This is a genomic window from Nocardia sp. NPDC055029 (assembly GCF_053608525.1).
Genome location: NZ_JBSGVQ010000052.1, coordinates 1 through 42,423 on the forward strand (window position 1 = coordinate 1; position 42,423 = coordinate 42,423).

Here is a 42,423-nt window from a genome sequence, read left to right on the forward strand (position 1 = left end):
GACACCGGGTCTCGCCGCGGTGCCGACCCAGCGGCGGGTTTCCCCGGAACCAATCACCGATCGTCGGTAGCTTGGTGCCGACAGCACAGGGGCCGCCGTTCGAGGCGGAGACCCCGGAGAGGACGACCGTGCGCTCGACCCTGATCTCCCGCCGGGATCTGGATTTCCTGCTCTACGAATGGCTGCGGGTAGACGACCTGACCGCGGCGCCGCGGTTCGCCGAACACTCGAAGCAGACCTTCGACGGTTTCCTGGAGCTGTGCGAGGACATCGCGACGCGCTACTTCGCCCCGCACAACAAGCGCAACGACAGCAACGAACCCACCTTCGACGGCACGACGGTGACCATGATCCCGGAGGTGGGCGCCGCGGTCGAAGCGTTCACCAAGGCCAACCTCATCGGCGCGGGCATGGACGAGGCCCTCGGCGGGCTGCAACTGCCCGCGACCGTGCAGGCCGCGGGCATGAGCTGGTTCCAGGCCGCCAACGTCGGCACCACCGCCTATGTGTTCCTGACCATCGGCAACGCGAATCTGATCGCGGCGCACGGCAGTGCCGACCAGATCGAGCGGTTCGTCCACCCCATGATCGAGGGAACGGCCACCGGCACCATGTGCCTGTCGGAACCCCAGGCGGGGAGTTCCCTGGCCGACATCGTCACCCGCGCCGAGCCGCAGGCCGACGGCACTTACCGGCTGTTCGGGTCGAAGATGTGGATCTCCGGCGGTGATCACGAACTGACCGAGAACATCGTGCATCTGGTGCTGGCGAAGATCCCAGGCGGGCCGGCGGGCACCAAGGGAATCTCGCTGTTCATCGTGCCGAAGTTCCTCGTCGCCGAGGACGGGTCGCGCGGCGAGCGCAACGATGTCGTCCTGGCCGGGCTCAACCACAAGATGGGCTATCGGGGCACCACCAACACCGTCCTCAATTTCGGCGAGGGCCGCCACACTCCGCACGGAGCGCCGGGTGCGGTCGGCTACCTCGTCGGCGAGGCGCACCGCGGCTTGTCGTACATGTTCACGATGATGAACGAGGCGCGGCTCGGCGTCGGCCTCGGCGCCACCGCGCTGGGCTACACCGGCTACCTCAAATCCGTCGAGTACGCCCGAACCCGCCACCAGGGCCGTGCCCTGACGACCAGGGACCCGGCCACCGCGCAGATCCCGATCATCGAACACCCCGATGTGAAGCGAATGCTGTTGGCGCAGAAGGCCTACTGCCAGGGAGCGCTGGCACTGCTGCTGTACTGCAACCGGCTCATCGATCTCGAACGCACCGCCACCGACGCGGAGGCCGCCCGCGCGCACACCCGGCTGCTGGAGATCCTCACCGGCGTCGCCAAGAGCTGGCCATCGCAGTGGTGCCTGGAAGCCAACAATCTGGCGATCCAGGTCCACGGCGGCTACGGCTACACCCGCGAATACGATGTCGAACAGCACTACCGGGACAACCGGCTCAACCCGATCCACGAGGGCACCCACGGCATCCAGGGCTTGGACCTGCTCGGCCGCAAGGTGATCCAGCACGACGGCGCCTCGCTGCTCCTGCTGAGCGAGCGCATCGCCGACACCGTGACCGCGGCCCGCGCGGCCGGCGGACAACCCGGCGATCACGCCGGGCGACTCGACGCCGCATGGCAGCGACTGCTCGCCGTCACCGCGGCCATGTTCGCCGCGGGCGACCCGGCCGCGGCCATGGCCAATGCCGCCGTCTATCTCGAGGCGTTCGGGCACATCGTGATCGCCTGGATCTGGCTCGAGCAGGAGTTGGCGACCGTCGGCGAGGACGGCGATTTCTACGACGGCAAGCGCGCGGCCGCCCGCTACTACTTCCGCTACGAACTGCCCAAGACCGCACCACAACTGGACCTGCTCGCCGAGCTGGACCGAACCGCACTCGACACCGACGACAACTGGTTCTGATCCGTTCTGTTGCGGGTAGTGACGCCTCTAGTCGATGCCCCGTCGGACCCTCGTCGCGGCGCGAATTCGGGTGACCGTGTTGTCGAGCCGCCGCTGATGTGAGCCCGCCCAGTAGACGCGCCCGCACTCCGAGCACCGGCGAAAGGTGTCGTAATAGCGGCGGGTGAGCGGTTCGAGGCGATCGATGATGTCGCTCTTCGCCACGTCGGTGACGAGGCCGCCGCAGCGCAGGCAGCGGGTGAAGGGGGCAAGGCGATCGGCCAGGTCGAGCCTGCGGATCAGCTCGACGATCTGCTCGAACGGCCGGTCCGCGTGCACGAAGACGCCGTGGGTGACGTTGCGCCGCGCGAGGAGTCCGCGGTCGCGGGTGAGCAGGATGCGATGTTCGGCGGCGGCTGTCTCGGCCAGCGCGGCGTCGGCGGCGGCCCAGTCGCAGCGGGTGTCGAGTCCCATCAGGCGCATCAGCCGGGCGAGGCCGCCGAGATTGACGTCGACGATGAACCGCGGCTCGCGCAGCGGGCGGGCCCGAACCCTGGTCAGCGGCCCGACATCCAGAGTTTCGAACATCGGGTACGCAGCGATCCGATCACCCGGTTGCGGGTGGTGGCCGAAGTCGACGGACTCACCGTTGACCAGTATCAGATCGACCTCGGTGTGCGGGATTCCCGCGGCCTCGACAATGTCCTTGACGGTCTGATGCGGACGGACCGGTCGCTGCTGCGCCGCATACCGAGCGGCCGGGCGGAGGAAGTCGTTCAGCTCGGCGTAGGCGCGCAGTTCCACACTGGTGGCCATACGACCATTGTCGTCGCCGGGCCGCAGCATGGTGGTTCAGGTCAGGACGGCAGGCTTCAGTACCTCAAGACACCACTGGCGGAAGCTGGTCGGGGCCCGGTAGCTCACTCCGGTGCCCTCGATCATCTCGTCCATCGCGAACGCGGGCGACAGTAGCCCGGCGGGCTTTCCGTAGGCGCGGCCCAGGCTGGTGACACCGACGACGCGCGTGACGCCCCTGGTCTTGATGGCCTCGGCGGCCGGGCGGGTGAAGTCGAGGTAGTGGTCGTGGATGTCCGCGGCGCGGGGGTTCGGGGGGACCAGCCATAACAGGCTGTCTGCGCCCGCGAATGCCGCGGCGAGGACCTCGGGATCGCTGTGCGATCCCTGCACGACCTCGATGCGCTCACGGATCCGTGGATTCAGCCGTGCGGGGTCGCGGGCGATGACCCGGACCGGTTGGCCGTCGTGGACGAGTCTGTCCAGGACCTGGTGGCCGATCTGGCCGGTATAACCATGGAGACTGATCGCCCCGCTGCCGCCGAGAGGAACCGCGAACGGATCATCGCCGCCGCAGCCCAGCTCCTCGCGGAAGGTGGACGCGAGGCGGTGTCGACCCGCGCGGTGAGCGCCGCGGCCGGCGTCCAGGCCCCGACCATCTACCGGCTCTTCGTCGACAAGCAAGGCCTGCTCGACGCGGTCGCGGCCTACGGCTTCGCAGCCCACCTGAGCGAGAAGACCAGTCGCGAGCCCACCGACGACCCGGTCGCGGACCTGCGCACCGGCTGGAATCTGAACATGGAATTCGGCCTGGCCAACCCGGCTCTCTACACCCTCATGTATGCCGAGTCCCGTCCGGGCGGCACCTCGCCCGCGGCGCTGACCGCACTGGCGGTTCTCGGCGCCTATATCCACCGGATCGCCGAAGCAGGCCGACTGCGCATCGACGAGGCGCGAGCCACCCAACTGGTCCACGCCGTCGGCGGCGGCACCACCCTGGCCCTCATCGCCACTCCCCCGGACCACCGCGACATCACCGTGTCCCATCTGGCGAGGGAAGCCGTCATCGCCACGATCACACCGACGTTCCCATCACGGCGGCACCCGGCCCCGCCGGCGCGGCAGTCGCCCTGCGTGCCCTCCTCCCACAGACCACCGCCCTCACCGCCGGCGAGAGCGGCCTGCTCACCGAGTTGCTCGACCGCATCGCCGAAGCCGGATAGAACAGGCGTGTGGCGTCGTCATCGGGTGCCTGCCTCGGCACGCGCGTAGAACGCGGCGAGATCGTGGGGGTTCTTGGTGTAGACGTCGATCTTGTGCACCGTGCCGTCTACAACCTGGTGGATCTCGACCATGGTCAGCGGGTACCGCTCACCGGTGGTGTGGGCCGTGAGCGTTCCGGTGAGGGTTCCGACTACGCCCGCCGGACCCTCGTACACCTCGGCATCGGTGATGGCGACGTCGGCGTAGCCCATCATCACGCCAAGGACCGACTGGACGAACACCTCGCGGCCTCGGTGCACGCCGCCGTAGGGAAGCTGATTCGGCTCGTCCACGATCACCTCGGGGTCGAGTGTGGCCAGGACACCCGGCACGTCGCCCTGTCGCAGCGCGTCGTACAGCCCTCGTACGACATCCGCCGGGGTCTGCGTCACTGTCTCGATCTGATCGCTCATCGCGTGTGCCCTTCAGTCTTGTTCGTCCGGTCGGGGCGGGTATGTCCTCGCACCGACCGGGCCCCGGAGGACCGGGGCATGCACCATGCAACGGGACGCGGCCGTGACGGGGGAGACTCCGCTGTGAGGGGTCCTGGCAGTGCCCCCCACCCGCCCCGCGGGCTGCCTACGCTGTCCTGATGGACAACCGGGACGCAGTCAGCGCGTTTCTCCGCTCCCGACGCGAGCGGATCACGCCCGAGCAGGCGGGTCTGCCGACGTACGGTCAGCGGCGGGTGCCCGGACTGCGCCGGGGTGAGGTCGCCACGCTCGCCGGGGTGAGCGTCGAGTACTACACGCGCCTGGAACGCGGCAGCCTCAAAGGTGTCTCCGACGGCGTGCTGGACGCGCTGGCCCAGGCACTGCGGCTCGACGGCACAGAGCGCATGTATCTGTACGACCTCGCCCGCGCGGCAGGACCGGCGCCCAGGGCCCGGCAGCGGGCCGTCCGGCCGACGGTTCGGCCCAGCGTGGCGCGAATCGTCGAAGGCATGCCGGGGCTGCCGGCGTCCGTCATGAACAACCGCCTCGACACGCTGGCCGCCAACTCGCTGGGCCGGGCCCTGTACTCGGAGATGTACGCCGATGCGACCTGCGGGGCGAACGTCGCCAGGTTCGCGTTCCTCACCCCCGCGGCGAGGCGGTTCTACATCGACTGGGAGCGTATGGCCCGCTTCGCCGTCGGCGCGCTGCGCACCGAGGTGGGGAAGAACCCCTACGACCGGGAGCTGTCGAACCTGATCGGTGAACTGTCGACCCGCAGTGACGCCTTCCGCGTGATGTGGGGCTCCCAGGACGTCTATGCCTTCAGCCAGAGCTCCAAACGCCTCAACCACCCGCTCGTCGGCGACCTGGAACTCGACCAGGAGACCATGACCCTGCCGGACGACAGCGGCCTGAGCGTGGTCGTCTACAGCGCGCCCCCTGGCACCGCCGCCGAGGAGGGCCTGAAGCTGCTCGCCGGCTGGTCGGCCACGACCGAGCAGGAGCCGGAATCCACCAGCCGGCTTCATCCGTGATCACGCTCGGGCTGCGAGAGGCGGCTGGGCTCATCCCCGCCTAAGGCACCGAAACGGGGCGCAGGCAGCTGTCGAACGGTGTGACGATCGAGCACAGGGCGGGGTCGCGGGTCGGCCGGTAGTCGGCGGGCACTCCGCCGAGTGCGGCGATGTTCCGGTAGGCCGGGACCGCGGAGGTCGGTCGGCGCGTGAGGCTCGGGTCGGTCTTCACATCGACCGTGTAGAGACCGAATCGCGGTGCATAGCTGCCCCATTCGTAATTGTCGGTGAGGCTCCAGTAGTTGTAGCCGATCACGTCGATGCCGTCGGCTTTCGCGCGCTGAATCCAATAGATGGTGTCGCGCAGATGATCGGCTCGGTCGTATCCGTCGGTGCGCGGTAGCCCGTTGTCGGTCGGCATGCCGTTCTCCACCACATAGAGCGGCAGTTCAGGGAACTTCTCGGCGTAGGCGCGCAGGTCGTAGTAGATACCTTCGGGTTCGATCGCGTTCTTCCACAGTTCGTCGCCCAGCAGGGCGAAGCTCGGCAGATTCGACAGTGACGCACCGTAATAGAAGTCGATGCCGAGGTAGTCGAGCTTCGCGCGAACTCGATCGACGAACAGCCGATCGGTCAGGTTCTGCACCACCGGGTACTGTGCGACATTGCTGGTCACCAGCGCGTCCGGCTGACGAAGGTGGATGTAGTCGTAGATCGCGCTGTGCGCTTGCACCAGTCGCTCGAACATCGGCAGTGCGTCGACCGCACCGATATCGCCGATCTTGATCGATTGCGCGACATAGCCCATGGGCTCATTGATGGTCACCCACAACGGGTTGTACGGCGCGTAACGGTCGACGACCTGCCGCATATTGGCCAGCCAATCCGACACCATCGTCTTGCCCGTCCAGCCACCACGGTCGGCTGCCCAGCCGGGAATCACCCAATGGTCGAGCGTCAGCATCGGACGCATTCCCGCCGCGCGAATCTTCTGCACGACGTTGTCGTAGAAGCGGAAGTTGTTCTCGTCCCACACATCCGGCTGCGGCTGCACCCGCGCCCACTCGATACTGAGCCGGTACACCTTGGCTCCGAGATCGGCCGCCAGGTCGATATCCTCGGCGTATCGGGTGAAGAAGTCGACCGAATCACCGTACCTGTCGCGCGCCTTCCCCGAATTCGCATAGCGAATCCAATTGCTGTCCGGCGCATGACCTTCGGACTGGAATCCCGCCATCGACACGCCCCACATGAACTCGGGTCCGAGGGACTGCACAGCAGTGGGTGCGGCCCCCGCACTACCCGTGCCGGACCCGCTCGCACTCCCGTGCCCCGAGCCGGAGTTGCCTCCCGGCGCGGCACCCACCGTGCTCGACCCGGCCACAGCGATAGCGACGGCCGACCCGATCGCGACCAGCATCCGAGACAGACTCATTCTCGTCAATCCTCCAGGCGATCCAGCTGTCAACGCACTACTTCTCATACGAACCGCTCGCCGATCCACTGGCCGATCCACTTCCCAGCAGGCACAACGGATTCGCCACCATGGCCGCCTGCGCCGAACCGGACGACGAACCGGTGATCCCGGAGTCGACCGGTGGCGTATTCGGCACCGGTGCCGCCGGGTTGCCCGAACCGCCCGTCAACATCGACTCGCCGTCGAGATTCGCCGGTGCCGAGATATCGAGCAGATCCAGAACGGTCGGCGTGATGTCGGCGAGGGTGTACCCATTGTTCTGCGTGCCCGCAGCGAACCCCGCTCCGCGCGCGATCACGAAACTGGCCGTCTCGTAGGCACTTTGCCCACCATGGCCACCATCCGGCTTGTGCCCGTGGTCGGTGGTGACCAGAATCGTCCACCGCTCGTTCGCATGCGAAGCCGCCCGCGCGTCCACCGCGGCGGTGATCTTCCCGACCAGGCCGTCCACCCGGCCGATGGCATCGCGATACGCCTGCGGCCAGATTCCGCGCAGCGTGTGCCCGACGATGTCCACCTGATCGAGGTGCGTGAACAGCAGATCGGTCCCGTCCTCGGTGATCGCCGAGACGACCGCCGCGGTGGCGTTGGCATCGGCGGTGGTCTCACAGACACCCGCACCGGTGGGATCGATCTGCGTGACGGCCACCCGGTCGGCCTGCGGGCTGCCGGTGCGCGCGATCATGCCGATCTTGTCCCAGGTGCCGATGGAGGCCGTCGACAACGACGGACGCTCCCGTTCCACCTGGGTGAACACCGTCGGATACTGCGCGAAAGGTCCCGCATTGCAGGTGGATCCATTGTCCTGAATCCCGTGCTTGGTATCCCACACACCGGTCAGCGCCGTCGCCCACGACACGCACGACATGGTGGTGTGCGGGGCGATGGAGGTGCGCGCCAGGGTGCCCTCCGCGGCCAGGCGGTCGAGGTTGGGGGCATCGGCCGCCGACACCTCACTCCACAGCGTGCCGTCGATACCGATGACCACGACCTTGTTCACGACCGGAGCCGCCGGGGCGGGCACTGCCGCGGCGAGTGGGACAGCGGCCAGGGCGGCGGCCGCGAGAATACGGTGAGTGCGAGACATGCGCGGCACCGTAGTTGCCGAGTGGCCCCGACACCCGGCGAATTGGACAATCGACCGATAGAGTCCCGCCCAGTGGGAATCCTCTGTCGCACGCAGACCATGGGCAGGGTCTCCACGGGGCGTTGGTAGCGTGCTCGATGCGGGGGCTTACTCGGTGTCCGAGGCCTCGCGATGCACCACCTGGGCGTCCGTCCCGGGCGACATGATGCTCTCGTGGCCGTCTTCAGCCCGCACCCGGTAGGGAGGCGCGCCGTCGTGGCCGAGTACCTCGACGATCTCGACCACATGATCGTGTTGCCCGACGGTCCTGCCATGCACGATTAGCCGGTCGCCCTTTGCTGCATACATGAGTAGCCTCCTCGTCGACGCTGACTGATCTCCCGAATCCAACGGTACGACTGGTACGAATTCTCAGCTAGCGATCGCACGCAAACACGCCGCGCGGTGAGATCTCATGTGGCCGCCGGGGAAGGCAGAGCAATGCAGAGCACCGCGCTGACCACCAGCGCCGCGATGATCGTCAGCGCGCAGGCAGTCAGAGCGCTGCGGTAGCCATCACTGGCGGCGACACCGAAGAAGATGGCACTCAGGGAGGCCACTCCGACCGCACCACCGAACTGTTGGCCGGTGGTCCAGATTCCCGAAGCCGACCCCGCGTAGCGCGTCGGCACCGTAGACAAGAACAACGTCGTCAACGGAGGTTGGACAAGGTTGATGCCGATACCGACGACGAACAGTCCGGGCGCGAGCAGCCACGGGTTGACGTCAGTGGTCGCAGTAGTGGCCGCGCCCAGTACCGCCAGGGTGCCGACGGCGCCGAAAAGGGTGCCCGCGATGACAGCGAAGTGGCCGAACCGCATGGTGAGGCGTCCCACCAGCGGGGCGACCGCCAGTCCGCCGACGGAGAACGCGACGGTCACGATTCCAGCTCGCAGTGCCGTATAGCCCTGGCCTTCTTGGAGCCAGAGAACGAAGACGAGCAAGAATCCGCTGAAGGCGGCGAAGGCAACCACTTGAACGGCGAGTGCGACGCTGCTGGTGCGCGCACGAAGCAGGTCCAGCGGCAACAGCGCTCCGGCCCGACCGGCCGCATCACGATTCTCGCCGATGGCAACGAGAGCGACGGCGGCGACGCCTGCTGCCAGCAGGAGCCAGGTCCACGGCGCCCAGTCATACGTGCGGCCTTCCAGCAGCGGGAACACGATCGCCACCAGACCGGCGGTCAGGCCGATCGCGGCGAGCCAGCGTGGCCGCAGCGCACCTTCGGCGCGGTTCTCCGGGATGAGCCACGCGCCGAGGCCGAGCAGAACGAGTGCACCGGGGACGCTGACCCAGAAGATCGCCCGCCATCCCGATCCGGCGACATCCGCGGTCACGAGCACACCTCCCAGCAGCAATCCCCCAGCTTGCGCGAGTCCGGCGACCACACCGAAAATGCCGAGGACGGTGGCGCGTTCGGGTCCACGGAAGAGAACGAACAAGCTGGAGAGAACCTGTGGCGCCAGAATCGCCGCGGCAGCGCCTTGCGCCGCACGACTGGCGATCAGTTCGGCCGGGGTGTTCGCGAGCGCGGACCAGCCGCCGGCGAGAGCGAACAGGGCCAGCCCGACGAGGAACACCCGTTTGCGGCCCCACAGGTCGCCCAACCGGGCGGCCGTGATCAGCGTCGCCGCGAAGGCCAGCAGGTAGGCAGTCGCGATCCAGCCAACCTGCGCGGGAGTCCCCCCGAGATCCGCCTGGATGGCCGGTAGACCGACGTTGACGATCGTGACATTCAGCAGATCCAGCGTAAATCCCAGGACGAGCACGGCCATCGCGGCCCAACGCCGCGGAAACAACGCTTCGGCGGCATCGTCCCGGGTGGAGGTCGATGTAGTCATCAGGTGTTATCCCCCGCACGGCTGGGCGTCTGGTGTGCCGTCATCAGTTGTTCCTTCGCGGTCGGCGGTTGCATTGGGATGAAGGCCGCGTAATCCGACTGCGCGCCGATCAGACCGTGGCGGCGCAGGATCGCGTGCACTGTCGACACTGCGGGCACTCGACTCGAACCAGAGCGCAACAGGTGCGCCCGGATCCTGCGTGCCCCCCAGCGCGGGTGGTTCAGCCGAACTCGCACCACGACGGCCTCGATCTCGGCTGGTGTCCGGGCCGGGAGAGTCTTGGGCCTGCGCGACCGCGGTGCCAATCCCGCCACGCCATGTTCCCGGTAGCGCGCGAGATAGCTGTAGTAGCTCTTGCGCGAGATCTTGTATCGACGGCACACCTCGGTCACCGTCAATCCGTCTCGCGCAGGCGCCTGCAGGATCTCCAGCCACGGCTCGGCCTGGAGACCGACCACCGAACATGACTCGCTCGCCGCCCGATCGCTTCCACTCGGGCGAACACTGTGGCGCACAGGCGGATCAAGCCTGTCTCCTGGGGTTTGCATCATGGGTCTCTCCCGAAGTGGAACAGCATGATTGAACTCGCCGGTTCACTCTAATGTTCTGCCACGAACATATCAACCGGAGTACATGAAACTGAACCCGCGAGGAAATTTCCTCGTGCGGATGGGCTAGACTGCCGGTGTGACTTCAGCGCATACGCCGACCGGGCAGACCACCTCGCGAGGGCGGATCGACAAGCGCCAGGCGATCCTGGACGCGGCCTTCGTGGTCTTCGCCCGCCGGGGGTACGCGCAGGCGGGCGTGCAGGAGATCGCCGAGGTGGCCGGCGTCGCCAAGCCGACTATCTACAACCACCTCAACGACAAGGAAACGCTGTTCCGGCACGCGCTGGCCGCCGCCAGCGACGCGGTGCTCGCCGAGAATCTGGCGGTGGTCGAGCGGTTGCGGAACCCGGGCGAGGATCTGCGCGCCACCCTGGAAGACGTGGCGTACCGGTTGATCCGGTCCTGCTGTACCGAGCAGGCCCGGTCGCTGCGCTGGCTCACCTACGGTCAGGTCGCCCAGTTCCCCGATCTGATCGATGTCGTGGTGAGCCGGACCTCCGATCAGCTCGGTGACGCGCTCGCGGATCGGCTGGCGCGCCTGGCGCTGGCGGGCCGTCTGCGGGCGAGCGATCCGGCGACCGCCGCCGAGCAGTTCCTCGTGCTGATCACCGGCCCGATGGAGGGCCGCACCCGGCTGGGCACCCGCAAGGTCGCCACCGCCGAGATGCACGCTGTCGCCACCGCTGCCGTCGACACCTTCCTGCGCGCCTACGGGGCACCGGAGAACCCTTGAGCCACCGCCCTTTCCGCTTCGGGCTCGTCACCGTTCCCCCGCCGATGCCCGAGGATGCCCCGACACTGCCCACCGGATCGCCCGCGCAGGCGGCCGATCAGCTCCGCCGCCTGCGCGAGGTATCTCCTACATCGTCTCGACGACGCGGCCCTGCCGCATCACCGCGACCCGATGGGCGATCTGGCGCACCACCGCCAGGTCGTGCGAGATGAACAGGTACGCCACACCGGTGTCTGTACGGGTTCTGGTAGATCACCTGGGCGCGACGTCGCAGCGCCCGCAATCGCGCGCCTTTGCTGGTCGTCACATCGTCGCCGTCGAACACGATGCGCCCTGAGGTCGGCGGCGCCAGGCGCAGAATCATTCTGGCCGTGGTGGACTTGCCCGACCTACTGCCCGGATTCACGTGGGACTCACGGCGGGCGACACATCGAAAGATTTCACACCTCGAAATATTCGGTCAACAATTCGGATCACACCGCTCGCAATACCTCGTCGCACGAATTGTCTGGTACGCCATCGGAAAGTTTCGGGCACCGTGCTAGCTTCGCCTCGTGTCGATTATCGAACGACGCGCCGCGCGATGCGTTGTCGCCGGCAGAGAAAGGACCGACGTGACCGCACTACCGGACAATCTCCTCGCCACCATCGAAGCGGAGCGAGCGATCTTCCGAACGTTCTACAAATTCTTCCGGATCGCCGACACCCAGGAGAGCGAGCGGTTCAGCGAGTGCTTCACCCCCGACGCGCTGATCGAGTACCGGATCATGCCGGGCCCGCCGGTCCTGTTCCACGGCCGCGACGAGTTCACCGATCACATGAGCCGGGTGCCCAAGTCGCAGCGCTCCCTGGTCGCGCACGTCATCGGGCAGGCCACCATCGAGTGGAACGGCGACAAACCCCTGCTCACCGCCTATGCCACGGTGTGGCACTGGTTCTTGAGCACTCCCGCCACCGACGTGGGCCGACCGGCCGACTGGGTCGTCATCGGACTGGCCCAGGACGAGTTCGAGCACTACGAGGGTGAGTGGCTGATCTCGCATCGCGATGTCCGGCATGTCGCGGGCCGGGTCGCCGCGGGCCACGGACCGATCTGAAGAGCGCAGCGCACCCACCGCCCGATCGGGCCGGACTCGTCGCCGAGTCCGGCCCGATCATTGCGTGAACAGGATTCGGCACAATGCGTCACAGAATTGTTCGGAGACATCGGTGACATTATGTTCCGAGGACTTCGGAAACAATTCACGGCAGGAATTACCGACTCCCCGATCGAACTGTCACCCATGTTCCGACAACACTTCCCCGGATGTCTACGGGAAATCGGAATCCTGCGGTCGCCACCGCCGAAACCTACGGTCGGCCCGCAGGGTTTCCGACACGATCTTGTGACCCCCGGCACCCCGTGCGAAGGCGATGGCAGCCCGGCCGGTTATCCGAGGTGGCCGGGTTTCCCTGAAGCTCCCGAGTCCACGGTACGACTGGTACAAATTCTCAGCTAGAGATGGCACGCAAATACGCCGCGCCGCGCGGTGAGATCTCGTAGCCGGTCTCCAAGCTGTGGGTCAGGCCGAGGTTCTTGAGCTTTCGTACGTCGAGCTTGAACGAATCCTTGTCTCTGCCGAGAGGCTCCGCCAGGTCGGCCGCACGGCGACCGGGATGCTCCGCCACGGCGGCGAGGACCGCACCTGTCCATGATCCTCGGCGACTCGCCTTGTCCAGCCGGGTCAGTGCCGCGGAGATCTCGGCGACGTCCTGCGGGGATAGGTCCGCATCGCTCCTCAACGCCACCCGTTCGTCGGGCCCGACGTAGCGGACCTCGATCCGGAAGACCGGATTTTGCGGGGAGCCACGCAGGGCCGCTTTCACGGCTTCAGCGTCATGCTCTCCGGCGCGGTGCGCGTCGGCGTTCGAGATCTCCTGTGGCTCGATCCGGTCGACGCGGACGATCTCGACGATCCCAGCGCTGGTGTGCAGGGTGCCGCCGACCCGAACTCGGGGTGCTGACCAGCGCCGGAACACTGTCGAAACCTCGCCGTCGGCGACACCCCGTGCGATGCGGTCGGTCAGAATCACTGCGCGTCCTCCCTGAGGCGGCCCGATCACCCGATCGTAACGTCGCGGATTTCAAGCGCTGATCGGGGCCGCTGTCACTCCGTAGCCGAGGTTGCCGAGGACTTCGCTGGTCGCCTTCGCGAAGTTCAGGGTGATGAAGTGCAGGCAGGGGGCTCCCTCGTCGATCAGACGTCGGGTCATCTCCGTCGCGATCTCGACTCCCTCGGCACGCACAGCAGCGCGGTTCTCCTCCGGCCCGTCACCCGCGGCGCGGCGCAGGCGTTCCATCACCCGTTTCGGCAGCGACCGGCCGCTCAGCTCTTCCGCGCGCTGGACGGTCCGCAGTGAGGTGATCGGCATAAGCTCCGGGATGATCGGTTTCGCTCCCTCGATCGGGTCGAGGGCGACGACCCGATCTCGCAGCCGCAGATAGTGCTCCACGTCGAAGAACATCTGCGTGATCGAATACTCCGCGCCCGCACGCAGTTTCGCGGCGAGGTGGCGGGTGTCGTGGTCGAGGTCGGGCGAGCGGTGGTGGCCCTGCGGGAACGAGGCGACGCCGACGTGGAAGTCGCCGAGGTCGCGCACGATGCGCACCAGTTCCTCGGCGTACTCGACGCCACCGGGGTGCTTGCGCCACTCGCCGAGGGGATCACCCGGCGGATCACCGCGCAGGACGAGCACGTTGCGGATGCCGGAATCGGCGTAGCAGCCGATCAGCGCACGCAACTCCGCGACGCTGTGCCCGACGGCGGTGAGGTGCGCGACCGGCAGCAGCGTGGTCTCGGTGGCGAGCTCACCGGTGATCCGCGCGGTCCGGTCCTTGGTCGACCCGCCCGCGCCGTAGGTCATCGACACGAAGGCCGGATGCATCCGCTCGAACTCGCGCACCGTCCGCCACAGCCTCGCCTCACCCACGGCATCACGCGGCGGATTGAACTCGACCGAGAACGGCACACCCCGACCCGCGTGTGTCCGCAGACTCTGCGCGACCGACGGAGTCCGGGAGACCAACGGCGTCGGCTTGGTCGCGGGTCGTTCAGCATCGGTCATCGACTCTCCCCCAGTTCCACTAGTAGGTCGCCGCCCTCGACCTGCTGTACCTTCGCCACGGCGATTCGCCCAACGATACCGCCGCGCGGCGCGGTGACGGCCGCTTCGCTCTTCATCCGGTCGCCACCGAATCACCCTCGGAGACACAGAGAGTCACTACCCGGCGTGCTAGGCCACGACCGCCCGTTGTGGCACTCCGACGTACTCGCTCAGTGGCCGGATCAGAGCGTTGGATTCACCCTGCTCGATGATGTGCGCGGTCCAGCCGGTGATCCGGCTCATCACGAAGATCGGGGTGAACACCTCGATGTCGAATCCGAGCAGGTAATAGGCGGGGCCGGTCGGGAAGTCGAGGTTGGGCTTGATGCCGGTGGCCTCGTCCATGGTGCGTTCGAGCGTTTCGTACATCTGCACCCACTTGCCGCCGTCGGTCGCGGCGGCGATGTCGAGGAAGGCCTTCTTCATCGTGGGCACCCGGGAATCACCGTTCTTGTAGACCCGGTGGCCGAAGCCCATCACCTTCTCCCTGTGCGCCAGTTTGGTGCGCAACCACTCCTCGGCCAGGGCGGGATCGCCGATCCCGAGCATGTCGTGCATGACCGCTTCGTTGGCGCCGCCGTGCAGCGGGCCCTTCAACGCGCCGATCGCGGCGGTCACCGCGCTGTAGATATCGGACAGGGTCGACGTGACGACGCGCGCGGCGAAAGTGGATGCGTTGAAACTGTGCTCGGCGTAGAGAATCAGCGAGACCTCGAACGCCTTGACCAGTTCCCGCGACGGGATCGTGCCGAAGCACATGTTCAGGAAGTTCTCCGCATACCCCAGATGGGAGTGCGGCGGAATCGGATCCAGGCCGTGGCGGCGCCGGTGGTCGGCGGCCACGATGGTCGGCAGCACGGCGAGCATCCGCAGTGCCTTGGCGCGGTTGGCCTGTGCCGAGTTGTCGTCCTCGGCAGGGTCTTCGGCGCCGAGGTAGCTGATCGCGGTGCGGACGATGTCCATCGGATGGCAGTTGTCGGGCATCTTCACCACCAGCGACAGCAGCGACCGGTCCGCGCGCCGGGACGCGCGCTCCTGCTGGCAGAACCGTTCCAGCTCGACGTGATCGGGCAGCTCACCACGCCAGAGCAGGTAGGCCACCTCCTCGAAGGAGCAGTGCGCGGCCAGGTCCTGCACGGCGTAGCCGCGGTAGGTCAGCGAGTTCGTTTCCGGGACCACCTTCGAGATCGCGGTGGTGTCGACGACGACACCGGCGAGTCCCTTGTAGATGGTCGGTACGGCGATGTCCGTCATCACTGGTCCCTTCCCAAAGCGAAATTGAAAATGTCGGAATCGAATTCGTTGTAGCGCTCGTACTGCAGCAGTTCGTAGAGGCGACTGCGATGCTGCATCCGGTCGAGCAGACCGGATTGGGTGCCCTGTTCGTAGATCTCGCGCAGCCCGGCCTCGGCGGCGAACATCGCCAGCCGCAGCGTGGAGACCGGATAGATGACGGCGTTGTAGCCGATGGACTCCAGCGTCTGGGCCGAGATCAGCTCGGACTTGCCGAATTCGGTCATGTTGGCCAGCAACGGAATCGCGACCGCGGCACGGAACTTCTCGAATTCGGCGGCCTCGGAGAGCGCTTCGGTGAAGATCAGGTCCGCACCGGCCTCGGCGTAGGCCTCGGCGCGTTCGATCGCGGCGTCGATGCCTTCGATACCCGCGGCGTCGGTGCGCGCGCAGAGGACGAAGCTCGGGTCGCGGCGTGCGGACACCGCCGCCCTCAGCCTGCGCACCATCTCGTCCACGGAAACAACGGCCTTGCCGTCGAGATGACCGCACCGCTTCGGGTTGACCTGGTCCTCGAAGTGCGCGCCGGCGATCCCGGCGTCTTCGAGGAAGGTGACCGTGCGGGCCGCACTCATCGGCTCACCGAAGCCGGTATCGGCGTCGATGAGGACCGGCAGGTCGGTGACCCGGGCGATCTGCTGACCGCGCCCGGCGACCTCGGTCAGCGTGGTGAGCCCGATATCGGGCAGCGCGAGGTCGGCGGAGACCACCGCACCCGAGACGTAGACGCCTTCGAAGCCGATCTCCTGGATCAGCTTGGCCACCAGTGGATTGAACGCGCCGGGGAACCGCTGGATCCGCGCGGAGGCAAGACCGGCCCGGAACGCGAGGCGCTTGTCGGCGGCCGAGGTCGCCGAAGCCAGCGGGCCGGTCATCAGAACAGCCCCTTCGGCAGCTTCGGCGCGCGGGCGAGCACCTCGTCGGAGACGGTGAAGTTCAGCAGGCCAAGCTCCTCGGCGGTCAGCTCGTGGGTGCGCTGGGCGACGTCGAGGAAGCGGTCCTGCTCGGCCTGGTCGATGACGCCCTCGGCCAGGGTGCGGAACTTCGCGACGTACTGGTCGCGCGCGAACGGACGGGCACCCAGCGGATGCGCGTCGGCGACAGCCAGCTCGTCGACGATGACTTCGCCACTCTTCAAGGTGATTTCGGCGCGGGCGCCGAAGGCCTTCTCGTTCGGGTCGGTGGAGTGGTAGCGCCGGGTCCATTCCGGGTCCTCGGCGGTGGAGATCTTGCGCCACAGCTCGATGGTGTCGGGGCGCTGCGCGCGCTCGGGGGCGTAGGAACGCTCGTGGTGCCAGGTGCCGTCCTGCAGGGCGACCGCGAAGATGTACATCACCGAGTGGTCGAGGGTTTCCCGCGACGCCGTCGGATCGAACTTCTGCGGATCGTTGGATCCGGTGCCGATGACGTAGTGGGTGTGGTGGCTGGTGTGCAGCACGATCGTGGCGATCTGGTCGAGATCGCCGACGCGGTCGCGCATCCGGCGGGCCAGGTCGATCGGGGCCTGGCTCTGGTACTCGGCCGAGTGCTCCTTGGTGTAGGTGTCGAGGATGCCGCGCTTGGGCTCGCCGGGGCCTGGCAGCGGCACCGAGTACTCCGCGTGCGGCCCGCCCAGCAGCCAGGCGATGACACCGTCCTCGCCCTCCCAGATCGGGGCGGGGGCACCCTCACCGCGCAGGGCGCGATCGACCGCTTCGACCGCCATCTTTCCGGCGAAGGCCGGTGCGTAGGCCTTCCAGCTCGAGATCTCGCCCTTGCGGGACTGGCGGGTGGCGGTCGTGGTGTGCAGCGCCTGCCCGATCGCCTGGTAGATCGTCTCGGCGTCGAGACCGAGCAGGGTGCCGATGCCCGCCGCGGCCGAGGGGCCGAGGTGGGCGACGTGGTCGATCTTGTGCTCGTGCAGGCAGATCGCGCGCACCAGGTCGACCTGGATCTCGTACCCGGTGGCCAGACCGCGGATCAGGTCGGCGCCGCTACGGCCGGTGTGCTGGGCGACGGCGAGGATCGACGGGATGTTGTCACCCGGGTGCGAGTACTCGGCGGCCAGGAACGTGTCGTGGAAGTCCAGCTCGCGCACCGCGACACCGTTGGCCAGCGCCGCCCACTCCGGGGAGAACCGGCCGGGCACACCGAACACCGCGGCGCCGGGCCCGTAGGGATGTGCCAGTGCCTGGGCGCGCGCGTTGGCCACCGGACGGCGGGTGATGGAGGCCGCCGCCACCGCCGCGTTGTCGATGATCCGGTTGACGATCATCTCCTCGGTCTCCGCCTGCACCGGTACCGCGTCGGTGGCAACCTCGGCGATCCGCCACGCGAGGTGTTCCTCCCGTGGGAAGTCCTCGGCGGAACGGTACGTGCGGACAGGATGGTTCTTCACGGTGCGACCTCCAGGAGCGGTGAGTTTCAACGGCCTGTTTCGCACGTTACACACGTGGCGATTACCGCGAAATACACCGCAAATGCCAAATCTTGTGGACGAAAATCAGCAAAGTTGCGTAAGTTGTGAAAGCAGGCGCTGCTACAGTGGCGCCATGCAGAAGATGTACGCGGGCGCACGGCTGCGGACGCTGCGTGAACAACGGGGACTGTCCCAATCGGGGATGGCGAAGGTGCTCGGGCTATCGGTGAGTTACGTCAACCAGCTCGAGAACGACCAGCGACCGTTGACCGTGCAGGTTCTGCTGCGGCTCAACGCCACCTTCGACCTGGACATGGGCTTCTTCGCCGCCGACACCGACGCCCGGCTGCTGGCCGACCTGCAGGACGTGTTCGCCGACGACCCCGACGCCTCCTCGGTCACCAACGCCGAACTCGACGACCTGATGACCCGGGTACCCGGTGCGGCCAGGCTGTTGGTCAGCCTGCATCGGCGCCTGCGCGGAGCCACCGAGCAGCTGGAGCAGTTCTCCGCCGGCATCGAGGGCTCGACCGTGGAGCCCGGCACGGCGATGCCGTACGAGGACGTGCGCGACTTCTTCTACGACCGGCGCAACCACATTCCCGAACTCGACCACGCCGCCGAGCAGCTCTTCACCCGGAACCGGCTCAGCATCGGCGGCCTGGATCTGCAACTGACCCGGCTGCTGCACGAACGCCACGACATCACCGTCACCATCCGGTCCGACGACCCCACCGCCCCCGGCCCCAAGCGGATCTACGACCCGCAGGCCCGCCGGATAATCCTCGCCCGCAGGCTCTCCCCCGGCCAGCGGGCATTCCAGCTCGCCACCCAGCTGGCGTTCCTCACCCACTCCGACACCATCGACACGCTCACCGCGTCGGTGGAGACCATGCCCGCCGGCTCCCGCGAGCTGTTGCGGATCGGTCTGGCGAACTACTTCGCGGGTGCTTTGATCCTGCCGTACACCAGGTTTCGCGACGCCGCCGAAGAACTGCACTACGATATCGACCTGCTGTCGTCGATGTTCGAGGTCGGCTTCGAGACCGTCTGCCATCGGCTCTCGACCTTGCAGCGCCCGAACCAGCGCGGCGTCCCGTTCTTCTTCGTCCGCACCGACCGCGCGGGCAATATCTCCAAACGGCAGTCCGCCACGGCCTTTCACTTCTCCCGGGTCGGCGGCAGCTGCCCGCTGTGGGTAGTACACGAAGCATTCACCACCCCTGGCCGGATCCGCACGCAGATCGCCGAGATGCCCGACGGCCGCAAGTACCTGTGGCTGGCTCGCACGACCGACGAGAGCACACCCGGATATCTTTCTCCCAAACGGGATTTCGCGATCGGCCTCGGCTGTGACCTCGCCTACGCCGAGAAGCTCGTCTACTCCCACGGGCTGCCGATCCACGACGAGAGCACCGCGGTGCCGATCGGCGCGGGCTGCAAGATCTGTGAACGGCCCGACTGCGCCCAGCGCGCCTTCCCCCAACTGGGCCGGGCCATCCGCGTCGACCAGAACCGGGCCGCCAACATCCCCTACACCCCGGCCGACCGGGAACGCGCACCGCGCACTCCGTGACGGTCGGCAGGGTGCGGGCTACGCTCGTGGAGTGCCCGACATCGAGGCCTCGCCGCCACCACGCAACGGTGCCGGACTCGCGTCGCTGGTGCTCGGCATCGTCGCCTGTGTGTTCTCGTTCATCCCGTTGGCCACGGAGTTCGTGGCGGTGCCGTCGTCGGTCGCCGCGGTGGCCGCGGCGTTCATCGGGTGGGACCGGATCGAACGTGGGGTGGCAACGAACCGCGCCGATACCATCGCTGGTGGTCTTCTCGGCGCGTTCGCGCTCGCCACGAGTGTGCTCGTCTACCTCGCGACACACAGCGGCGATTCGGTCTAGCAGCATCCGGCCCGGGAGTCTGCACTCCCGGGCCGAATGACTCCTGATGTCACACCATCTCAGGCACACGCAGGTGAGCGAACCCCAACCTGAACTCCGCCACATCGAGAATCCTGGCACCCGTGACCTTGGTCGCCATCTTCCTGATCCGATCAGCGTGCTCGCGGCTGCTGTCCAGCTCCTCGAGGCTCGCCCAGACGGTGGAGCCGACGCCGCGGCCGGTTGCCCGGTCGACGAACAGGCTGGCGCTGCGGAATCCTTCGAGCTTCTCGAACTCCGGCATCAGCTGTGATTTGAACGTATCGATCGCCTGGTCGATACCGGACGGATCGACCTGCACCCAGGTACAGCGGGTGCACGCGTTCGCGCCTGCCAGGTGATCACGGTGCATCACCGCGACTTCCCACTCTTCGACCTTCTCGACCGGCCCGTGCAGCGACTGGGCCAGACCATCACGCATTGGCTGGACGCGCCGGCTGCTGGCATGCAGTGCGTCCTCGGATTCCCACGCGGTAGTGGCGATGCAGCGCCCTGTCGACCTGTCCACCATCAGCGACAGGCCGACCCAGCCTTCCAGCTCGGGCAGATTCGGCATCACCTCATTGCGGAGGTACGCGAGCCCACCGTCGATCGACGACGGCTGGGCTGCAATGGTGCTTGAACGTGCGTACACGAGCCACCTCCTGCTCCCATAAAGGCGGCGCCCCGGTGGGCGCCACCGGACATACCCACTGTCCTCCACGGTTACCGTCCGCACAATGCCTCAGCGGACGCGGCGGACGCGGGCCCCTACAACTTGTAGCCGATCTGACGCAGTAGCTGTCGACGGTCTGCCTGATCGTCGGCATTCTCCACGCCCAGTGGTGCGGACCCGTCGATTACTCCGACAATTCCGCGGCCCAGCTCGGTCTGGGCGATCAACACATCCACGGGATTGGCGGTGGCACAGAATATTCCGCAGACTTCTGGGACGTGCCGGATCGCGTTGAGCACATTGACCGGGTATCCCTCACGCAGGAAGACGATGAACGAATGTCCCGCACCGACGGCGAGTGCGTTCGTCGTGGCGAGCTCGATCAGATCGTCGTCGTTGCCGGAGTGCCGGACCAGGCACGGCCCGGATGCCTCGCAGAATGCCAGCCCGAACCGCAGGTGGGAACTGACCCCGACCAGCGCTTCGTGCAGATCCTCGACGGTTTTGATGAAGTGCGCCTGCCCGATGACGACGTTGAGATCATCCGGCTTGTCGACACGCACGGCTGTCAGCTCCACACCCAGCATTCTGCGCCGCGCCGATGCCGATGCACAACACGTCTCGGCACCGATTTGCGCGCGCAGCCCGGAGGGGCCGAAAAAAGCCGGATTCAGGGGCCCACAGGTATTGACAGAACGAAAATCCGGAGAAGACTGTACATATACCAGAACACCGGAAATGAGTGACGCTGTCAGTAGAGACGTCTGTTGACTTCGGTGACAATTTTCGAGGATCTGGCCAGGCCCCCGGCAAGCCAATCGAATGCCAGAGTTGTCAGCGACGACTGAAAGCTCATGGATTCGATGGAGACTACCGGGGACTGTTCTGTGTGGGGGCCTTTCTACTTGGCGTCCCCGTAACACTCCACCACAGCGGTGGTGAACGGGAACCGCACCGGTGTCGATCCGAAAGCGAGCCTGCCCGCGGTCTCGGCCGCGGCGGCGATCGCGGCGGTCACCGTTGCCGCCTCCTCCGCCGGACAGTGCACGATCACCTCGTCGTGCTGGAAGAAGACCAGTTCGGCACGCAGACCGGCGATCGCATGACGCACACCGGCCAGGACCAGCAGGGCCCAGTCGGCGGCGCTGCCCTGCACCACGAAGTTGCGGGTGAACCGGCCACGGGCCCGGGCCGCGGAGCTGCTGCCGTATCCCCCCGGATTTTCTTCCTGGGCCGGGTCCGGCTCCTCCGGCGCAGCGACCGACAGCGGCGGACAGGTACGCCCCAGCCACGTGCGCACCAGGCGCCCTTCCTCGCCGGCGCGCGCCGCATCGTCGACATAGGCGACCGCCGCCGGATACCGCCGACGCAAACCGGCGAGGTGGATCAGGGCATCTCCGGAGGTCTGCCCGTAGATGGCGCCGAGCAGGGCGATCTTGGCTTGGGCGCGATCACCGCCGAATCCGCGGACCGCCAGATCCGCGTACAGATCCTCGCCGCGACCGGCCACCTCCATCAATCCGGGGTCGCGCGACACGGCGGCGAGCACGCGCGGCTCCATCTGGTCGGCGTCGGCGACCACCAGACACCAGCCAGGATCGGCACGGATCGCTTGCCGGATCACCTTCGGAATCTGCAGGGCCCCACCACCATTGGTGGTCCAGCGGCCCGTCACCGTGCCGCCGGGCAGGTATTCGGGACGAAATCGGCCGCCATGCACCCATTGTTCGAGCCAGGACCAGCCATGTGCGGTGTACAGGCGATAGAGCGACTTGTAGGCCAGCAGCGGCGCTACGGCGGGGTGGTCGACCTGCTGGAGTTCCCATTTTCGGGTGGAGGACAGCACGATCCCGGAGCGGGCGAAGGCCTTGACGATCTCGTTGGGCAGGTCGGGCCGGACCCGGACCGCACCGCCGAAGGCTCGCGACACCTCATCGGCCAATTCCGCCATCCGGCGCGGTTCCGGTGCGCCGGGAACGCGCTCCCCCAGCATGGTGTCCAGCAATTCGCGGTGGACGTCCGCCCGCCACGGGATCCCGGACCGCGACATCTCCGTGGCCACCAGCATGCCCGCCGATTCGGCGGCCAGCAGCAGCCGCATGCGTTCCGGATGCTCGGTCCGCGCCGTCCTGGCGACCTGTCCCGCGTAGACCTCCAGCAGCGCGGTGAACTCGTCCGTGCCGGGCGGTAGCGGCACCGGCGCCGACTCGAACAGCGACGGCTGGGTTTCGGCCGCCCGTGCGGGGGCGTCCGGCGGGACCGGCAGGTTGTGCAGGCGCGCCCAGGCTGCCGCCAGGGAACGCGCCTGACCCGACTGGCCCTCCTCGTGCCCGATCAGCAGGGCTTCCGCGGCCTGCACGTCGTAACAGCGCTCCACGCGCACGTCGGCCGCGAGCAAGGTCCGGTAGATCTCCGCGGTGGATCGCCACACCCACCGCTCGACCTCAGGACGTGAGCGCACCGCCTCGGCCAGCGACGGCTCGTAGACCGCCGGTCCCGCGGGTCGACCGTCCCGCTCCAGGGGACACAAACGAGCACCACCGTCGCCCCACTCCGCCACCGCCCATCGCACGGGACCGAGTCTGGCAGCGGGGTCCGACAACCCGGTGGCGAGCGGCTGCGCGGCCCGGCTTTCGCGGCGTACCGTTGACTGTCCGGTTGCCGGGCCGCACAGTTGGTACAGCAGACTTTGCGCGTGTCGTGGTGGTGTCCACAGGATTGCCGCTGTTCACATGGGGTATCAGCGTGATTGATCGCACACGGAGAGGATGCGATGACGATGCGCGGCCGACGGAATCGACGTGATCGGGAAATTCGCGAAGTACGGGAGATCCACGCCAGGCCATCCCATCAAGTCGCCAGGTTCTTGCTGTCTACGCTGCTGATGGTCTGGGTCGGGTCCGGGATGGTCGCGGCGATGCAGCGAAACTACTTCACCAATCCGCCGGTCAACTGCGGCGAATGGGGCACGATCGCTGTCACACTCGTGGCGGGCCCTCTCAACTATCTGGGGGCGAACCCGAAGATCACCGAGTGCACGCTACCGGAGCCGAGCCAGTGAACGGCGGGAACTAGCCGTTCATGTCGACGACCGGAGGGCCTGCTGTCCAACCGCCGTCCACGGCCAGCTCGGCGCCGGTCGTGTACGAGGCCGCGTCGCTGAGCAGATAGGTGACCGCCCCGGCGAGTTCCTCGGGCTGCCCGACCCTGCCCAGCGGCGCGTTCGGGAAACCACCCTCCGCCAGACTGATTCCGGTCGGCGCGGTCATCGGGGTCAGCACCATTCCGGGATGGACCGAGTTCACCCGGATCCGGTCGCGCGCGAGCTCTACCGCGGCGACCTTGGTCAGCCCGCGCACACCCCACTTGGCCGCGCCGTAGGCACCTGTGTGCGCCAGGCCGACCAGCCCGGCGGCCGAGGAGATATTGACGATGGAACCGCCACCGGCCGCCCGCAGGGCAGGCACCACCGCGTGGATGCCGATGTTCACCGATACCAGGTTGACCTGGATCACCCGCTGGAACGTCTCGAGTGGCTCCTCGACCAACGGCACACCCGAGGCGGTCACCCCGGCGTTGTTCACCAGGCCGGTCAGTGTGCCGAAGGCACCGACAGCGGTGTCGACGGCATGCTGCCACGACGCCGGGTCGGTGACATCGAGGTGTACGAACCGGGCGCGCTCCCCCAGTTCGCCCGCGACGGCGGCGCCGTCCTCGTCCAGGAGGTCACCGATCACGACGCTGCCGCCTGCGGCGACGATCCCGTGGGCGAAGGCCGCGCCGAGACCGCGCGCTCCACCGGTAACCAGTACTACTTTGCCCGAAAGCTCCATCACAGATTCCTTTCTCACCGGATGCCGAAGACCGCGCCGCCGCCGAAGGCCTCGCGATGCGACACCGGCTGTCCACCATCGATATCGGTGATCCCGTATTCGACGGCCGCCTCGGCGGTGATCACCGTGCTGCCGCTGCGGGTACCGATCTCGGGATCGGTGGCCAGCGCCAGGACGACCCGGCCGACGAATTCCGGCGTTTCCGCACCCGCGATCGGAAACCCCTCGATGTCCTCGACGCCCATGGCCAGCACCTGTTCGGTGCGCACGATGCCGGGCCACAGCGACACGGTGCTCACACCCGTCCCGCGTAGCTCCACGGCCATGTCGCAGGCCATCTTGTCCAGACCCGCCTTCGACATGCCGTACAGCACCGAGTGCAGATAGCCGCGGGTGCCGAACGAGGAGATGTTGGCGATGACGCCGCTGCCGCGGGCGACCATGCGTCGCGCCGCCTCGACGGAGGCGACATAGTGCGCGCGCAGGCCGACGCCGATCAGCGTGTCCCAATCTTCGACGGGCCGCTGCCAGAACGGGTCGCTGAAGCCGGCGAAACCGTCAGGATTCGCCCACACATTGTTGACCAGCAGGTCGAGTCCGTCCTGTTCGGCGGCGATGCGGGCGAACACGGCGGCGATCTGCGCGTCGTCACGATGGTCGCACCGCACGGCGATGCCGGTGCCGCCGCGGGCGCTCACCTCGGCGGCGGCCACCTCCAGCGGCCCACCGTCACCCGCGCTGCCCCGTCCGGTCAGATACACGGTCCAGCCCGCGGCGCCGAGCGCCAGCGCGATTCCCTTGCCGACGCCACGGCTGGCGCCGGTCACCAGAGCGATCTTCGACATGTCCCGGCCCTACTGCGCGATCCGGCAGGCGTCGTCGAGTGGCCTGGTGATCGCCCACAACCGGTGGAACGTGCACGTCGCGATCTTCCAGCGGCCGTCCTCCACCCGGTATTCGTCGGCGTATTCGCCGGTCGCGACGGTTTCGGTGCGCTCGATCAGGTTGACCTGGCGGAACCGTAGCGTCCACCGGCCGCTCGCCGTGCCGTCCTCGCGCACCGTGATGTCGGGGTGCACTCCGTGGTGCATGTCGAGGATCGCGTGCTTGCCGTCCACCTGCTGCAGGGCGATCGAGGCGAAGACCGCGGCCATGCCGTCGGCGTCCATGGCACCGAGCTCGCCGTAGTCCAGTGCCGAGCCGACCGCGACGAAACAGTCGCGGAACCCTTCGGGGTCCTTGGCGTCGCAGGCGCGGAAGTAGCGGTGCTTGAGCGCGGTGATCGACTCGATCGCCGCCAACCGCGCGAGATGCGTCGCGGCGTCGTCGGGCTGGGGTGTTGCCGTCATGAAACTCACCGTATGACCTGGCGGATGTCAGCGTCTGCGCGCCTTCCCGCTGATCGGGAACGGACCGCGGATTCCGACGGTTTCCCCTGCGCTGCCCGTGGGTAAAAAGATCTCGATACCCGTTCGCGGAACCGGCGACGGGACGCGGATTCCGCGACATACACCACGGGAGAAAACACAGTGTTGAGTTTGCTCGGCGTCAACCGCCGCACCGAGGCGGCCGACAGTTGCCCCGGCGCGCCCACCTCGGCCGGACTGCTGGAATCGGGTGACATCGTGCTCACCCCGAGGCGCAGCTACCGCGTGATCAGCACGAGTTTCGCCGGCGGCGCACATCACGCCGGACGCGTGATCGCCGATACGGTCGACCTGGTGACCGGCCGCCTGCGCGTCTTCGAATTTCCCAGCACCGACACGACAGTCACCGTCCGCGCGGCGTAGACCGCCACTACCCGGTATCCGCGCGGATCACCCTGCGCGAGAACTGGTCTCGTTCTCGGCGCGCAGGTTCTCCGGCCTGCCGAGTCCGCGATGCGCGCGGATCAGCAGCGCCGAGCGGAGATAGCACAGACCGGTGACGTCGTTCAGGTCGAAGCCGGTCAGCTGGCCGATCCGTTTCAGCCGGTAGTCCACCGTATTCGTGTGGATGAACAACTCGCGCGCGGTCCGCGAGCGCTGCAAATTCGTCGCCATGTACACCTCGAGCGTCTGCAGCAGTTCCGGGTGCGCTTCGAGGGAATCGACGACCGAACTGAGGTAATCGCGGGCCGGGCCCTGCCTGGTCAGCTGATATTCGAATGCCAGTTGATGCGGACGATAGACCTTGCTCGGGCCACCGAGCCGATCCACTATTTCGACCAGTTCATGGACTTGTTCCGCAGCACGCGGGATCTCCGCCGGTACCGCGGTGGTCGTCACAGCGCGCACCGGAACCTGGGCCGCCTCGGACAATCCGGCGATCAACTCGTCCAGTTCGAGCTCGGAGAACTCCGAGGTGGGCAGCAGCAGGGTGCCGCCGTCGACGCTCAACAGCGACAGCACCTTGCCGACGCACCGGTTCGCCAGCTCGGCCTGCACGCGACGCAGCTTGCGCCGGGCAACCACATTGCCGTCGAGGGAAGGGATGAATTCCTCGACATGGGGCGGCAGCGCCAGCGCTACGACGTGATAGTTGTCGGCGACGGTGATGCCGCATTCCCTGGCCATCGTCGACGTGTTCTGACCACCGAGCAATGCCGAGGTCAGCGTGTGGACTGCGGTGTGATGTTCACCGACGACCGAGCGCAGTTCCCGCACATAGGCCAGGGATACCGCCGAGGTGATCATGCTCTGGATGTCGGTCAGCCGCCGGGCCACCCCGACGAGGGTCTCGTGGTCCTGGTTGGTGACACCGGCGATGACGAGGTCGAAACCGAGTTTGAAGCCTTCGTGCACGGCATTGTGGATGGTGTCGATCGGGATGCCCTCCCGCGCCCAGTCCGCGGCCGCGGCTTGGATCTGTTCCAGTCGCCCCGGTAGGTCACGCCCGTCGAGCGCGCCCCTGGTCAGCTCGAGACACACCCGGGTCACCGTGGTGACATCACCGTCGAGTACCTCGCCGGGCAGTGTCGCGCACGGCACGACATTCTCGATGAAATGGCCCACCATCTGACGGGATATCGTCCGCACATCCTTCAAGGGGTTCGATACCGGGCGGCCCGCTGCGGTCAAGAACGGCGCAATGGAGGGTGAGACAGCCATGATGAATCCTTCCCAACCCAGATCACTGGGCAAGACCCCAATCTACCGTGTAGAACAAACCGCCGTCCCGGCTTCGCTTGTGATAAACAGCAACGGAAATCCGGATAAATTATGGATTCCGACAACGGCGCGCATGCCTCCGACGATGGCGGGTCCCCCACCGCCGGAGGCACTCCGGCTACCCGGTCACAGGCACAGCGCCAGCTCGAGCGGGCCGATATGCGGGAGGGGCAGGCAGACTTCCACCGAACCCGCAACGGGGGCAGGGGAAGCCGCGGTGGCGGTACCGGCGCTCAGGGCGCACGCGGACAGCGCCAGTGCGGCGACGGCTAGCGGACGGGCGATTCTGGGGTTCATACGGTTCCTCGTTGTGTGCTACGAAAAATCCCCATCTCGGGGACATCTCGATCAGATCACAGCCGTACCCGTGAGAACCCTTACTCGGCACGGGTTTTGACCTTCCTCCGGACCATTCGCCGAATCATCGGAGATATCCACAAGATTGAGCCTCTGGAGGGGTCACGCCATCGCGTACCCACCGTCGTCCTCGATGACATCCGACAGCGGCCTGTGTGGCGTCGATTCCAGCGGCGCAGCCGCATTCGACATGACTCCGACCCGGATCATCACGTAACCAGTCAGTGGGCGGAGTCGGACGCGTCGGTATATTCGGACAATTCCGTCTCGGCGAAGGTCCGCACGGGCAATTCCTCCGGCGAACGGGGTTTGGGAGCATTGCGCGCGGGAACTCCTGCCGATGCTCCGTGACAGCCGCTCCATTCCGACAATTCCCCCCGATAGTTCGCATCCGTCGCGTGCCGGTGGGCCGCTCGGCGCATGGGGGCTGCCAGCTCGGGCAGCGCGGGGTTCAGGCGGGGGCGAAGGCGCGCAGGACCGCATCGGCCAGGGCATCGGCGAACTCGGCGTCGATGCGGCCGGAACGCTGCAACCATCGTTGGGTGAGCGGCCCGTAGAGCATGTCGACGACGAGATCCAGGTCGGCGTCGGCACGGAGCTGGCCCGCGCGCTGCGCACTCCGCAGCCGCCGCCGCTTGGCCGCACGCATCGGTTCCGCCATGCGCTCCCGATAGACAGCCGCGAGGTCGGGGTCGTTGACGATCTCGGTGGTCAGCGCCCGCAAGGGGGCGGCGAACGCGGGATCGGCGAACTCGGCGGCGGTCGCGCGCAGCACCGTCCTCAGGTCGGCACCGAGGTCGCCGGTGTCCGGCAACTCGATGCCGCCGCTCTCCGGGTTCTCACTCGCGCTCAGCAGGGCGTCGAAGACCACGGCACCCTTGGACGGCCACCACCGGTAGATCGTCTGCTTCCCCACCCCAGCCCGCGTCGCGATGGCCTCGATCGTCAGCTTCGCGTACTCGACCTCGCCGATGAGTTCGCGGGCGGCGTCGAGGATCGCGATCCGGGAGCGCTCGCTGCGGCGGGTGCGGTCCGGCGTGGTTCTGGCCATGGGCACAGATCCTATCGCACAACGGAACGGTACGTCTCGTCTTAGCCGGTAGCCTCAGCGCAGGAACGCTGTCAGCATCGGGGTGACCTGCGCTGGGCAGTCCTCATGGACGGTGTGCCCGCAGCCGGGCACAACGGTTGCCGTGGCGTCCGGGATCCGCGTGGCCAGCCGGTGGGCCTGGGATGCGGGGAGCCAGCTGTCCCCCTCGCCCCACAGGACGAGGGTCGGCGCGGCGACCTCGGCGAGCCCGGCGTCGGTGAGCCGGTAGTCCAGATTGCGCCACAGCGACAGGAATCCGGCGCGGTTGGCCGGTCGGGAGAACGGTGCGTACAGCTCGTCGATCACTTCGTCGGTGACCAGGTGCCGGTGCTGGAAGGTGCCACGGATGTTGTCGGCGTAGAGGTCGCGAGTGGTGAGATTCGTGGCAAGCTCACCGAGCAGCGGAGTGGTGAACAACGGTGTGACAGGCGCCTTTTCGGCGTCGATGCCGGGCGAATCGAGAAGAACCAGTCGCTCGACCCGATCCGGATGCTGTTGTGCGAAGTACAGACTCCAGGCGCCACCCCACGAGTGCCCGGCGATCGCCGCCCGCTCGAGTCCGACGCCGTCGAGGAATGCCGCGATGGCGTCCGACATCGCGGGCAGGTCGTAGGCGAAGTCCTCGCGATGCACGTCGGTGTAGCCCTGACTGGGCAGGTCGACGGCATACACCGTGTGCTCGGCGGCCAGTGCCGGAATGACGTCTCGCCAGGAATAGCCCCACAATCCGCCGCCGGCGATCAGCACGACGGGTGAGCCTGTCCCGGTTCGCGTGTAATGGAATCGGGCGAGATCGGTCTCGGCGTAGTGGGAACCGATCCGGCTCAGATAGGGCGAGCCGTCAGCCTCCTCGGCATGGGCCACCGGCGTGGCGACAGCGGCGAGGACCGCGGCGGTGACCAGCGCGAGCCGTGCGGACAGCGTTCGAATACTCATGTCGGTGCCTTCTTCTCGACGGAATGACTACTCCCAGGACGAGCGAGCGGCACCCGACGTGACGCGACATGACGTGGTTCACAGCGTTGCCCGCTGTCGCGAAATCAATTCTCATTATCACTAGGTTTTGAGATGACGGTAGATCGTTGCACGGGAGACACCGAATCGGTCGGCGATCTCCTCGGCGGCACCGCCCGCGAGATAGAGCGAACGCGCCTGTCCGACCTGCTCCTCGGTGAGCGCGGCGGGCCGTCCACCGTTGCGGCCCCTGGCGCGTGCGCGGGGCCGAGGCCGCGCGGGCTCCCCGAGCAGCGCCCGCGCACCGTCCAGGATCAACCGGCGGAGCGTGTCGGTCGGTACGTCCCGGAAGAGCACCACCGGGTCGGCCAGACCGGCGACCACCTGACAGGCCCGCACCCTGTTCTCGATGCTGTCGTCCGAGCCAGCGACCAAGTCGTTGGCCAAGGCGATCGCGGCCCGGAATCGGTCGGCTACCGGCGCCTGCACCAGCAACGTCATGTCTTTGACGAGCATCGTCAGCGTGTGCCGGTGACGCAGGTGGACATCGACGTAGCCTTCGATCGCACGCCATCGCACCTCGTCGGGATCAGCGCGGGCTTCGGCGGCGGCCAGCGTCGCTTCGAGCTCGTCCAGCAGCGGCACCGTGAGCCGGCGCAGGATCTCGTCTTTGGCGTCGAAGTGGTAGTAGAGGGCGGCTTTGGTGATGCCGACCTCGTCGGCGACGGCCTGCATCGAAGTGGCCCGGTAGCCGCGGGCGGCGAACAGGACGCGCGCCGCGGCCAAGATCCGCTCCGATGTCGTCGAATCACTTACCAATGGTCAGTCTTTTCGCTAGAGTGCTTACCGACAGTAAGTCTATTGCCGCGGGGTTGATCTGTATGCGAACCACAGTGTCCTTCCTGGCAGCCGGTGTCCGGTGTGCCGGTAACCTCTACCTGCCCGCCGACTCAGGACCGGTGCCGTGTGTGGTGCTGTGTCACGGCTTCAGCGGAACGATGGACCGGCTCTTCGACTACGCCGAGAAGTTCGCCGCCGCGGGCTCGGCGGCACTGGTCTTCGACTACCGCAGCTTCGGCGAGAGCGACGGCGACCCGCGCCAGGTGCCCGACATCACCGGTCAACTCGACGACATCCGCGCCGCGGTCGCCTTCGCCCGCGGCCACGAGCGCATCGACCCCGACCGGATCTTCCTGTGGGGGAACTCGCTGGGCGGGGCGCACGTGATCACCGTCGCCGCAACGGATCCCCGTATCGCGGCCGTCGTCGCGCAGATCCCGTTCAACGGGTTTCCCGACCGCGTGGCGGACCGCTCGACCGGTGACACACTGAAGCTGCTCGGCGCGATCGCCTGGGATACCGTGCGCGACACACTCGGGATGCGGCCGTACTACATCCCGATGGTCGGCAGCCCCGGTGACCTGGCCGTCACCGCGACACCCGAGGCCGAGGAACACATCCGGACACTGACCGGAAGCGGCGAAACATTGTGGCGCAACAGCATCGCACCGCGCGCACTCCTGCAGATGATGCGCTACCGCCCGGCCGAGTCCGCCGCCCGCCTGTCCTGCCCGCTTCTGGTCTGCGTCGCCGCCGACGATCAGGAGACACCGCTGGAGAAGTGCCGCGCACTGGCCGATCGCGCGCCGCGTGGCGAGCTGCGGATCTACCCCGGCACACATTTCACCTTCTACACCGACCCGGAGTTGCGCCGACGCGTCGTCGCCGACCAGATCGAGTTCTACCGCCGGACCGACGGCTCGCCACCGACCGAGGTGACCTGAATTCGCCCTCCGGATCGGCAGGCAGCGCCCGCGCGGCATCCCGCCTATTCGATCAGGTTTTCGCTTTTCAGCCAGTCGTAGGCGACGTCGCCGGGATCTTCGCCGTCGATGTCGACGCGGCCGTTGAGTTCCCGCATGAGGTCGTCGGTGAGGCGTTCGGAGATGGTGCCGAGCAGGGGGCGCAACTGGGGGTTGGCCTCGATGACGGCGCCGCGGACTACGGCTGTGCCGCTGTAGGGCAGGAAGAACTTCTTGTCGTCGTCGAGGACGCGCAGGTTCAGGTTCTTGACCCGGCCGTCGGTGGTGTAGACCATGCCGAAATGGCACGGGGCGCTTTTGGCGGTCGCGGTGTAGACGACGCCGGCGTCCATTCTGGTGACGTTGCCTGCGGGGACGCCGTTCGGATCGTTGTAGGGGATACCGTATTTCGCCAGCATCGGAATGAAACCGTCGGAGCGGCTGAAGAATTCGTCGTCGACGCAGAAGGTTCGGTCGGCGACGGGCAGGGCGGCCACGTCCGACAGCGATCGCACGCCGAGCCGGTCGGCGGTCGGTGTCGACGCGGCGAAGGCGTAGGTGTCGTTGAAGTTGGCGGGGGCGAGCCATTCGAGGTCGTAGTCGCGCTTTTCGATGTCATGGACGCGCTGCCAGAGTTCCTGTGGGTCGGCGATCGTCTCGGTCTCGTTGTGGTAGTTGACCCAGCCGGTGCCGGTGTATTCCCACAGCACATCGGCGTCGCCGTTGAGCTGGGCCTGGCGTGAGGAGGCCGAACCCGGTGCGCCGGTCAGATCGGTGACCGACGCGCCCGCCGCTGCCAGATAGGTCGCGGTGATCTTGCCGAGCAGGACGCCCTCGGTGAAGCTCTTCGACGTGACGACGAGCCGCGCGCCGTCCAGCGGCCGTTCATCGCCGGGCAGACTCGCGTCGTGGAAGGTCCCCGACGAGCTCACCAGACCGCACCCGGCGAGCAGTGTCGCCGCGAGCGCGCACATCAGCGTGACCAGCCGTACTCGTCTCATGAGATACCTCGCGGTGTCGCGGCAAGTTCGACGAGCCTGCCGAGCCAGTCGATTATCAACGCCAGCAGCCCGACGAGCACGGCACCGGAGATGAGCAGCTTGGGCAGGAACAGGGTGACACCGGTGGTGATCAGGGTGCCGAGGCTGGTCGCGCCGATGAACGTGCTCAGCGTCGCGGTGCCGACCAGGATGACCAGCGCGGTCCGCACACCGTTGAGGATCACCGGCACCGCGAGCGGCAACTCGACCTGGACCAGGGTCCTGGTGGCCGAGAAGCCGATGCCGCGGGCCGCCTCGATCGTCCGGTGATCCACCTGCCGCAGCCCGACGATCGTGTTCTGCAGGATGGGCAGGATCGCGTAGACGACGAGACCGACGACCGCCGTGCGGAATCCGGTACCGAGCCAGAAGGTGAACAGCACCAGCAGACCGACCGCGGGCGCGGCCTGCCCGATATTGGCGATATTGACCGCGATCGGCTCGAGCCGCTGCAAGGCAGGCCGCGTGAGCGCGATGCCGAGCGGGATCGCGACGACGACCACGATCAGCGTGGCGACGACGGTGAGCCGGATGTGTTCGAGGATCGTGGTCTGCAGGTTCGCCCAGCCGAGCGAGGCTTGCTCGGTCGCGGTGAAGGTCGAGGCCCGATACCAGAGCAGGTAGCCGATCCCGATCACCACGATGACGAGCGGTTCGAACCACACGTCGATCGGGATCCGGCGCAGGCGGTTCATGCCGGTCCGGGTTCGTCGGCGGCGACGACCGGCGTCGGCGTGGGATCGGAGCCGTCGACATAGGTTTCGTAGGAGGGCTCCTCGGCGACACCGTTGCCCTCGGCGAGCTTGGTCTGGATCACGTCGGTCACCGAACCGATGCTCAGCGAGCCGACGACGGCGCCGCGGCCGTCGGTGACGAGGGTGGCACCCTGGCTGGCCGCGAGCATGGCGTCGAGCGCGTCGTTGAGCGTCGAGGACTGCGCGACGACGGGCAGGCGCCGGTCCAGATAGTCGGAGACCTCCGGCTTGCTCGCCACTTCCGTCAGCGAGGGCCACGACCGTGGCCGTCCCGACTCGTCCACCACGACGACCCAGGTGTGTCCGGCCGCTGTCGCGCGCCCGATCACCACCGGTGACGATTCCCCGATCCGCGCGGTGGTCACCGGGTCGACTTCGACATCCCGCACCCGCGACACCGTCAGATACGCCAATTTCGCGCCGGATCCGACGAATTCCTCCACGAACGGCGTGGCCGGATCGGTGAGGATCTCCTCTGGGCGCGCGTACTGCTCGACGTGCCCGCCCTCGGACAGGATGAGCACCTTGTCACCGAGCTTCGTGGCTTCCTCGAAGTCGTGGGTGACGATCACGATGGTCTTGCCGAGCTCGTGCTGGATCGCGATCAGGCTGTCCTGCAACCGAACCCGGGTGATGGGATCGACCGCGCCGAACGGTTCGTCCATCAGCAGCACCGGCGGGTCCGCCGCGAGGGCGCGCGCGACGCCGACGCGCTGCTGCTGGCCACCCGACATGTCCTTGGGTAGCCGGTCGGCGAAGGTGCCGGGGTCGAGGCCGACCAGATCCAGCAGGTATTCGGTGCGTTCGGCGATCCGCTTCTTGTCCCAGCCGAGGACCCGCGGAATGGCGCCGATGTTCTTGGCCACCGACCAGTGCGGGAACAGGCCGCCGGACTGGATGACATACCCGATCGACTGCCGCAGCTTGTCGGGATCCTCCCGGGTGACGTCGCGGCCACCGATGAAGATCCGGCCGTCGGTCGGCTCGATCAGCCGGTTGATCATCTTCAGCGTTGTCGTCTTGCCGCAACCGGACGGGCCGACGAACGCGACGATGTGACCCGCGTCGATCTCCAGGTCGAGCCGTTCGACCGCGGGCTTGTCCTGGCCCTTGTAGCGCTTGACCACCGCGTCCAAGGTGATGGACGCACCGGTGACATTGCGAAGATCGGTCATGAAAGCCCCTTGGCGATCGTGAGGCGTCCGAGCAGGACGAGAAGCGCGTCGAACACCAACGCGACGGCGACGATGAGAATGGTTCCGGTGAGCGCCATTTCGAGGGAATTGGCGCCACCGAGCCGGGACAGGCCGTTGAAGATCAGCGAGCCGAGCCCGGGGCCGAGGACATAGGCGACGATCGCGGCGACACCGACGATCATCTGGGTCGACACCCTGATCCCGGTGAGAATCACCGGCCAGGCGATCGGCAGTTCGACGGTCAGCAGGATGCGCCACCGCGACAACCCGATCCCGCGCGCGGATTCCACCACCGACGCGGGCACCGACCGCAGTCCGACGATGGCGTTGCCGATCACCGGCAGCGCCGCGAAGAACGCCAGCATGATGAACGACGGGACGACGCCGAGCCCGAACGGGACGAGCAGCAGCGCCAGCAGCGCCAGCGAGGGAATCGTCAGCGCGACCCGGCTCGAGGTCAGGGTGAGTGCGGACGCCAGCGGCAGCCGGTATACGGCCACCGCGGTGAGGATGGCGACGACCGTTCCGACCAGCACCGTCTGAAATGCCAGCGACGCGTGCTGATAGGTGAGGAAAGTCAGTACCTCTCCCCGCCCCTGGACATAGCTCCACAAGTTCACGGCATTCCCATCGTCAGGCTGGGCCAGTGGGTACCTGTTCGCGCGTGATGACCGGACGTCTGCGCCGTCGAAGGGTAATCGATTCGGCGTGCTCGTCCAGGGATGCGCGAGCGGTCGTTCCTAGGCCGCCCGCGTCAGCGGGACCGCCGCGTAGGGCTCGGCGTCGCCCGCGATGACGGTGCTCGACCTGCCGTCGACCCCGACGGGGACCTTCCCGGCCAGCGTGATGCGGGTGAGCCTGCGATGCTCGCTGCCGTCGTAGTCGTCGACCGCGTAGTGCTGGGTGGCCCTGTTGTCCCAGATGGCGACATCGCCCAGCGACCAGTCCCAGCGCGTGGTGTGTTCCAGGCGAGTCACCCGATCTTGGAACAGCCGGAACAGCGCCCGCGACTCGGCGCGCGACAGGCCGACGATCTCCTTGACGAAGCAGCCGAGCAGCAGGGCACGTTCGCCGGTCTCGGGGTGCACTTCCACCACCGGGTGCTCGGTTTCGAAATACGTGGACTCGAACTCGCGGCGGTAGGCCCGGTCGATGTCGTCCGGGCTGTCCTCGACGTCGGCGGCGTAGTCGTAGCGGTTCGTGTGCCGTGCGCGCAAGCTCTCGGCCAGCAGCCGGAGTGGTTCGGGCAGTGCGTTGTACGCGGCGACGGTCGAGGCCCAGGTGGTCGAGCCACCGTAGCTCGGCAGCGCGACGGCGCGCAGGATCGAGGCCTTCGGGACGCGGTCGACGAAGGTGACATCGGTGTGCCACACGTTCGAGCGGGTCTGGTGGGAGTCGATGGCCAGGCTCTTCGCGCCGGCCGAGGTGACGGTCGGATGCGGGATGGTCGGTTCGCCGAGCAGCCGCGCGAACTCGTATTGCCCGTCCTCGGTGAGGTGGTGCTGGTCGCGGAAGAAGATCACCTTGTGCTCGGCGAGCGCGGCCCGGATCGCCGCGACGGACCGGGCGTCCAGGCCACCGCCGAGCCGCACCCCGTCGATCCGGGCGCCGATGTGGGCACCGAGCTCGGCCACCCGCACCGCGGTGCCCTGGGCTGTGTCATCGATGGACATACGGAAACGAAACCAGCCCGGGTGCACAGCGACCAGCATTGGATTCACCGCGAGCGGAACGGACTCCGCGCGGCGAACGTCGTCGTCACCGCACCGGAGCGTCGACCGATCCCACGATGCCCCGGGCGATGGAGGCGGTGAGCCGGCTGGTCACCGGACCGGCCAGGCGCAGCAGCGGCCGCAGCGCCGGACCGCCTTCGACGGCGAACGTCCACGTCAGCCGGGTGCCCGTGGTGGAGGGCGTGAGCTGGATGTCCTCGGCGAACCGGCGCAATCCGGGGATGGTGGCGGAATCGACAGTGAAGGTCATCCGGCGTTCGTCGTCCCAGCGGTAGAAGCGTTCGGTCAGTCCGGCGACACCGGCGAGGGTGACGACTCGCGTGGCGCCGACGCCGAACGGGGGCGGCGAGGTCCAGCGCATGCCGGTGACGGCCGACGACCAGGACACCAAGGCGTCGTCGGCGGTCAGTGCGGCCCATACCGCGCTCGGCGGCGCGGCGATCTCGACGACGTGGACATAGCGGTTCGGGGCGGTGGCGAGGAAGTGATCGTCGGATTCGTGCAGGGCGTAGGTCGGCATGGGCGTCTTCGTCCGTTCTGTCGGTGGCGACGGGGTGTTTTCAGTGGTCGGACCTGCGCGCGCAGCCGGACAGCCCGTTCCAGCACAGGGCAGCCGTGACGTCGACGGCGTCCTGCTTGGGAATCGGGCGTCCGGCATCGAGCCAGTGGCGCGCGGCCAGGTGGCTGGTGCCGACCAGGCTCCAGGCGTACATGTCGGCGGGTGCGGCGGCGACACCGGCCGCGCGGAGTTCGGCGGCGACGAGGTCGGCGCAGGCACGCATGGCGCTGCGCACCCGCCATTCGATACTCGGTTCGCTGGGGACCGGCGATTCGAAGACCAGCACGTGACCGCCCGGGTCCTCGTCGACGAAGTCGAAATACACCGATACCGCGCCGCGAACCTGGGACCGCGGGGTGGCGCCGTCGGCGACAGCGGCGCGCACGCCGACGACCATGCGGTCCAGATACTGTTGCAGCACAGCCAGATACAGGTCCAGCTTGTTCGCGAAATGGTCGTACAGCACCGGCTTGCTGATCCCGGCGCGGGCGCTGATCTCTTCCATCCGCGCGCCGTGATAGCCGCCGGCGACGAACACGTCTCGCGCGGCGACGACGACGGCGCGCCTGCGGTGCGCTCGCCTGCCGTCGCCACGCACGCCGCGCGCGGAGATGATCCCCGCCCCGGCGCCCGGCAGCACCGGGTGCCGGGGAGTCGTGTCCGTCGTCATGACACTCAGCCCAGTGTTTCTCCGGCGGCGGCCTTGGCCCGCAACGACTCCGGGACCTCGAACCGGTCACCGTAGGCGGCGCGCAGTTCGTCGGCCCGCGCGACGAATCCGGCGAGCCCGCCCGCGTACTGGTTGATGTACTGGACGACGCCACCGGTCCACGCCGGGAAACCGATGCCGAAGATGGAGCCGATGTTCGCGTCCGGCACGGTGCGCAGCACGTTCTCGTCGAAACACCGCACGGTGTCGAGTGATTCGGCGAACAGCATCCGTTCCTGCATGTCGGTGAACGGGATGCCGTGATCTTCGCGGGTGTACTTCTCCGTCAGCCCCGGCCACAGGCCCAGCTTCTTGCCGTCGGCGTCGTACTCGTAGAAGCCGCGGCCTTCGAGCCGGCCGGGCCGGTCGAAGTCGTCGACCATCGCGTCGACGAGCGGGTACGCCTTCGAGTCGGTCCAGCGACGGCCCTCGGCGAGCAGGTTGTCCTTCAGGCTGCGCCGGATCTTCTGGGCCAGCTTCATATTGATCTCGTCGGCCAGCGCCAGCGCGCCCACCGGGTACCCGGCCTGCGTGGCGGCCTGTTCGACCGAGGCAGGGTGTACGCCCTCGGCGACCAGCGCGATCGCCTCGTCCATGAATTGGCCGATGACCCGGCTGGTGAAGAACCCACGGCTGTCGTTCACCACGATCGGGGTCTTCTTGATAGCCAGGGTGTAGTCGATGGCGCGGGCGATCGCTTCGTCGCTGGTCTGCTCGCCCACGACGATCTCGACCAGCGGCATCTTGTCCACCGGCGAGAAGAAGTGCAGACCGATGAAGTCCTGCTTCCGCTGCACACCATCGGCGAGATCGGTGATCGGCAGCGTGGAGGTGTTGGACCCGAGCAGGGCATCCGGGTTCACCAGGTGCTCGATCTCGCCGAACACCTTCTTCTTCAGGCCTGGATCCTCGAACACCGCCTCGACGACGAAGTCGCAGCCGGCGGCATCGGCCGGGTCGGCGGTCGCGTGGATGCGGCCGAGGATCTCGTCGTACTTGTCCTGGGTGATCGCGCCCTTGCGCAGCGCCTTGTCGACCAGCTTGCGCGAGTAGTCCTTACCGCGCTCGGCCGCTTCGATCGTGACGTCTTTCAGTACGACCTGCATGCCGGCGCGGGCCTGCACATAGGCGATGCCCGCGCCCATCATGCCCGCGCCGAGCACGAGGACCTTCTCCGGCGTGCGCACGGGGAAGCCTTCCGGGCGGCTGCCGCCCTTGTTGATCGTCCCCAGATCGAAGAACAGGGACTTGATCATGTTGGTCGAGACCTGGCCGCAGATCAGGTTCGTGCAGTAGCGGGTCTCGATGGCGAAGGCGGTGTCGATGTCGACCTGCGCGCCTTCCACCGCCGTGGCCAGCACCGCGATCGGTGCCGGCATCGGCGCGCCCTTGAGCTGCTTGCGGACATTGGCCGGGAAGGCGGGCAGATTGGCCGCCAGCGCCGGGCTCGACGGGGTGCCGCCGGGGATCTTGTAGCCCTTCACATCCCACGGCTGCGCCGCTTCGGGGTTGGCCGCGATCCAGGCACGAGCCTTGTCGAACATCTCCTCGCGGGTGGCCGCGACCTCGTGAATGATCCCGACCTGCAAGGCCTTCGCGGGCTTCATCCGCTGGCCCTGGCCGACGACGTTGAGCACCGCGTTGGTGATGCCGAGCAGGCGCACAGTGCGGGTGACACCACCGGCGCCGGGAAGAAGGCCGAAAGTGACCTCGGGCAGGCCGAGCAGACTGCCCTTGGCGTCGAGCGCGATGCGGTGATGGGTGGCCAAGGCGACCTCGAAGCCGCCGCCGAGCGCGGTGCCGTTGATCGCGGCGACCACGGGCTTGCCCAGCTGCTCGAGCCTGCGGAACGCGGCCTTGTAGGTGTCGAGGCCGAGCGCGATCTCGGGCGCGGTCTCGGAGGTGGCGTTCATCAGCAGGTTCAGGTCACCACCGGCGAAGAACGTGTCCTTGCCCGAGGTGAGGATGACACCGTCGAAGCTGTCCTTCTCCGCCTCGAGCCGATCGACGGTCGCGGTGAGGTCGCGCGCGAACGCCTCGGTCATCGTGTTGGTCGACTGGCTCGGGTCATCCATCGTCAGGACGAGCACCCGGTCGGCGCCGAGGTTCCAGCCGATCATGTTCTCTGTCATGGTCTTTCCTCTGTATCCGGGTCCGGCGCTCAGACGCGCTCGATGATGGTGGCGATGCCCATGCCGCCGCCGATGCACAGCGTGATCAGCGCGCGCCGCGCTCCCCTGCGCTCGAGCTCGTCGACCATGGTTCCGGTGATCATGGCGCCGGTGGCGCCCAGCGGATGACCCATGGCGATCGCGCCGCCGTTGACATTGAGCTTCTCGTCCGGGATGGCCAGCTTCTTCTGGTAGTTGAGCACCACCGACGCGAACGCCTCGTTGAGCTCGAACAGGTCGATGTCGTCGACCGTGAGCCCGGCCAGTGCCAGTACCTTCTCCGTCGCCGGAACCGGCCCGGTCAGCATGATCGTGGAATCGCTGCCACTCACCGCAGACGCCACGACCCGGGCTCGCGGCGTGAGACCGGCTGCGGCACCAGCGGATTCGCTACCGATGAGCACCAGCGCCGAACCGTCGACGATGCCCGAGGAGTTCCCGGCGTGATGGACGTGGTTGATCTTCTCGACGTGGTGGTAACGCTGCAGGGCGACCGCGTCGAAACCACCCATCTCGCCCATCGCCGCGAACGACGGCGTCAGCCCGGCCAGGCTGTCGACCGTGGTGCCGGGACGCATGAATTCATCGTGGTCGAGCAGCACGGCACCGTTGATATCCTTCACCGGGACAACGGATTTGGCGAAGTAGCCACCCGACCAGGCCGCCGCGGCCCGCTCCTGCGACCGCACCGCGAACGCGTCGACATCCTCGCGGGTGAAGCCCTCGATGGTGGCGATCAGGTCGGCGCCGATGCCCTGCGGCACGAAGTAGGTCTGGTAGTTGGTGACCGGGTCCATCGCCCACGCACCACCGTCGGAGCCGAGCGGGACGCGCGACATCGATTCCACGCCACCGGCAATCACCAGTTGCTCCCACCCCGAGCGCACCTTCTGCGCCGCGGTGTTGACCGCCTCGAGGCCCGAACCGCAGAACCGGTTGAGCTGCACGCCGGCGACCGTGTCGGGCAGTCCGGCGGCGAGCGCGGCGGTCTTGGCGATGTCGGCGCCCTGGTCGCCGACCGGGGAGACCACGCCGAGGACGATGTCATCGATGGCCGCCGGGTCGAGCCCGGGATAGCGGACCTTGAGCTCCTCGATGAGCCCGACCACCAGGTCGAGCGGTTTGACGCCGTGCAGGGCGCCGTTCTTCTTGCCGCGTCCGCGCGGGGTGCGGATCGCGTCGTAGATGAATGCCTCGGTCATGGTTCCTCGAAACTGTGTCGGGTGACAGGTCAGCGATGGGTGAAGTGCGGGGGCCGCTTGTCGACGAAGGCGTTCATGCCTTCCTTCTGGTCCTCGATCGCGAACAGCGAGTGGAAGACGCGGCGCTCGAAGCGGATTCCCTCGGCGAGGGTGGTCTCGAAGGACCGGTTCACCGCTTCCTTGGCGATCATGGTGACCGGCAGCGACTTGGCCGCGATGGTCTCGGCGACCTCGGCGGCGACGTCGAGCAGGTCGTCGGCGGGGACGACGCGCGAGACGAGACCCGCCCGTTCGGCTTCCTCGGCGCCCATGTTCCGCCCGGTCAGCACCAGGTCCATCGCCTTGGCCTTGCCGACCGCGCGCGTCAGCCGCTGGGAGCCGCCGATGCCGGGGATCACGCCGAGCTTGATCTCGGGCTGACCGAATTGCGCGGTGTCGGCGGCGATCAGGATGTCGCAGAGCATGGCGAGCTCACAGCCACCGCCGAGGGCGTACCCCGCGACCGCGGCGACGGTCGGCTTGCGGAACTGCGCGAGCCGGTCCCAGCGGGCGAAGAAGTCGTCCATGAACATATCCATGTACGACTTGGGCTGCATCTCCTTGATGTCGGCGCCCGCCGCGAAAGCCCTGGCGGAGCCGGTGATCACGACCGCGCCGATCTCGTCGTCACGCTCGAGCTCGTCCAGGGCGGCGACGATGTCGTCGAGGACCTGGGTGTTGAGCGCGTTGAGGGCTTTCGGCCGGTTGAGGGTGATCCAGCCGACCCGGTTCTTGCGTTCGAGCAGGATCGTGTCGTACTCGGTCATTCGGTTCCCTCCCCGGAGCGGTCCCGGATGTCGGTGATGATCGCGGAGAAGTCGCGACCCGCGTCGGTCTGGTTGAACCGCTCGTAGATCGCGGCGGCCAGTGCGCCGAGCTGTCCGTCGATGCCGTTGGCGCGCAACGCGTTCGCGGCCAGGGTGAGGTCCTTCGACATCAGCGCGGTGGCGAAGCCGGGCTGGTAGTCGTTGTTGGCCGGGCTCGCGGGCACCGGCCCGGGGACCGGGCAGTAGCTGGTCAGCGCCCAGCTCTGGCCGGAGGCGGTGGAGACCACGTCGAAGAACGACTGGTGGCTCAGGCCGAGCTGCTCACCGAGCACCAGCGCCTCGGACAACCCGATCATGGAGATCCCGAGCAGCATGTTGTTGCAGATCTTGGCGGCCTGGCCGACACCGGCGTCACCGCAGTGCACGACCTTGCCGCCCATCAC

46 protein-coding genes and 2 pseudogenes are annotated in these 42,423 nt (G+C 67.4%); 10 read left to right on the plus strand and 38 right to left on the minus strand.

Going from position 1 to position 42,423, the window contains the following annotated elements; translation table 11 throughout:
• Nucleotides 1-128: 128 nt before the first annotated feature.
• Nucleotides 129-1,925 (plus strand): acyl-CoA dehydrogenase, encoded by a 1,797-nt coding sequence (locus tag ACWF9G_RS31125; RefSeq protein WP_452519724.1) that lies wholly within the window; start codon nucleotides 129-131, stop codon nucleotides 1,923-1,925.
• A gap of 27 nt (nucleotides 1,926-1,952) precedes the next feature.
• Here the strand turns inward: ACWF9G_RS31125 and ACWF9G_RS31130 are convergent, their stop codons facing one another.
• Nucleotides 1,953-2,720: a Mut7-C RNAse domain-containing protein gene (locus ACWF9G_RS31130; protein ID WP_452519671.1), complete on the minus strand. Its 768-nt coding sequence runs from the start codon at nucleotides 2,718-2,720 to the stop codon at nucleotides 1,953-1,955.
• A 36-nt stretch (nucleotides 2,721-2,756) separates the two neighbouring features.
• Nucleotides 2,757-3,281 (minus strand): NAD(P)H-binding protein, encoded by a 525-nt coding sequence (locus ACWF9G_RS31135; protein ID WP_452519725.1) that lies wholly within the window; start codon nucleotides 3,279-3,281, stop codon nucleotides 2,757-2,759.
• Between ACWF9G_RS31135 and ACWF9G_RS31140 the strand changes: the two genes are divergently transcribed.
• Entirely contained in the window at nucleotides 3,168-3,971 is an 804-nt protein-coding gene (locus ACWF9G_RS31140) for a TetR/AcrR family transcriptional regulator (RefSeq protein ID WP_452519673.1), read from the plus strand. The genes ACWF9G_RS31135 and ACWF9G_RS31140 overlap by 114 nt on opposite strands.
• On the opposite strand, the gene ACWF9G_RS31145 is transcribed toward ACWF9G_RS31140, so the two are convergent.
• A complete protein-coding gene (locus ACWF9G_RS31145; RefSeq protein ID WP_452519675.1) occupies nucleotides 3,941-4,375 on the minus strand; it encodes a nuclear transport factor 2 family protein in 435 nt (144 codons plus the stop codon). The genes ACWF9G_RS31140 and ACWF9G_RS31145 overlap by 31 nt on opposite strands.
• 179 nt (nucleotides 4,376-4,554) lie before the next feature.
• Between ACWF9G_RS31145 and ACWF9G_RS31150 the strand changes: the two genes are divergently transcribed.
• Nucleotides 4,555-5,433 carry a helix-turn-helix transcriptional regulator gene (locus ACWF9G_RS31150; protein ID WP_452519677.1) on the plus strand — a complete coding sequence of 293 codons (879 nt, stop codon included), beginning with the start codon at nucleotides 4,555-4,557 and terminating at the stop codon, nucleotides 5,431-5,433.
• Between the two features lie 40 nt (nucleotides 5,434-5,473).
• On the opposite strand, the gene ACWF9G_RS31155 is transcribed toward ACWF9G_RS31150, so the two are convergent.
• The 5 genes from ACWF9G_RS31155 to ACWF9G_RS31175 form a co-directional block, all read right to left on the minus strand.
• Nucleotides 5,474-6,832: a family 1 glycosylhydrolase gene (locus tag ACWF9G_RS31155; protein ID WP_452519727.1), complete on the minus strand. Its 1,359-nt coding sequence runs from the start codon at nucleotides 6,830-6,832 to the stop codon at nucleotides 5,474-5,476.
• A gap of 52 nt (nucleotides 6,833-6,884) precedes the next feature.
• A complete protein-coding gene (locus ACWF9G_RS31160) occupies nucleotides 6,885-7,976 on the minus strand; it encodes an alkaline phosphatase family protein (RefSeq protein ID WP_452519678.1) in 1,092 nt (363 codons plus the stop codon).
• Nucleotides 7,977-8,123: 147 nt separating this feature from the next.
• A complete protein-coding gene (locus ACWF9G_RS31165) occupies nucleotides 8,124-8,324 on the minus strand; it encodes a DUF1918 domain-containing protein (RefSeq protein WP_452519679.1) in 201 nt (66 codons plus the stop codon).
• 104 nt (nucleotides 8,325-8,428) lie between these two features.
• Nucleotides 8,429-9,856 (minus strand): MFS transporter, encoded by a 1,428-nt coding sequence (locus tag ACWF9G_RS31170; RefSeq protein ID WP_452519681.1) that lies wholly within the window; start codon nucleotides 9,854-9,856, stop codon nucleotides 8,429-8,431.
• Entirely contained in the window at nucleotides 9,856-10,407 is a 552-nt protein-coding gene (locus ACWF9G_RS31175) for a helix-turn-helix domain-containing protein (protein ID WP_452519683.1), read from the minus strand. The genes ACWF9G_RS31170 and ACWF9G_RS31175 overlap by 1 nt, the downstream gene beginning before the upstream one ends.
• A gap of 136 nt (nucleotides 10,408-10,543) precedes the next feature.
• Between ACWF9G_RS31175 and ACWF9G_RS31180 the strand changes: the two genes are divergently transcribed.
• Entirely contained in the window at nucleotides 10,544-11,200 is a 657-nt protein-coding gene (locus ACWF9G_RS31180; RefSeq protein ID WP_452519685.1) for a TetR/AcrR family transcriptional regulator, read from the plus strand.
• 135 nt (nucleotides 11,201-11,335) lie between these two features.
• On the opposite strand, the pseudogene ACWF9G_RS31185 reads toward ACWF9G_RS31180, so the two are convergent.
• Together ACWF9G_RS31185 and ACWF9G_RS31190 are read right to left on the minus strand one after the other, a co-directional pair.
• A pseudogene (locus ACWF9G_RS31185) lies at nucleotides 11,336-11,434 on the minus strand (peptide ABC transporter ATP-binding protein); the annotation flags it as partial.
• A 64-nt stretch (nucleotides 11,435-11,498) separates the two neighbouring features.
• Nucleotides 11,499-11,564: pseudogene (locus ACWF9G_RS31190) on the minus strand (hypothetical protein); the annotation flags it as partial.
• Between the two features lie 250 nt (nucleotides 11,565-11,814).
• On the opposite strand from ACWF9G_RS31190, the gene ACWF9G_RS31195 reads away from it, so the two are divergent.
• A complete protein-coding gene (locus ACWF9G_RS31195) occupies nucleotides 11,815-12,297 on the plus strand; it encodes a nuclear transport factor 2 family protein (RefSeq protein ID WP_452519687.1) in 483 nt (160 codons plus the stop codon).
• Nucleotides 12,298-12,691: 394 nt separating this feature from the next.
• Here the strand turns inward: ACWF9G_RS31195 and ACWF9G_RS31200 are convergent, their stop codons facing one another.
• From ACWF9G_RS31200 to prpD, 6 genes are read right to left on the minus strand one after another with little or no spacing between them, the layout of a single operon-like run.
• Nucleotides 12,692-13,273 carry a hypothetical protein gene (locus ACWF9G_RS31200; RefSeq protein WP_452519688.1) on the minus strand — a complete coding sequence of 194 codons (582 nt, stop codon included), beginning with the start codon at nucleotides 13,271-13,273 and terminating at the stop codon, nucleotides 12,692-12,694.
• Nucleotides 13,274-13,324: 51 nt separating this feature from the next.
• On the minus strand, nucleotides 13,325-14,305 hold the full coding sequence (locus ACWF9G_RS31205; protein WP_452519690.1) for a methylenetetrahydrofolate reductase: 981 nt from the start codon (nucleotides 14,303-14,305) through the stop codon (nucleotides 13,325-13,327).
• Nucleotides 14,302-14,421 (minus strand): biotin/lipoyl-containing protein, encoded by a 120-nt coding sequence (locus ACWF9G_RS31210; protein WP_452519692.1) that lies wholly within the window; start codon nucleotides 14,419-14,421, stop codon nucleotides 14,302-14,304. The genes ACWF9G_RS31205 and ACWF9G_RS31210 overlap by 4 nt, the downstream gene beginning before the upstream one ends.
• Before the next feature lie 52 nt (nucleotides 14,422-14,473).
• Nucleotides 14,474-15,598, minus strand: a complete 1,125-nt coding sequence (locus ACWF9G_RS31215) for a bifunctional 2-methylcitrate synthase/citrate synthase (protein WP_452519694.1) — start codon at nucleotides 15,596-15,598, stop codon at nucleotides 14,474-14,476.
• A complete protein-coding gene (gene prpB, locus ACWF9G_RS31220; RefSeq protein WP_452519695.1) occupies nucleotides 15,598-16,512 on the minus strand; it encodes a methylisocitrate lyase in 915 nt (304 codons plus the stop codon). The genes ACWF9G_RS31215 and prpB overlap by 1 nt, the downstream gene beginning before the upstream one ends.
• Nucleotides 16,512-18,014: a 2-methylcitrate dehydratase PrpD gene (prpD, locus tag ACWF9G_RS31225; protein WP_452519697.1), complete on the minus strand. Its 1,503-nt coding sequence runs from the start codon at nucleotides 18,012-18,014 to the stop codon at nucleotides 16,512-16,514. Before prpD ends, prpB begins: the two co-directional genes overlap by 1 nt.
• 154 nt (nucleotides 18,015-18,168) lie before the next feature.
• Between prpD and ACWF9G_RS31230 the strand changes: the two genes are divergently transcribed.
• Together ACWF9G_RS31230 and ACWF9G_RS31235 are read left to right on the plus strand one after the other, a co-directional pair.
• Nucleotides 18,169-19,611: a short-chain fatty acyl-CoA regulator family protein gene (locus ACWF9G_RS31230; RefSeq protein WP_379310663.1), complete on the plus strand. Its 1,443-nt coding sequence runs from the start codon at nucleotides 18,169-18,171 to the stop codon at nucleotides 19,609-19,611.
• Nucleotides 19,612-19,642: 31 nt separating this feature from the next.
• Entirely contained in the window at nucleotides 19,643-19,930 is a 288-nt protein-coding gene (locus ACWF9G_RS31235; RefSeq protein WP_379310664.1) for a hypothetical protein, read from the plus strand.
• 49 nt (nucleotides 19,931-19,979) lie between these two features.
• Here ACWF9G_RS31235 and ACWF9G_RS31240 read toward each other — a convergent pair whose 3' ends face one another.
• The 3 genes from ACWF9G_RS31240 to ACWF9G_RS31250 form a co-directional block, all read right to left on the minus strand.
• Nucleotides 19,980-20,525: a hypothetical protein gene (locus ACWF9G_RS31240; RefSeq protein ID WP_452519699.1), complete on the minus strand. Its 546-nt coding sequence runs from the start codon at nucleotides 20,523-20,525 to the stop codon at nucleotides 19,980-19,982.
• Between the two features lie 194 nt (nucleotides 20,526-20,719).
• Complete coding sequence (locus ACWF9G_RS31245) at nucleotides 20,720-21,202, minus strand: adenosine-specific kinase (protein WP_452519700.1); 483 nt, start codon at nucleotides 21,200-21,202, stop codon at nucleotides 20,720-20,722.
• Nucleotides 21,203-21,525: 323 nt separating this feature from the next.
• Complete coding sequence (locus ACWF9G_RS31250) at nucleotides 21,526-23,196, minus strand: bifunctional 3'-5' exonuclease/DNA polymerase (RefSeq protein WP_452519702.1); 1,671 nt, start codon at nucleotides 23,194-23,196, stop codon at nucleotides 21,526-21,528.
• Between the two features lie 201 nt (nucleotides 23,197-23,397).
• Here ACWF9G_RS31250 and ACWF9G_RS31255 point away from each other — a divergent pair, with 201 nt between their 5' ends.
• On the plus strand, nucleotides 23,398-23,685 hold the full coding sequence (locus tag ACWF9G_RS31255; protein ID WP_379311401.1) for a hypothetical protein: 288 nt from the start codon (nucleotides 23,398-23,400) through the stop codon (nucleotides 23,683-23,685).
• A gap of 10 nt (nucleotides 23,686-23,695) precedes the next feature.
• Here ACWF9G_RS31255 and ACWF9G_RS31260 read toward each other — a convergent pair whose 3' ends face one another.
• From ACWF9G_RS31260 to ACWF9G_RS31270, 3 genes are read right to left on the minus strand one after another with little or no spacing between them, the layout of a single operon-like run.
• Nucleotides 23,696-24,457 (minus strand): glucose 1-dehydrogenase, encoded by a 762-nt coding sequence (locus ACWF9G_RS31260; RefSeq protein ID WP_379311402.1) that lies wholly within the window; start codon nucleotides 24,455-24,457, stop codon nucleotides 23,696-23,698.
• A 14-nt stretch (nucleotides 24,458-24,471) separates the two neighbouring features.
• The gene (locus tag ACWF9G_RS31265; protein ID WP_452519704.1) at nucleotides 24,472-25,302 is read right to left on the minus strand and encodes an SDR family NAD(P)-dependent oxidoreductase; all 831 of its coding nucleotides are present in this window, start codon (nucleotides 25,300-25,302) and stop codon (nucleotides 24,472-24,474) included.
• Nucleotides 25,303-25,311: 9 nt separating this feature from the next.
• Entirely contained in the window at nucleotides 25,312-25,806 is a 495-nt protein-coding gene (locus ACWF9G_RS31270; protein WP_452519706.1) for a nuclear transport factor 2 family protein, read from the minus strand.
• Between the two features lie 180 nt (nucleotides 25,807-25,986).
• On the opposite strand from ACWF9G_RS31270, the gene ACWF9G_RS31275 reads away from it, so the two are divergent.
• Complete coding sequence (locus ACWF9G_RS31275) at nucleotides 25,987-26,247, plus strand: hypothetical protein (RefSeq protein ID WP_379311405.1); 261 nt, start codon at nucleotides 25,987-25,989, stop codon at nucleotides 26,245-26,247.
• 27 nt (nucleotides 26,248-26,274) lie between these two features.
• Here ACWF9G_RS31275 and ACWF9G_RS31280 read toward each other — a convergent pair whose 3' ends face one another.
• The 5 genes from ACWF9G_RS31280 to ACWF9G_RS31300 form a co-directional block, all read right to left on the minus strand.
• Nucleotides 26,275-27,546 (minus strand): PucR family transcriptional regulator, encoded by a 1,272-nt coding sequence (locus ACWF9G_RS31280; protein WP_379311406.1) that lies wholly within the window; start codon nucleotides 27,544-27,546, stop codon nucleotides 26,275-26,277.
• A 186-nt stretch (nucleotides 27,547-27,732) separates the two neighbouring features.
• On the minus strand, nucleotides 27,733-27,903 hold the full coding sequence (locus ACWF9G_RS31285; RefSeq protein WP_452519707.1) for a hypothetical protein: 171 nt from the start codon (nucleotides 27,901-27,903) through the stop codon (nucleotides 27,733-27,735).
• Nucleotides 27,904-28,414: 511 nt separating this feature from the next.
• A complete protein-coding gene (locus tag ACWF9G_RS31290; protein ID WP_452519708.1) occupies nucleotides 28,415-29,014 on the minus strand; it encodes a TetR/AcrR family transcriptional regulator in 600 nt (199 codons plus the stop codon).
• 54 nt (nucleotides 29,015-29,068) lie between these two features.
• Nucleotides 29,069-29,989 (minus strand): alpha/beta fold hydrolase, encoded by a 921-nt coding sequence (locus ACWF9G_RS31295; protein WP_452519710.1) that lies wholly within the window; start codon nucleotides 29,987-29,989, stop codon nucleotides 29,069-29,071.
• Between the two features lie 120 nt (nucleotides 29,990-30,109).
• Nucleotides 30,110-30,793, minus strand: coding sequence for a TetR family transcriptional regulator (locus ACWF9G_RS31300; RefSeq protein WP_452519711.1), 684 nt, complete (start codon nucleotides 30,791-30,793; stop codon nucleotides 30,110-30,112).
• A 95-nt stretch (nucleotides 30,794-30,888) separates the two neighbouring features.
• On the opposite strand from ACWF9G_RS31300, the gene ACWF9G_RS31305 reads away from it, so the two are divergent.
• The gene (locus ACWF9G_RS31305; protein ID WP_452519713.1) at nucleotides 30,889-31,791 is read left to right on the plus strand and encodes an alpha/beta hydrolase; all 903 of its coding nucleotides are present in this window, start codon (nucleotides 30,889-30,891) and stop codon (nucleotides 31,789-31,791) included.
• A 44-nt stretch (nucleotides 31,792-31,835) separates the two neighbouring features.
• On the opposite strand, the gene ACWF9G_RS31310 is transcribed toward ACWF9G_RS31305, so the two are convergent.
• The 11 genes from ACWF9G_RS31310 to ACWF9G_RS31360 form a co-directional block, all read right to left on the minus strand.
• On the minus strand, nucleotides 31,836-32,810 hold the full coding sequence (locus ACWF9G_RS31310) for a glycine betaine ABC transporter substrate-binding protein (protein WP_452519714.1): 975 nt from the start codon (nucleotides 32,808-32,810) through the stop codon (nucleotides 31,836-31,838).
• Entirely contained in the window at nucleotides 32,807-33,544 is a 738-nt protein-coding gene (locus tag ACWF9G_RS31315) for an ABC transporter permease (RefSeq protein WP_379303974.1), read from the minus strand. Before ACWF9G_RS31315 ends, ACWF9G_RS31310 begins: the two co-directional genes overlap by 4 nt.
• Nucleotides 33,541-34,779, minus strand: coding sequence for an ATP-binding cassette domain-containing protein (locus ACWF9G_RS31320; RefSeq protein ID WP_452519716.1), 1,239 nt, complete (start codon nucleotides 34,777-34,779; stop codon nucleotides 33,541-33,543). Before ACWF9G_RS31320 ends, ACWF9G_RS31315 begins: the two co-directional genes overlap by 4 nt.
• Entirely contained in the window at nucleotides 34,776-35,420 is a 645-nt protein-coding gene (locus ACWF9G_RS31325) for an ABC transporter permease (protein WP_379303978.1), read from the minus strand. The genes ACWF9G_RS31320 and ACWF9G_RS31325 overlap by 4 nt, the downstream gene beginning before the upstream one ends.
• 120 nt (nucleotides 35,421-35,540) lie before the next feature.
• The gene (locus tag ACWF9G_RS31330; RefSeq protein WP_452519717.1) at nucleotides 35,541-36,473 is read right to left on the minus strand and encodes a TauD/TfdA dioxygenase family protein; all 933 of its coding nucleotides are present in this window, start codon (nucleotides 36,471-36,473) and stop codon (nucleotides 35,541-35,543) included.
• Nucleotides 36,474-36,558: 85 nt separating this feature from the next.
• Complete coding sequence (locus tag ACWF9G_RS31335; protein WP_452519718.1) at nucleotides 36,559-37,053, minus strand: SRPBCC family protein; 495 nt, start codon at nucleotides 37,051-37,053, stop codon at nucleotides 36,559-36,561.
• A 40-nt stretch (nucleotides 37,054-37,093) separates the two neighbouring features.
• Nucleotides 37,094-37,762: a TetR/AcrR family transcriptional regulator gene (locus tag ACWF9G_RS31340; RefSeq protein ID WP_452519719.1), complete on the minus strand. Its 669-nt coding sequence runs from the start codon at nucleotides 37,760-37,762 to the stop codon at nucleotides 37,094-37,096.
• 5 nt (nucleotides 37,763-37,767) lie between these two features.
• The gene (locus tag ACWF9G_RS31345; RefSeq protein WP_452519720.1) at nucleotides 37,768-39,933 is read right to left on the minus strand and encodes a 3-hydroxyacyl-CoA dehydrogenase NAD-binding domain-containing protein; all 2,166 of its coding nucleotides are present in this window, start codon (nucleotides 39,931-39,933) and stop codon (nucleotides 37,768-37,770) included.
• Nucleotides 39,934-39,962: 29 nt separating this feature from the next.
• Entirely contained in the window at nucleotides 39,963-41,174 is a 1,212-nt protein-coding gene (locus ACWF9G_RS31350; RefSeq protein WP_452519721.1) for an acetyl-CoA C-acetyltransferase, read from the minus strand.
• Nucleotides 41,175-41,203: 29 nt separating this feature from the next.
• Complete coding sequence (locus tag ACWF9G_RS31355) at nucleotides 41,204-41,980, minus strand: enoyl-CoA hydratase (protein WP_452519722.1); 777 nt, start codon at nucleotides 41,978-41,980, stop codon at nucleotides 41,204-41,206.
• Nucleotides 41,977-42,423, minus strand: a 447-nt coding sequence (locus tag ACWF9G_RS31360) for an NAD-binding protein (protein ID WP_452519723.1), incomplete at its 5' end; no start/stop codon positions are given. The genes ACWF9G_RS31360 and ACWF9G_RS31355, both read right to left, overlap by 4 nt.

Coding starts and splice junctions, on each gene's coding strand:
- ACWF9G_RS31165 (WP_452519679.1), bottom strand. CDS start 8,324: ATGTATGCAGCAAAGGGCGACCGGCTAATCGTGCATGGCAGGACCGTC.
- ACWF9G_RS31310 (WP_452519714.1), bottom strand. CDS start 32,810: ATGAGACGAGTACGGCTGGTCACGCTGATGTGCGCGCTCGCGGCGACA.
- prpB (WP_452519695.1), bottom strand. CDS start 16,512: ATGACCGGCCCGCTGGCTTCGGCGACCTCGGCCGCCGACAAGCGCCTC.
- ACWF9G_RS31320 (WP_452519716.1), bottom strand. CDS start 34,779: ATGACCGATCTTCGCAATGTCACCGGTGCGTCCATCACCTTGGACGCG.
- ACWF9G_RS31130 (WP_452519671.1), bottom strand. CDS start 2,720: ATGGCCACCAGTGTGGAACTGCGCGCCTACGCCGAGCTGAACGACTTC.
- ACWF9G_RS31205 (WP_452519690.1), bottom strand. CDS start 14,305: ATGACCGATGCTGAACGACCCGCGACCAAGCCGACGCCGTTGGTCTCC.
- ACWF9G_RS31230 (WP_379310663.1), top strand. CDS start 18,169: ATGCAGAAGATGTACGCGGGCGCACGGCTGCGGACGCTGCGTGAACAA.
- ACWF9G_RS31330 (WP_452519717.1), bottom strand. CDS start 36,473: ATGTCCATCGATGACACAGCCCAGGGCACCGCGGTGCGGGTGGCCGAG.
- ACWF9G_RS31270 (WP_452519706.1), bottom strand. CDS start 25,806: ATGACGGCAACACCCCAGCCCGACGACGCCGCGACGCATCTCGCGCGG.
- ACWF9G_RS31150 (WP_452519677.1), top strand. CDS start 4,555: ATGGACAACCGGGACGCAGTCAGCGCGTTTCTCCGCTCCCGACGCGAG.
- ACWF9G_RS31170 (WP_452519681.1), bottom strand. CDS start 9,856: ATGACTACATCGACCTCCACCCGGGACGATGCCGCCGAAGCGTTGTTT.
- ACWF9G_RS31280 (WP_379311406.1), bottom strand. CDS start 27,546: ATGGCTGTCTCACCCTCCATTGCGCCGTTCTTGACCGCAGCGGGCCGC.
- ACWF9G_RS31355 (WP_452519722.1), bottom strand. CDS start 41,980: ATGACCGAGTACGACACGATCCTGCTCGAACGCAAGAACCGGGTCGGC.
- ACWF9G_RS31315 (WP_379303974.1), bottom strand. CDS start 33,544: ATGAACCGCCTGCGCCGGATCCCGATCGACGTGTGGTTCGAACCGCTC.
- ACWF9G_RS31335 (WP_452519718.1), bottom strand. CDS start 37,053: ATGCCGACCTACGCCCTGCACGAATCCGACGATCACTTCCTCGCCACC.
- ACWF9G_RS31340 (WP_452519719.1), bottom strand. CDS start 37,762: ATGACGACGGACACGACTCCCCGGCACCCGGTGCTGCCGGGCGCCGGG.
- ACWF9G_RS31305 (WP_452519713.1), top strand. CDS start 30,889: ATGCGAACCACAGTGTCCTTCCTGGCAGCCGGTGTCCGGTGTGCCGGT.
- ACWF9G_RS31350 (WP_452519721.1), bottom strand. CDS start 41,174: ATGACCGAGGCATTCATCTACGACGCGATCCGCACCCCGCGCGGACGC.
- ACWF9G_RS31265 (WP_452519704.1), bottom strand. CDS start 25,302: ATGTCGAAGATCGCTCTGGTGACCGGCGCCAGCCGTGGCGTCGGCAAG.
- ACWF9G_RS31175 (WP_452519683.1), bottom strand. CDS start 10,407: ATGATGCAAACCCCAGGAGACAGGCTTGATCCGCCTGTGCGCCACAGT.
- ACWF9G_RS31285 (WP_452519707.1), bottom strand. CDS start 27,903: ATGAACCCCAGAATCGCCCGTCCGCTAGCCGTCGCCGCACTGGCGCTG.
- ACWF9G_RS31290 (WP_452519708.1), bottom strand. CDS start 29,014: ATGGCCAGAACCACGCCGGACCGCACCCGCCGCAGCGAGCGCTCCCGG.
- ACWF9G_RS31155 (WP_452519727.1), bottom strand. CDS start 6,832: ATGCTGGTCGCGATCGGGTCGGCCGTCGCTATCGCTGTGGCCGGGTCG.
- ACWF9G_RS31240 (WP_452519699.1), bottom strand. CDS start 20,525: ATGCCGAATCTGCCCGAGCTGGAAGGCTGGGTCGGCCTGTCGCTGATG.
- ACWF9G_RS31255 (WP_379311401.1), top strand. CDS start 23,398: ATGACGATGCGCGGCCGACGGAATCGACGTGATCGGGAAATTCGCGAA.
- ACWF9G_RS31260 (WP_379311402.1), bottom strand. CDS start 24,457: ATGGAGCTTTCGGGCAAAGTAGTACTGGTTACCGGTGGAGCGCGCGGT.
- ACWF9G_RS31160 (WP_452519678.1), bottom strand. CDS start 7,976: ATGTCTCGCACTCACCGTATTCTCGCGGCCGCCGCCCTGGCCGCTGTC.
- ACWF9G_RS31215 (WP_452519694.1), bottom strand. CDS start 15,598: ATGACGGACATCGCCGTACCGACCATCTACAAGGGACTCGCCGGTGTC.
- ACWF9G_RS31210 (WP_452519692.1), bottom strand. CDS start 14,421: ATGAAGAGCGAAGCGGCCGTCACCGCGCCGCGCGGCGGTATCGTTGGG.
- ACWF9G_RS31295 (WP_452519710.1), bottom strand. CDS start 29,989: ATGAGTATTCGAACGCTGTCCGCACGGCTCGCGCTGGTCACCGCCGCG.
- ACWF9G_RS31145 (WP_452519675.1), bottom strand. CDS start 4,375: ATGAGCGATCAGATCGAGACAGTGACGCAGACCCCGGCGGATGTCGTA.
- ACWF9G_RS31345 (WP_452519720.1), bottom strand. CDS start 39,933: ATGACAGAGAACATGATCGGCTGGAACCTCGGCGCCGACCGGGTGCTC.